Annotated in this window: 51 protein-coding genes, 1 tRNA gene and 1 pseudogene (1 of these 53 running past the window's edge); 27 read left to right on the top strand and 26 right to left on the bottom strand. The window is 61.8% G+C overall.

What is annotated here, in order from left to right; translation table 11 throughout:
• Window positions 1-202, top strand: the final stretch of a protein-coding gene (locus FVW59_RS16520; protein ID WP_148065478.1) for a lipase family protein. It extends 569 nt beyond the left edge of the window; 202 of the gene's 771 nt are visible here — the last part of the coding sequence; its start codon lies beyond the left edge, outside the window; its stop codon occupies window positions 200-202.
• Window positions 199-1611: an LssY C-terminal domain-containing protein gene (locus FVW59_RS16515; protein WP_187275940.1), complete on the top strand. Its 1413-nt coding sequence runs from the start codon at window positions 199-201 to the stop codon at window positions 1609-1611. The genes FVW59_RS16520 and FVW59_RS16515 overlap by 4 nt, the downstream gene beginning before the upstream one ends.
• Here the strand turns inward: FVW59_RS16515 and FVW59_RS16510 are convergent.
• The gene (locus tag FVW59_RS16510; protein WP_148065476.1) at window positions 1594-2112 is read right to left on the bottom strand and encodes a carboxymuconolactone decarboxylase family protein; all 519 of its coding nucleotides are present in this window, start codon (window positions 2110-2112) and stop codon (window positions 1594-1596) included. The genes FVW59_RS16515 and FVW59_RS16510 overlap by 18 nt on opposite strands.
• Window positions 2105-2560, bottom strand: coding sequence for a carboxymuconolactone decarboxylase family protein (locus FVW59_RS16505; protein ID WP_148065475.1), 456 nt, complete (start codon window positions 2558-2560; stop codon window positions 2105-2107). The genes FVW59_RS16510 and FVW59_RS16505 overlap by 8 nt, the downstream gene beginning before the upstream one ends.
• A 222-nt stretch (window positions 2561-2782) precedes the next feature.
• Here FVW59_RS16505 and rarD point away from each other — a divergent pair, with 222 nt between their 5' ends.
• Both rarD and FVW59_RS16495 read left to right on the top strand, forming a co-directional pair.
• A complete protein-coding gene (gene rarD, locus FVW59_RS16500) occupies window positions 2783-3700 on the top strand; it encodes an EamA family transporter RarD (protein WP_148065474.1) in 918 nt (305 codons plus the stop codon).
• 194 nt (window positions 3701-3894) lie between these two features.
• On the top strand, window positions 3895-5319 hold the full coding sequence (locus tag FVW59_RS16495) for a spinster family MFS transporter (RefSeq protein WP_148065473.1): 1425 nt from the start codon (window positions 3895-3897) through the stop codon (window positions 5317-5319).
• Between the two features lie 71 nt (window positions 5320-5390).
• Here FVW59_RS16495 and FVW59_RS16490 read toward each other — a convergent pair whose 3' ends face one another.
• A complete protein-coding gene (locus tag FVW59_RS16490; RefSeq protein WP_148065472.1) occupies window positions 5391-6182 on the bottom strand; it encodes an SDR family NAD(P)-dependent oxidoreductase in 792 nt (263 codons plus the stop codon).
• 160 nt (window positions 6183-6342) lie between these two features.
• On the opposite strand from FVW59_RS16490, the gene FVW59_RS16485 reads away from it, so the two are divergent.
• From FVW59_RS16485 to FVW59_RS16470, 4 genes are all read left to right on the top strand, one after another.
• Window positions 6343-6885, top strand: coding sequence for a cupin domain-containing protein (locus FVW59_RS16485; protein ID WP_148065471.1), 543 nt, complete (start codon window positions 6343-6345; stop codon window positions 6883-6885).
• Between the two features lie 132 nt (window positions 6886-7017).
• Window positions 7018-7878, top strand: a complete 861-nt coding sequence (locus FVW59_RS16480) for an SDR family NAD(P)-dependent oxidoreductase (RefSeq protein WP_222711548.1) — start codon at window positions 7018-7020, stop codon at window positions 7876-7878.
• A 70-nt stretch (window positions 7879-7948) separates the two neighbouring features.
• Window positions 7949-8995: a Dabb family protein gene (locus tag FVW59_RS16475; protein ID WP_187275939.1), complete on the top strand. Its 1047-nt coding sequence runs from the start codon at window positions 7949-7951 to the stop codon at window positions 8993-8995.
• 24 nt (window positions 8996-9019) lie between these two features.
• Window positions 9020-10006, top strand: coding sequence for an NADP-dependent oxidoreductase (locus tag FVW59_RS16470; protein ID WP_148065468.1), 987 nt, complete (start codon window positions 9020-9022; stop codon window positions 10004-10006).
• Between the two features lie 22 nt (window positions 10007-10028).
• On the opposite strand, the gene FVW59_RS16465 is transcribed toward FVW59_RS16470, so the two are convergent.
• Window positions 10029-10487, bottom strand: coding sequence for an Lrp/AsnC family transcriptional regulator (locus tag FVW59_RS16465; protein ID WP_148065467.1), 459 nt, complete (start codon window positions 10485-10487; stop codon window positions 10029-10031).
• A gap of 185 nt (window positions 10488-10672) precedes the next feature.
• Between FVW59_RS16465 and ilvB the strand changes: the two genes are divergently transcribed.
• Complete coding sequence (gene ilvB / locus FVW59_RS16460; RefSeq protein WP_148065466.1) at window positions 10673-12529, top strand: biosynthetic-type acetolactate synthase large subunit; 1857 nt, start codon at window positions 10673-10675, stop codon at window positions 12527-12529.
• Window positions 12530-12574: 45 nt separating this feature from the next.
• Here the strand turns inward: ilvB and FVW59_RS16455 are convergent, their stop codons facing one another.
• Window positions 12575-13579, bottom strand: a complete 1005-nt coding sequence (locus FVW59_RS16455; RefSeq protein WP_148065465.1) for an AraC family transcriptional regulator — start codon at window positions 13577-13579, stop codon at window positions 12575-12577.
• A 129-nt stretch (window positions 13580-13708) separates the two neighbouring features.
• Here FVW59_RS16455 and FVW59_RS16450 point away from each other — a divergent pair, with 129 nt between their 5' ends.
• Window positions 13709-15220, top strand: a complete 1512-nt coding sequence (locus tag FVW59_RS16450) for a flavin-containing monooxygenase (RefSeq protein WP_246139775.1) — start codon at window positions 13709-13711, stop codon at window positions 15218-15220.
• A gap of 83 nt (window positions 15221-15303) precedes the next feature.
• On the opposite strand, the gene FVW59_RS16445 is transcribed toward FVW59_RS16450, so the two are convergent.
• Both FVW59_RS16445 and FVW59_RS16440 read right to left on the bottom strand, forming a co-directional pair.
• Complete coding sequence (locus tag FVW59_RS16445) at window positions 15304-16848, bottom strand: VanZ family protein (RefSeq protein ID WP_148065464.1); 1545 nt, start codon at window positions 16846-16848, stop codon at window positions 15304-15306.
• Window positions 16849-16935: 87 nt separating this feature from the next.
• The gene (locus FVW59_RS16440) at window positions 16936-17670 is read right to left on the bottom strand and encodes a pseudouridine synthase (RefSeq protein WP_148065463.1); all 735 of its coding nucleotides are present in this window, start codon (window positions 17668-17670) and stop codon (window positions 16936-16938) included.
• A gap of 292 nt (window positions 17671-17962) precedes the next feature.
• Here FVW59_RS16440 and FVW59_RS16435 point away from each other — a divergent pair, with 292 nt between their 5' ends.
• On the top strand, window positions 17963-19630 hold the full coding sequence (locus FVW59_RS16435) for a M20/M25/M40 family metallo-hydrolase (RefSeq protein WP_148065462.1): 1668 nt from the start codon (window positions 17963-17965) through the stop codon (window positions 19628-19630).
• 143 nt (window positions 19631-19773) lie between these two features.
• On the opposite strand, the pseudogene FVW59_RS19855 reads toward FVW59_RS16435, so the two are convergent.
• Window positions 19774-20049 (bottom strand): annotated as a pseudogene (locus FVW59_RS19855) (flavin reductase family protein); the annotation flags it as partial.
• Between the two features lie 148 nt (window positions 20050-20197).
• Here FVW59_RS19855 and FVW59_RS16425 point away from each other — a divergent pair.
• Both FVW59_RS16425 and folE read left to right on the top strand, forming a co-directional pair.
• Window positions 20198-21490 carry a DASH family cryptochrome gene (locus tag FVW59_RS16425; protein WP_148065460.1) on the top strand — a complete coding sequence of 431 codons (1293 nt, stop codon included), beginning with the start codon at window positions 20198-20200 and terminating at the stop codon, window positions 21488-21490.
• An 80-nt stretch (window positions 21491-21570) separates the two neighbouring features.
• A complete protein-coding gene (gene folE / locus FVW59_RS16420) occupies window positions 21571-22254 on the top strand; it encodes a GTP cyclohydrolase I FolE (protein ID WP_148065459.1) in 684 nt (227 codons plus the stop codon).
• Between the two features lie 62 nt (window positions 22255-22316).
• On the opposite strand, the gene FVW59_RS16415 is transcribed toward folE, so the two are convergent.
• The 4 genes from FVW59_RS16415 to FVW59_RS16400 form a co-directional block, all read right to left on the bottom strand.
• Entirely contained in the window at window positions 22317-23324 is a 1008-nt protein-coding gene (locus tag FVW59_RS16415) for a helix-turn-helix domain-containing protein (RefSeq protein ID WP_148065458.1), read from the bottom strand.
• A 65-nt stretch (window positions 23325-23389) separates the two neighbouring features.
• Window positions 23390-25234, bottom strand: coding sequence for a fibronectin type III domain-containing protein (locus FVW59_RS16410; protein WP_187275938.1), 1845 nt, complete (start codon window positions 25232-25234; stop codon window positions 23390-23392).
• Between the two features lie 526 nt (window positions 25235-25760).
• On the bottom strand, window positions 25761-26672 hold the full coding sequence (locus FVW59_RS16405; protein WP_148065456.1) for a sigma-70 family RNA polymerase sigma factor: 912 nt from the start codon (window positions 26670-26672) through the stop codon (window positions 25761-25763).
• A 12-nt stretch (window positions 26673-26684) separates the two neighbouring features.
• Window positions 26685-27155, bottom strand: coding sequence for a carboxymuconolactone decarboxylase family protein (locus FVW59_RS16400; RefSeq protein WP_148065455.1), 471 nt, complete (start codon window positions 27153-27155; stop codon window positions 26685-26687).
• A 323-nt stretch (window positions 27156-27478) separates the two neighbouring features.
• Here FVW59_RS16400 and FVW59_RS16395 point away from each other — a divergent pair, with 323 nt between their 5' ends.
• Window positions 27479-27829 (top strand): flagellar protein FlaG, encoded by a 351-nt coding sequence (locus tag FVW59_RS16395; protein WP_148065454.1) that lies wholly within the window; start codon window positions 27479-27481, stop codon window positions 27827-27829.
• A 44-nt stretch (window positions 27830-27873) separates the two neighbouring features.
• Here FVW59_RS16395 and mscK read toward each other — a convergent pair whose 3' ends face one another.
• On the bottom strand, window positions 27874-31212 hold the full coding sequence (gene mscK / locus FVW59_RS16390) for a mechanosensitive channel MscK (protein WP_222711547.1): 3339 nt from the start codon (window positions 31210-31212) through the stop codon (window positions 27874-27876).
• A 113-nt stretch (window positions 31213-31325) separates the two neighbouring features.
• The gene (gene gcvP, locus FVW59_RS16385; RefSeq protein ID WP_148065452.1) at window positions 31326-34220 is read right to left on the bottom strand and encodes an aminomethyl-transferring glycine dehydrogenase; all 2895 of its coding nucleotides are present in this window, start codon (window positions 34218-34220) and stop codon (window positions 31326-31328) included.
• A 135-nt stretch (window positions 34221-34355) separates the two neighbouring features.
• Here gcvP and FVW59_RS16380 point away from each other — a divergent pair, with 135 nt between their 5' ends.
• From FVW59_RS16380 to FVW59_RS16365, 4 genes are all read left to right on the top strand, one after another.
• Complete coding sequence (locus tag FVW59_RS16380) at window positions 34356-34961, top strand: uracil-DNA glycosylase family protein (RefSeq protein ID WP_425468410.1); 606 nt, start codon at window positions 34356-34358, stop codon at window positions 34959-34961.
• A gap of 113 nt (window positions 34962-35074) precedes the next feature.
• Entirely contained in the window at window positions 35075-36292 is a 1218-nt protein-coding gene (locus FVW59_RS16375; protein WP_148065451.1) for a serine hydrolase domain-containing protein, read from the top strand.
• A gap of 82 nt (window positions 36293-36374) precedes the next feature.
• Window positions 36375-38567 carry a hypothetical protein gene (locus FVW59_RS16370; protein ID WP_148065450.1) on the top strand — a complete coding sequence of 731 codons (2193 nt, stop codon included), beginning with the start codon at window positions 36375-36377 and terminating at the stop codon, window positions 38565-38567.
• Window positions 38568-38723: 156 nt separating this feature from the next.
• Complete coding sequence (locus FVW59_RS16365; protein WP_148065449.1) at window positions 38724-40844, top strand: TonB-dependent receptor family protein; 2121 nt, start codon at window positions 38724-38726, stop codon at window positions 40842-40844.
• A gap of 4 nt (window positions 40845-40848) precedes the next feature.
• Here the strand turns inward: FVW59_RS16365 and FVW59_RS16360 are convergent, their stop codons facing one another.
• A complete protein-coding gene (locus FVW59_RS16360; protein WP_148065448.1) occupies window positions 40849-42159 on the bottom strand; it encodes a spinster family MFS transporter in 1311 nt (436 codons plus the stop codon).
• Between the two features lie 54 nt (window positions 42160-42213).
• Window positions 42214-42723, bottom strand: coding sequence for a transcription elongation factor GreB (gene greB, locus FVW59_RS16355; protein WP_148065447.1), 510 nt, complete (start codon window positions 42721-42723; stop codon window positions 42214-42216).
• A gap of 168 nt (window positions 42724-42891) precedes the next feature.
• Here greB and FVW59_RS16350 point away from each other — a divergent pair, with 168 nt between their 5' ends.
• The 9 genes from FVW59_RS16350 (at window position 42892) to FVW59_RS16310 (ending at window position 50157) form a co-directional block, all read left to right on the top strand.
• The gene (locus FVW59_RS16350) at window positions 42892-43077 is read left to right on the top strand and encodes a Trm112 family protein (RefSeq protein WP_148065446.1); all 186 of its coding nucleotides are present in this window, start codon (window positions 42892-42894) and stop codon (window positions 43075-43077) included.
• 93 nt (window positions 43078-43170) lie between these two features.
• The gene (locus FVW59_RS16345; protein ID WP_148065445.1) at window positions 43171-43518 is read left to right on the top strand and encodes a histidine triad nucleotide-binding protein; all 348 of its coding nucleotides are present in this window, start codon (window positions 43171-43173) and stop codon (window positions 43516-43518) included.
• A gap of 30 nt (window positions 43519-43548) precedes the next feature.
• On the top strand, window positions 43549-46155 hold the full coding sequence (gene alaS / locus FVW59_RS16340) for an alanine--tRNA ligase (RefSeq protein ID WP_148065444.1): 2607 nt from the start codon (window positions 43549-43551) through the stop codon (window positions 46153-46155).
• A gap of 98 nt (window positions 46156-46253) precedes the next feature.
• The gene (locus FVW59_RS16335) at window positions 46254-47495 is read left to right on the top strand and encodes an aspartate kinase (protein ID WP_148065443.1); all 1242 of its coding nucleotides are present in this window, start codon (window positions 46254-46256) and stop codon (window positions 47493-47495) included.
• Window positions 47496-47665: 170 nt separating this feature from the next.
• The gene (gene csrA, locus FVW59_RS16330; RefSeq protein ID WP_148065442.1) at window positions 47666-47866 is read left to right on the top strand and encodes a carbon storage regulator CsrA; all 201 of its coding nucleotides are present in this window, start codon (window positions 47666-47668) and stop codon (window positions 47864-47866) included.
• Window positions 47867-47979: 113 nt separating this feature from the next.
• A tRNA-Ser gene (locus FVW59_RS16325) sits at window positions 47980-48070 on the top strand.
• Between the two features lie 186 nt (window positions 48071-48256).
• Window positions 48257-48736, top strand: coding sequence for a hypothetical protein (locus tag FVW59_RS16320; protein ID WP_148065441.1), 480 nt, complete (start codon window positions 48257-48259; stop codon window positions 48734-48736).
• Between the two features lie 21 nt (window positions 48737-48757).
• Complete coding sequence (locus FVW59_RS16315) at window positions 48758-49513, top strand: hypothetical protein (RefSeq protein WP_148065440.1); 756 nt, start codon at window positions 48758-48760, stop codon at window positions 49511-49513.
• An 83-nt stretch (window positions 49514-49596) separates the two neighbouring features.
• Window positions 49597-50157, top strand: a complete 561-nt coding sequence (locus FVW59_RS16310; RefSeq protein ID WP_148065439.1) for a hypothetical protein — start codon at window positions 49597-49599, stop codon at window positions 50155-50157.
• Window position 50158: 1 nt separating this feature from the next.
• On the opposite strand, the gene FVW59_RS16305 is transcribed toward FVW59_RS16310, so the two are convergent.
• From FVW59_RS16305 to FVW59_RS16260, 10 genes are all read right to left on the bottom strand, one after another.
• A complete protein-coding gene (locus tag FVW59_RS16305) occupies window positions 50159-50398 on the bottom strand; it encodes a hypothetical protein (RefSeq protein ID WP_148065438.1) in 240 nt (79 codons plus the stop codon).
• A gap of 152 nt (window positions 50399-50550) precedes the next feature.
• Window positions 50551-51111 (bottom strand): hypothetical protein, encoded by a 561-nt coding sequence (locus FVW59_RS16300; protein ID WP_148065437.1) that lies wholly within the window; start codon window positions 51109-51111, stop codon window positions 50551-50553.
• A 115-nt stretch (window positions 51112-51226) separates the two neighbouring features.
• On the bottom strand, window positions 51227-52381 hold the full coding sequence (locus FVW59_RS16295; protein WP_148065436.1) for a phage major capsid protein: 1155 nt from the start codon (window positions 52379-52381) through the stop codon (window positions 51227-51229).
• A gap of 148 nt (window positions 52382-52529) precedes the next feature.
• Window positions 52530-52721, bottom strand: coding sequence for a hypothetical protein (locus FVW59_RS16290; protein ID WP_148065435.1), 192 nt, complete (start codon window positions 52719-52721; stop codon window positions 52530-52532).
• A gap of 27 nt (window positions 52722-52748) precedes the next feature.
• A complete protein-coding gene (locus tag FVW59_RS16285; protein WP_148065434.1) occupies window positions 52749-53021 on the bottom strand; it encodes a hypothetical protein in 273 nt (90 codons plus the stop codon).
• 65 nt (window positions 53022-53086) lie between these two features.
• The gene (locus FVW59_RS16280) at window positions 53087-55153 is read right to left on the bottom strand and encodes an AAA family ATPase (protein WP_148065433.1); all 2067 of its coding nucleotides are present in this window, start codon (window positions 55151-55153) and stop codon (window positions 53087-53089) included.
• 107 nt (window positions 55154-55260) lie between these two features.
• Entirely contained in the window at window positions 55261-55455 is a 195-nt protein-coding gene (locus FVW59_RS16275; protein ID WP_148065432.1) for a helix-turn-helix domain-containing protein, read from the bottom strand.
• A gap of 222 nt (window positions 55456-55677) precedes the next feature.
• Window positions 55678-55980: a hypothetical protein gene (locus tag FVW59_RS16270; RefSeq protein WP_148065431.1), complete on the bottom strand. Its 303-nt coding sequence runs from the start codon at window positions 55978-55980 to the stop codon at window positions 55678-55680.
• Window positions 55977-57224 (bottom strand): tyrosine-type recombinase/integrase, encoded by a 1248-nt coding sequence (locus tag FVW59_RS16265; RefSeq protein ID WP_222711546.1) that lies wholly within the window; start codon window positions 57222-57224, stop codon window positions 55977-55979. Before FVW59_RS16265 ends, FVW59_RS16270 begins: the two co-directional genes overlap by 4 nt.
• 338 nt (window positions 57225-57562) lie before the next feature.
• Window positions 57563-57671: IS3 family transposase (locus tag FVW59_RS16260; RefSeq protein ID WP_148065430.1), on the bottom strand; the 109-nt coding region annotated here is incomplete at its 5' end.

Genomic DNA, 57671 nt, shown 5'->3' with positions numbered 1-57671 from the left:
GCCTGAAGAAGCGATGCTGCCGGGCTCGACTTTGCTGGCCTATCTCGACAGCGATCACTGGGGGCTGGCCATCGATATCGAACAAGAGCTGGCATTTTTTGCCGCCAGGGCCGATTCCCGGCCCTTTCCCCGGGCGCTGCTGTTCGAAACGATTGTGCGCTACGTTGGCGCAGAACTGACACCGGACGGAGCGGCGCCGTGAGCTGGCCAGCCCGAATGCTTGCTCTGGTTTTTTATGCCAGCCAGTTTTGCGTGCTGGCGGCATGCAGCAACTATCAGCCCGGCAACCAGGTTCCGGTCAGGAACGATATCCGCACTCAAAGCCAGCACCAGCTTACCGTATCGACGACGCTGCTCACCGATGCCCAGGCGCAGTCACTCTACGGCGTGGATCTCGCCGAAGTCGGTTTACAGGCCATCTGGCTTCGTATTGATAATCGCAGTGACCACAGCCATTGGCTGTTGGTGGCGGCGCTGGACCCCAGTTACTTTGCGCCGGGGGAAGCCGCGGCACTATTCCAGCCGCGTTTTTTTGGCGCTGACGACGAGCGTATTACCCGCCAGTTCCACCAACTGGCCATGCCACTGAAGAGTACTGCCGGCGCTGTTACCGAAGGCTATGTGCTGGCGCCGCGCCAGGAGGGCGGGCGCTACCTGGGAGTGACTCTGGTCGGCGAGCAACACGCGGTACATTTCGATTTCTCCGTCACCCTGCCCGACGGCAACTTTGACTTCGAGCGCCTGAAGCCGGAGCAGATCTACATTGGCCAGGAACGGCCCGATCTCGACCGTGAGCAGTTGCGTGAGCGCTTGCGGGCGCTACCCTGTTGCGCCGAGGACGAGGAGGGCGCTGCCATTGGCGATCCGCTTAACCTGGTGCTGCTGGGGAATGCCGCAGAGGTGCTGTCCGGGCTATCCCGTGGTGGTTGGTCATTCACTCATCGCATCGATACCGATACGGTGCAGCGCCTGATCGGTGCGGCGATATCTGGCGCCGCCTATCCGGTGGCGCCGGTGTCGCCGCTGTACCTGTTCGGCCGCCCCCAGGACATCGCCGTACAGCGGGCGCGTAACACCATACTGCAGCGCAATCACATCCGGCTGTGGCTGGCGCCGTTTCGCTTTGAAGGGCGCTCGGTGTGGCTGGGCCAGGTGAGCCGTGTTGTCAGTATCAAACCCACCACCCGCAGTCGCAATCTGGTGACCCACGTCATCGATGCCAATGTCGACGAGTCGCGGGAGCACCTGCTGCAAAGCCTGATGGTGGCCGGCGTGGTGAAGCGTTTCGCTTTTGTGCAGGGCGTGGGCGTATCCAGCAGTGAGGCGCCGGCCTCCAACCTCACTGACGATGCCTATTACACCGATGGTCTGCGCCTGGTGGCGGAGATATCGGGTCGCGAGTCCACGCCACTGGAAGCGATTGAGTTTATCGGCTGGCAGGACAGCCCCGATCCGATGCGCAACACAGACTGGCCCCGCTGTCTGCCGACCGCCGTCCAGCCCTGCCCCGGTCTGCTGCCCCCGGGGGTGAGTGACCAGGAAGTCGCGGCGGATGAAGCTGCTGCGGTACCCGTTTCAGTGCAGGGGGAGGCGTCACGCCGGGGGCAGTGACACCTCCATCACGGGCAGGCTGTCGGGCATGCCGCCGATGGTGACCGCGCAGCGCGAAAATGTATTGAACAGCAGCAGGGCCAGAGACAGGTGGGCGATTTCCGCCGGGCTGAAAGCTGCAGCCAGTTCTGCCTGCAGGTCGGACGACAGGTTGTCGGGGCCCTCCAGGTAGGCATCGGCAAAGGCCACGGCCAGCCGCTCCTGTTCGCTCAGTTGCTCGCGTCCCTCCTCGCTGGCCATCCACCCGATTTTCTCTTCGGTCAGGCCGTCGTCTCTGGCGATGTCGTAGCGGGCGTTGCGGCAGAATACACAGTTCACACGCTGGGCATTGCGCAGGCGCACCATCTCCAGCAGGGCGGGGCCAAGTGGCCCCTCGAGCCAGACGGCACGCGACAGGGGAATGTAGGCCTCCAGAATTTCTGGCACCAGGGCGAGGGCGGAATCGCGCACCGGGTCGCCGCTCTGGGTGCCCGGGCCGTGGGCGCGGGGCTGGCTAGTCATGTAGGAGGCCCTCCGGTTGCAGTTGCCACAACAGGCTGAGGCGGGTGAGTCCGAAGAACAGGCCCATGGCCTCGGCGAGGGCGACAAAGCCGGCTTCACCAAAGTGCGCCTTGACCGCGTCGGCCTGGGCGTCGCTGATGGCTGCCGGGTCGGCGGTGTAGACTTCGCACAGGTCGAGACAGGCCCGTTCCGCCGCGCTGAAGGCCGGGCTGCGGTGCCAGTCCTTCAGTTGGTCGCGCTGTTCCTGCGGCAGGGCAAAGGACTTGCGCTGCCACTCCACCTCACAGCGGTGCATCTGGGCAATGCGCAGCCGGCAAAGTTCCAGAATGGCGGCGGGCATGGCCTGCTGGGACCACAGGCTGGCGTAGAGGGCATCGAAGCCCCGCTGGAAATCCGGCACGGTCGACAGGACGCCATCCCGGGACGTCGCGGGGCTGAACCAGGTCATGGTGGCTCCTTGTTATGGTTGCTCAAAGCCATTGAAGTGCCTGGGGCGGACCGGGGCAAGTGGGCCGGTCGGCGCCGTCCACGCTGGTTCAGGGAGTCAGCCTGAAGCGCACCAGAAGAGTGCGTTCGCGCTGGGCTGGGGCCGCGGGCGGCGTTAGAATGCAGCGGCTTTTCTGGCGGGCCGTGGACTGGCTCTTCCTTCGCAATTGAGGCGCAATTCCTGATGGCAGAAAAAAACGCAGCCGCAACCGGCCTGTTGGCGGGTATTGTGGCCTTTCTCATCTGGGGTCTGGCGCCGTTGTATTTCAAGGCACTACAACACATACCGGCCCCCGAGATTCTCGCCCATCGCAGCCTCTGGTCCCTGGCTCTGGCGCTGCTGGTGCTGCTGGTAATGGGCAAACTGCCGGATTTGTGGGCGACGCTGAGAGACCATCGCCGCCTCCGGGTGCTGCTGTTATCGACGCTGCTGATTGGCAGCAACTGGCTGGTGTTTATCTGGGCCATCAACAGCAACCGGGTACTGGAAGCGAGCCTGGGTTACTACATCAACCCCTTGCTGAATATCGTGCTCGGTATTGTCTTCCTCGGGGAGCGCTTCCGCACCCTGCAGTGGGCTGCGGTGGCGCTGGCGGCTGTGGGCATTGCCCACGAGCTGTGGCAGTTTGGGCGCCTGCCGATTGTGGCCCTGTACCTGGCTCTGTCTTTCGGCTTCTACGGCCTGGTGCGCAAACAGGCGCCGGTTGAGAGCCTCACCGGCCTGGCAGTTGAGACGCTGTTCATGTTTCCCCTGGCGCTGGCCTACCTGCTGTGGAGCGACAGCCCCACCAGCAACCTGCTGCACAACAGCATGCAGTTGAACAGCCTGCTGCTGTTTGCCGGCCCGCTTACCCTGCTGCCTTTGCTGTTGTTCAATATTGCCGCCCGGCGGCTCAATCTCTCCACCGTAGGTTTTCTGCAGTACCTCGGCCCCACATTGATGCTGGTGCTGGCGTTGCTGGTATTCAACGAGCCCTTCACCGAGACAAAGCTGTTGACCTTTGCACTGGTGTGGCTCGGCCTGCTTCTCTACACCGCGGATGCGCTGTTGCAGCGCCGGCGCCTGCGGCGACGGCGGGACCTGGACAGCTCGTCACTATAGCCCCCTGCCTCGAGACGGATTGCCTGAACGCTGTCGTAGTGGCTGTTCGTCTGTAAAGATACCCAAAATTCGAAAATAGTACTCGGCAGAAGGCTGCGAATTCCGTAGTATGGAGAGCGGCTGCCCGGTGACCGCCAGTGTCGGCACCCCGGCAGCCCCGGCTTGAACGGATAACAATAAGCAAGGGAACGACTATGGCGTCTATCCAGGCAGCGGCAGCGCCCGGCTCATACACCGGCGAGGGCTTTGGTACCCCGGGCTATCGCAATTTTGTGCTCTACACCCTCACCCTGGTGTACACCCTCAATTTCATTGACCGGGTGCTGATCGGGGTGGTGGCCCAGCCCATCATCGAGGAGTTCCGCCTGCAGGACTGGCAGTTCGGCCTGCTGTCCGGCTTCGGTTTTGCCCTCATGTACACCGTGATGGGTATACCCATCGCACGCCTGTCCGAGCGCTACAATCGCGTGCGTATCATCGCCGCCAGCGTAATTCTATGGTCCGGTATGACTGCTCTTTGCGGTGTGGCCGGCGGCTTTCTCTCCCTGCTGGTATTCCGCATTGGCGTGGGCATTGGCGAAGCCGGCTGTACGCCGCCAGCCAATTCCCTGATCGCCGACTACTTCCCGCCGCGCAGCCGCGCCCGGGCGCTGGCGATCTACTCCATGGGCATTACCATCGGCGGGGTTCTGGCCAACGCCTTCGGCGGCCCGTTGGCGGAGATGTTTTCCTGGCGCGAGGCCTTCCTGGCACTGGGCATTCCCGGTGTCGTGATCGGGGTAATCGTCCTGTTCGTGATCAAGGAGCCGCCGCGCGGCTATGCCGATCCGCCGGGGACGGAAGTGGTGGAGCAACTCGGTTTTCGCGCAACCATGGCGGAACTCTCGGCGAAGCCGAGCTTCTGGATCAACACCGCCGGCGCGTCGCTGGTGGCCTTCGTGGGCTACGGGCTGATTAACTTCCAGGCGGCCTTCTTTCAGCGGACCTATGGCATGTCGGTGGGCGAGGTCGCCATGGAAGTGGCGGTGCCGCTGGGTCTGGCGGCGTCTTTCGGGGCCTTCTTCGCCGGCTACCTCACTGAGCGTATCAGCGGGCGCTTCCGCAATGCGGTGGCCTGGGTTCCCGGCGTGGGGCTGCTGCTGTCGCTACCCCTGTATTTCTTTGGCCTGACTGCCGCCAGCCCCGGCATGGCCGTTAGCCTGATGGTTGTCGGCGCTGTCCTGCACTACAGCTACCTCGGCGCCCAGTACACTATCTGCCAGGGGTTGGTGAGCACCCGCTCCCGGGCCACCGCGGTGGCGTTCTTCCTGTTCATTGTCAATCTGGTGGGCTATGGCCTTGGCCCGCTGTGGGTGGGCCTGCTGAGTGACCTGCGCATGGAGGCACTGTTGCAGGCGACGCCCTGGGCAGCTGAGCTGACATTGGATCTGTGCAAAGCGAGTGAAAGTGCCCTGCTGGCCACGCTTGGCGAAGCCCGCGCCCAGGCCTGCCTGGAGGCCAGCGCCCTGGGGCTGCGCCAGTCGCTGACCACCACAGTGGTTATTCTGGGGGTGGCCGGCCTGCTCTATCTCTATCTGTGCCGCGGACTGCAGCGGGACCTGGTGGCGAAACTGCACTGATTTCCTGCCGCCTGCTGGCCAGCTGGTGCCCGTCAACGCCGCGTTCCCCGCTTCCAGCGCGGCGGTGGCGGCTAAGCCATCGCGGCGATGATCCTCGGCAGGTTCGGCTGGTTGTTGCTGCTGCCCAGCCCGCCATCGATCACAATTTCAGTGCCAGTGATGTAGCTGGCCGCCGGCGAAAGCAGGAAGGCGACCAGTTTCGCCACCTCGTCGGCCCGGCCGCTGCGCCCCAGGGCGATGGCATCTAGCCAGGGCCGGTGAATGTCCTCGATGGATGCGCTGGCCGCGGTCAGCGGCGTGTCGATCAGGCCGGGGCAGACCGCTACCGCGCGAATGCCCTCGGGCCCGTGATCCAGGGCGAGGGTGCGGGTGTAGTTGATGACGCCGGCCTTGGCGGCGTTGTAGGCGGCAAAGCCGTGATCCGCGCGCACGCCGCTCAGGGAGGCAATATTGACGATACAGCCGCCCCCCGATTGACGCAGGTGGGGAAGCGCCGCGCGGCAGCTGTAGAATACGCCGTTGAGGTCGATATCGATGACCCGAGCCCAGTCCGCCAGCGGCAGGTCTGTGGTATTGCCGAGGCTGCCGATGCCGGCGCTGCACACGACGCCGTCCAGCTTGCCGAAGGCGTCCACGGCGCTCTGGCAGGCGCTCTCCAGTTGGTCGAAGTCGGTGACATCGGTGCGCTGGTAGCGCACCTGGCGGTCTGGCCAGCGGGCCGCCAGTGCCTCGCCGCCCTCGTCATGAATGTCGGCAATCAGGACGCTGCCACCGTGGTCGGCGAGGTAGGACACAATCGCTGCGCCAATCCCCGATGCGCCGCCGGTCACCAGGTGGGATGTAGCGGAAAAATCGATATTCATAAAACGTACTCACACAATTTTGCCAAAGCTTACAGCAGGTGCCTGTTGTTCCCGGTCTAGACACCTGTACCGCCTGTAGCCCTTCGCCCCCGCGTTCCATTGTCAATGCGCTGTCCAGGCGGCAGTATCACTGCATCCCTATAAAAATGGAGCTGGCGCAATGTCGCAGGTATCCCCTGATCAGAAAAAAGCCGTCGACGGTATCCGTATTTTTCGCGCCGCGGAGGCGACACCACTCACCGAAGAACAGATGCCCATGCAGGGCATGGACGAAGGCGTGATCGCCGGCTTTACCAAGGTGGTGGAGGCCGGCGGCGCCGAGGGCGGCGGCGAGAAGGTCCTGTGCCTGTATCGCGATGAAAAGCCCGGCGGTTTCAGCCTTTGCTATGCCTGGTTCAAGAGCGGCTTCGTATTGCCGCGCCACTCCCACAACGCCGACTGCCTGTACTACGTCCTCGGCGGCGAGATTCACCTGGGCAAGAAAGTGCTGGGCAAGGGCGACGGCTTCTTTGTGCCGTCGGACGCGCCCTACAGCTACCAGACCGGCGAGAACGGCGCCGAAGTGCTGGAATTTCGCAACGCCCCCTTCTTCCACATCCTGTTTACCAACAACAGCGAGGCACACTGGGACAAGGTGGCCAACGCCTTCCGCGAGCGCGGCGAACTGTGGAAGAGCGAGTTGGTTCCGCCGACAGAGCGCTAGGCGCCGGGTAGCCTATCTGCATTTCTGAGCACTTTTGTCCGGTTGTCTGGTCGGAACTAGCCTTCGCGGAGTCTGCTCGGTTTTTTACACTGCCTTGTAAAACCCGATAAGACGATGCGCCTGGAGGCAACTATGAAAACACTCGATGGCAAGGTGGCCCTGGTCACCGGCGCCAGCCGCGGCATAGGCCGCGCCATAGCCCGGCGGCTGGCCAGTGCCGGCGCTACGGTGGTGGTCAGCGCGCGCAGTCTGGATGCCTCGGTGGTGCTGCCCGGCACCCTGATGGAAACCGTAGCATTGATCGAGGGAGCCGGTGGCCGGGCCATTCCCCTCGCCGCCGATCTCGATGTACCGGAGCAGCGCGACAGCCTGGTGGCGCGCGCGGCGGAGGCGGCCGGCGGCCTGGATATCCTGGTCAACAACGCGGGGTTTGCCCAGTACGCGCAGGTCAGTGACATGAGCGATGCGGTCATCGACCAGACCTTCAATCACTACCAGCGGGTACCGATCAAGCTGTGCCAGGCGGCCATCCCCCTGATGCGCGAGCGAGGGGCCGGCTGGATTGTCAATGTCGGATCGGTGACGGCGCAGATTCCTGTCGATCGTTACGACGATTTCGCCCGTTTCGGCGGGGCGACCATCTACGCCGCCGCCAAGGCTTTTCTCAACCGTTTTACGGTAGGGCTGGCGGCAGAACTGTTGGATGACAATATCGCAGTGAACCTGGTGGCGCCGAGCACCGCGATTTCCACCCCTGGAGCGGACGTGCACATTCCGGCCGACTATCCAACCGAACCGGTGGAATACCTGGTCGAAACCGCCCTGGCCCTGTGCCAGCTGCCGGCGCGCGAGCGCAGCGGCCTGCTGACCCACAGTTTGCACTTTCCCCTGGCGATGGGGTTGCCGGTACACAGCCTGGATGGCAGGGAAGTGTTGCCGCCGCCTGTCATCCCCGACTATGCCCACCCGGATATCAAGCCCGCCGGCGAGTGAAGCCTGGTCCCGCCACTACCGCGGGCAACCCTGGCGGGTTGATGCGACACAAAAGAAGGAAGACCAATCGATGATTACCGTGATGGACCGTATCGTGGTGGCACCGGCCGATGCGCACCGCGTAGAGCAGTTGCTGGAGGGGCAATACCGGCAGCAGGCCGGGCAGCGTGGCCTGCATTTTCAGTCGCTACAGTATTCTCCGCCGCTGTTGACGGCAGACTCTCCGCTGACGCTCTGGGTGCAATGGCAGGTTGAGAGCCCCGAAGCCTGGTGGGTGATGCGCGCGCAATCCGCTACGGCGGAGGTGGCCGCGTTCTGGCAGGCGCTTGACCAGCTCTGCCTGTCGCGCGAGCGCACTTACCTGATGCAAGACAGCGCCGGGAACCTGCCGGCGGTAGCAGAGCCCATCGATCGGCCAGCCTCCGTTCGCGGCTATCGGGAGACTGCCCAACTCGCCCTGATCGATGACCCCGGTGCCGGTGCGGAACTGGAGGCGCTACTCAATGAACTCACCGCCGGGTTGCCCGGGCTGCAGGCCAGTCATCTGCTGCGTAACCTGGCGCCGGAATACGCGGCTGGCCACTATACCTGGGACCTGTACTACACAGACGCCAGGGCTGCCGCCGAGGCCCAGGCAAGCCCCGCATGGCAGGGGGGGATTGCGCCCGCACTCGAGCGACTTTGCGGCGCCGTTCACGCCCAGCGACTGGACAGCCTGGGGGCGGGCTTGCGCGACCCATTGTTGCAAGGCGGTGTAAAGCGCACGGCATTCTTCCGCCTGCTGCCCGGGGTGGACGCAGACAGGGCCGGGCGCTTTGAGCGCGACCTGCTGGAAATGCCCCGGCACATTGCCGCAATACGCAATTGGCGTCTCAGCCGCGCCAGCGCGGTGCACTGGCATCGCGCTGATTGTGCACCGTGGACCTATGTGTGGGAGCAGGACTTCGCCGACCTCGAGGGCCTGACCGGCCCGTACATGACACATCCCCATCACTGGGCCCATGTAGACCGCTGGTTTGACCCGGAGTCCGGCGCTCAGGCGCTGGATGTGCAGCTGTCCCATGCCTTCGGCTTCTTCGCCAGCAGCGCGCTGGCGGCTGAACTGCACAACGATTAATCCCGACTGCTGGAGAAACCCCTGATGTACGCCATGATTATCCGCCGCACCGGCGGCCCGGAAGTGCTGGAATACGCTGAGCTGGAAACACCGCAACCCGGCCCGGGCGAAGTGCTGGTACAAGTGGCGTACGCCGGTATCAATCCCGCCGACTGGAAAAACCGCCAGGGTTACCTGGAACAGTACCGCCCCTATCGCTTCCCCTACATTATCGGCTTCGACGCGGCCGGTGTGGTTGCCGCCGTCGGCGACGGGGTGACCGGCCTGACGGTGGGTGATCGCGTATGTACGCCGACCAACCACGGCCAGGGCGGGCAGGGCAGCTATGCCCAGTACACCCTGGCCAACGAGGACCGGGTGGCCCGCATACCCGCGGCCCTGGGCTTTCGCGAGGCGGCGGCCCTGCCGGTGGCGGCGCTTACCGCCTGGCAGGGCCTGTTTGATCGCGGCGGACTGGAGCGCGGCCAGCGCGCCCTGATACACGGCGGCTCCGGAGGGCTCGGCGGCTTCGCCGTACAGTTTGCCCGCTGGGCGGGTGCCCGGGTGGCGGCGACCTGCTCGACGCCCAATGTGGACTACCTGCGCGAACTGGGGATAGAGCGTGTCATCGATTACCGCCGCGAGAACATTGCCGCCGCCATTGCCGACTGGGCACCGGGCGGGCTGGACTACCTGATGGACGCCGTTGGCGTGAGCACTCTGCCCGATGGCCTGGACCTGGTGCGCCCCGGGGGCACCTTTGTCAGCATCCCGACGCTGGTGGACGATGGCGATATACCCGCGGCGGCGGAAGCGGCCGCACAGCGCGGCGTCAGGCGGGTGTTTTCTACCATGGACGATACCGCCTGCGCCGCTACTCTGGAGAAAATTGCAGGTTTGCTGGCAAGCGGCGAACTGACCCTGCCGCCCATCCGCGAGTTCGCCCTGCGCGATGTGGCAGAGGCTCATCGCATTCTCCAGCAGGGCCACAACCGCGGCAAGATGGTGTTGCGGGTCGCCGAGCCCGGCTGAGCAGCCCCCGCTGCTCCAGCCGCTAGATGGGCAGTTCCGTACTGTACTTGACTTCGCTCAGGGCCACTGAGGACGTTATATCCTGCACCCCGGGGAGTTGTGACAGGTGGTTGCGGAAGAACCGTTCGTAGCTTTCTACATCTTCGGTCACGATGCGCAGTAAAAAGTCGCTCTGGCCGAGCATGACGTAGCACTCGGTGACCTCGGGGAAGGACTGGATTTTTTCTTCGAAGTCGCCGACGGCCTGGCGGCCGTTCGCCGACAGCTTGACCTCGGTGTAGACCACCACACGCAGGCCGAGCTGTTTTCTGTTCAGCAGCGCCACCCGGCGCTCGATAAAACCGCTGCTTTCCAGCTTTTTGATGCGCCGCCAGCAAGGTGGCTGCGACATGCCGATCTGTTCCGCCAGTTCGGCGACGGAGAGGCTGGCGTCGCGCTGCAGCAGTTTGAGGATGCGTCTGTCGGTGGCATCAATTTGCATAGTGGATACCCTGGGTTCGCTTTATGGGCATAAATACTACTGCAAATTTTCAAATTCGATATTAAAAATACCTTTTGGTGGGGGTTTGTCCGACAAAAAGGCATAAATTCTACCAGCGCTTCCCGTTAGACTGTTCGCAGGCCGCTGCTGGCCGCAAAGAACAACGTTCATTAATGGAGTGGCCAATGAGCGCCGACAACGTCACCTATAACAACACGTCCACGGTTCACGGAGGGCGTCTTGAGGACATTCTCCCGGCGGAGCGGGATCAGGCCCTGCGCGGTGCCCAGATACTGGCGGTGGCCTTGCTGGCGGAGGGGGTGGATACGCTCTTCGGTTACCCCGGGGGGGCCAACCTGGAAATTTTTGATGTTCTGCAGGACTACAACATTCGATGTATTCGTACCGAACATGAGCAGGGCGCGGTGCACGCCGCCCAGGGTTACGCCCGCGCCACTGGCCGGGTGGGGGTCTGCCTGGCGACCTCCGGGCCGGGCGCGACCAACCTGGTGACGGGTATCGCCGATGCCCACAGTGATTCCACGCCGATCGTGGCGATCACCGGCAATGTACCCTCCCACCTGCTCGGCAAGAATGCCTTTCAGGAGGTGGATATCGTCGCTATCACCCGGCCGGTCACCAAGCGCAGTTACCTGGTGCGGCGGGTTGGCGACATCCCGGAAACAGTGCGGGAGGCCTTCGCCCTGGCGGCGGGGCAGCGGCCCGGGCCCGTGCTGATCGATATTCCCAAGGATATCCAGCAGCAGTACCCCCGCGACCCTGAGGGGCATTATGTTGCGCCGCGCATACCGGCCGTCATCGAAGCGCCCGAAAAAACCGCGGGCGGGGTAGAAGCGCACCAGTTGCGCGAAGCCTGCCGCCTGATAGCCGAAGCCCGCCGGCCGGTGATTTACGCTGGCGGTGGTGTCGCCTCGCAGGATTGCGCGGCGCTGCTGCTGGCGCTGGCGGAAAAAATGGCCTGCCCGGTGACCATGACATTGATGGGGCACGGCGCGTTTCCACCGGGCCACCCGCTGTCCCTGCACACCCTTGGTATGCATGGCGCCCGCTATGCCAACGTGGCGGTGAACGAGGCGGACCTGGTGCTGGCGCTGGGGGTGCGCTTTGACGATCGGGTGACGGGCAATGTGGATGCCTTTATCGCAACCGGGAAAATCATCCACATCGATATCGATCGCACCGAACTCAACAAGAACAAGACCGTCACACTGCCTATCTGTGCCGACCTGCGCATTGCGCTGGGCCAGTTGCTGGCCGGCGTCGGGCCGTGTCCGACGGCTGACTGGCTGGCCTACCTGGGGCAACTCAAGCGCGATCATCCCTACCGGGTTCCCGAGAGCGACCGTATCAGCCCGCAATACGCCATCGCCCTGCTGAACGAGGTCACCGGGGGCGATGCCGTTGTTTCCCTCGGTGTCGGCCAGCACCAGATGTGGGCGATGCAGCACTACCAGTCGCGGCAGCCGCGCTCCTTCCTGAGCAGCTCGGGATTCGGCACCATGGGATACGGCCTGCCGGCCGCGATCGGGGCGAAAGTGGCGTGCCCCCAGCGGCAGGTGATCGACATCGACGGCGACGGTTCGCTGAACATGACCATCCACGAGCTGGCCACCTGTCACCGCTATGGCATTGGCGTCAAAGTGGTGGTCATCAACAACCAGTGGCTGGGCATGGTCCGCCAGTGGCAGGACATGATCTACGGCGGGCACCGGGCGGAATCGGACCTGTCGGACCCCATGCGGGTCAAGCACCCCGACGAGGTGGACATCTACCCGGACTTTCCCGCTATTGCGGCGGGTTACCGGGTGGCGGCGGAGCGCGTGACCCGCCCCGGGCAACTCAGCGCTGCTTACGAGAGGATGCTGCAGGACCCCGGCCAGCCCTACCTGCTGGATGTGATTGTCGACGCCGAGGAGAACGTGTATCCGATGATTCCCGCCGGCGGCAGCTACCGCGACATCATCATGGGCCCCGAGGATCTGGTGGCGAGCGCCGCGGCGTCCCAGGGTTCCAATATCTGACAGCCAGGCCGGGGAGGACCCGGCTGGCTGTCGCCGATCCGCAGGTTATTGCAGCCGCGACCGGTAGGCCCTGGGGGTGGTGTTGAACCATCGGCGGCAGGCGCGGTTGAAAGCACTCTGCTCGGCGTAGCCCAGCAGCCCGCTGACCTGGCTCAGGTAGAGGCCACGCTGACGCAGGTAGTAATCCGCCTGGTCGCGACGGACGGTATCCAGCAGGGTGTCATAGCGCTGACCTTCATCGGCCAGCCGTCGCTGCAAGGTGCGAGGATGCAGTGACAGGTGGTCCGCGATATTGCGTGCGGTGCACTGGCCGGTGGGAAGGAGCTGCTCTATCAGGCCGCGAACCCGTTCTGTCAGGTGTTGTCCGCGCGCCGCATAGTGATCTTCCAGGTAGGCTGTCGCCAGGCGGTGTGTTTCGGCATCGGCCTGGTCGATGGTCTGATTGGCGAGATCGGCATCGATCTGGAAGCCGCACCACTCGCGATCAAATTCCACAGTACAGCCAAAGACCTGGCGATACGTACTCGCATCGGCCATGCGGCTGTGGCGGAAGCCGACGCGGCACAGCCGCAGTTGCCTGCCGGCGGGAAGACGCAGCAACTGTAAACCGTTGGCCAGACTCAATTCGTAGGCCTGGCGGTTCTGCTGCAGGTTGAGTTCGTTGATCCAGTAGTTGAACTGCAGCGACCCGTCGGCCGGATTCGTCCGTAGCTCCAGGGACAGGGCCGGGGAGTGGGTATATAAATAGCGGGCAATACTGCGACAGGCGTCCAGCACGGTGCGGGCATTGCGTGCAATAACCGCGACCGGCCCCAGCGTTTCCCAGCCCTGATAGCGCGACAGCCGCAGGCCGAAGTCGGGACAGTCGAGCTCAGCGGCACTTGTTTCGAACAACAGCGCTGCATTGCGGTAGGGAATGAATCGTTCGATAACCTGCTGGCCGGCAGATGGCAGGTGGTAGCGCCGCAGCAGCGGTGCCGGGTCGCCGCCAAGCTCGGTGACGAGTTGTTCGTAGCCGCGCAATGTGGTCGCGCGAATCAGGCCGTGCACGGCGCTCCCTCCTGCAGTGTGTCGCTTAAAGATAAAAAACTGTCGCTCAAAGTCAATTATGGCCCATAGCGACAGGCTATGCTCGCCTCATCCGCAGAATAACGGTGACAAAGCCGGGAGTATGGAGACATGCAGACAGATATGCGCAATGACATCTACGATGTGCTGATCATCGGCGCCGGCCTTTCAGGTATCGGCGCCGCCTGCCACCTGGCTCGCGAATGCCCCGACAAGCGCGTCGCCATCGTCGAACGCCGCGAGAATATGGGTGGCACCTGGGATCTGTTCCGCTATCCGGGCATCCGTTCGGACTCCGACATGCTCAGCTTCAGCTATGACTTCCAGCCCTGGAACAAGCTGCAGGTGCTGGCCGATGGCACTTCAATCCGCGATTACATCAGCCAGACCGCCGCAGAGTATCAACTCGATGACAAGATTCACTATGGCCTGCAGGTGAGCGAGGCCAACTGGAGCAGCGAGGAGCAGTGCTGGATCCTGCAGGCAACGAGCCAGCGCAGCGGGGAGACGCGGCAGTTTCGCAGCCGGTTCCTGATGAGCTGCACCGGCTACTACAATTACGACAGTGGCTACCGCCCTGAATTTACCGGCGAGGCGGACTTTCGCGGGCGTATCGTTCACCCGCAGCACTGGCCGGAGGATCTCGACTATCGCGGCAAGCGTGTCCTGGTAATTGGCAGCGGTGCTACCGCGGTCACCCTGGTGCCGGCAATGGCGGCGACAGCCGGGCACGTTACCATGCTGCAACGCTCGCCCAGCTACGTCTATTCGCTGCCGGCCGAGGACCGCCTGACTGGCGTCCTGGCACGCCTGCTGCCCGGGGACCTGGCTTATCGTTTCGCCCGGCGGCGCAATATCATCCTGCAACAACTGACCTTCAAGGCCTGCCGGCGCTGGCCGAAGTTCATGCGTCGGCACCTGCTGCGCAAGGCGCGCCAGCAACTGGGCCCCGATTTCGACATGCGCCACTTCAGTCCGGCCTACATGCCCTGGGACGAGCGTTTGTGCGCGGTGCCCGACGGCGACCTGTTCCGGGTGCTGCGCGAGGGCAGTGCCTCGGTGGCGACCGGACATATCGAGCGCTTCACAGAGAACGGCGTGTTATTGCGCTCGGGAGAAACCCTGGAGGCCGACATTATCATCACCGCCACCGGCCTCAACCTGCAGATGATGGGGGGCATGGGGGTAAGTGTCGACGGCCAGCGGATGCGCCTGGAAGAGCAGATGACCTACCGCGGTGCCCTGGTGCAGAACCTCCCCAACCTGGCCTGGTTTTTTGGCTATACCAACGCCTCCTGGACACTCAAGGCGGATCTCGCCGGACGCTATGTCTGTCGTCTGCTGAAGCACATGGACGAGCGCGGCCTGGCTTCGGTCACGCCGCGTGCGCCGGCCGGCATGAGTGAGGAAGCGGGGATTCTTGATTCGCTGCAGGCCGGCTATGTCCAGCGCGGCAGGCGCCAGTTGCCGCGGCAGGGCCGGCAGGCGCCCTGGCGAGTGGAAATGGACTATCGCCACGATGTCCGGCAATTGCTGGAGCGGCCGGTGGATGACCCCAGTCTGGCGTTTGCGCCGGTCAAGTCTGCGCACAGGCGGCAGGCCCCGGCGGCGCGCGCAGCGTAGGTAACGCGAAACCGTGCCCCCAGGTCGCTCTGCATAGCGTGGCCGTGTGGGGCTGGCGGGTGCCCCGGCGACAGGGCGTTTGATCAGGTAACAGACAGTCTGTTTATCTGCTTGTCGATAAGCTGCCTCAAGGTACTGGACTCGCTGCGCTGTCCCGCGGCGGCCAGAGTCTGCAGGCTTGCACTGGCCTGTTCGTCGAGTGTGACGGGCAGCACCACCCAGCGCTGGTCCCGGAGCATGACCTCGGGGCTCACCCTGAACGATTGCAGGGTGTCCTCGGTACTGTCTGAGACTTCTCCATTGTGCGCCAGCGCCAGCAGGGCGCTGCACAACTGCTGACTGCTCCAGCCGAGACCTGCAGCAACATCTTGCACGAAGGCCGCCTGGTATCGGTGGAGGTTGAGTTGGATGGTGCGCTGGCCCTGCTGTGTCGCGCCGTCGCCCTGTGCGGCGCTCGCGGCCGATGCTGCTTCAGTGGTAGGCACTGCGGGGCTGGTCGGGCGCTGTGGCATACGGGCCTCTACGGCTTTCTGGTAGGCGTGCAAGGTGACGGCGACCACCAGGGCCAGGAGAGGGTCGGTGATTTCCGCGGTGGGGCCGCGGAAGTAGACCTGAAGCAGCTCGCTTGCCAACAGACCCGCTGCCACGATCAGGGCGGCTGTGCGCAGCGCGAAGCCCGCTTCCACCAGCAGCCAGGTGAGGCTGCCGTAAATCACCAGCTTGCTGAAGATGGCCATGACATTGATCAGCATATTGCCGTCGAGTGCCCCGCTGAAGGGTATCCAGCTGAAGGTGGCGGGTAGCTCCCGCAGATCGAAGGGTGTGAAAGTTGTCGCCACGATGGACACCCCCAGTAGCAAGGCGAGTAGTGACGGGCGCCGGTGTTTGCGGACCAGGCACCAGGCGGGAATCGCCAATACCCCGCCGGCGACATGCTCAATGGTCGTCGCGTGGCCCACAATGAACAGGCTGCCAAACAGTGTTGCCGCTACAATCAGCGGATAGTAACGCTCCCTTGCCAGCAGGCCCCCGGTACTGTGAAAAAAGTGAAAGATCACCAGCCACATCACCAGCTTCTGCAGCACCCGGAGGGGATCGGGTGACGAGGAAGAGATCAGCTTGAGATTGTCCTTCAGCAACTGCAGGTCGATGGATGGTACGAAGGGCGCCCAGTTGTAGGCTAGCCAGAGCAGGCCCAGTGCCAGCGGAATTGAAGGCAATCCGCCTGGCATGAGAACGCCAGACACTCTTTCCGGCACCGGCAGGCTGGCGAGGGCGCAGCCGATGGCGCAGCCGAGCAGATTCCACACCGCATCGCTGCCGCTCGGGGTGCGGCCGGGCACGATTAACTGCGCCACCTGTATCAGGTAGGCCAGCACAAAACCGATCAAAAGGACCAATACGATCCGGCGGGAGCGTTTGCCGCCGGGAAAGCCGGGCATCGCCAGAAAGCCGAAGGGAATAAACAGCAGCAGATTCGCCACCATGTCGCCGCGGCCGGTGTTGAGCGGGTTGAAATCCAGCAGCGGGGTCAGCAGGTCCCGATGGTAGGAGTCCAGCTCGAAGGTGAAGGGATAGAGTGACCCGTAAATAATCAGAAAGACAAAAAAGCAGAGTAACGCCCGCATGGTCCACCCTTTCAATATCGTGCAGGGGAATACTAGCAGTATGTCATGGCAATGCGGCCAGGCCTGCCGCAGGGCCTATTTCCCGTCCTACTGCGCTTTCGCTGCTGCGAGGCGCGCCAGCTCGTCGGCGCTGAGCGCCCGGCTCTGCCCGGGCGCAAGGTCAGGGTCCAGCTCCAGGCTGCCGATGGCCACCCGGTGTAGCGTCTGCACCGGGTTGCGAAAGCGGCCGAACATGCGCTTTATCTGGTGATAGCGGCCCTCGGTCAGCGCCACTTCCGCTTCAAATTCAGACAGAATGGTGAGTGCTGCCGGGTGCGTGGTAATGCCCTCGTAGGCGAAGTACATGCCTTCGGCGAATGCCGCCACGTAGTCCGGCGTCAATGGCTTGGCCAGCGTCACCCGGTAGCGCTTTGCTATGCGCTGCTCGGGCGAAGAGAGCCAGCGCGACCAGCGCCCGTCGTTGGTCAGTAGCAACAGGCCGGTGGAACTGGCGTCCAGCCGCCCCGCGATATGCAGATCACTGGTGTCGCGATCCCCCAGCAAGTCGATCACCGTGCGGTGCCGCTCATCCCGGGTAGCACTCACCACGCCAGCGGGCTTGTTCAGCATCAGGTAGACGGCACGTGCACTCTGCAGTATGCGCCCGTCCAGGCTCACCCGGCTGAACTGCTCAATCACCTGGTTTATCGCGTGAGCCGGCTCGCCATCGACATGAATACGCTGTAGGGCCAGCAGCAGACGCACCTCCCGGCGGCTGATGCCGGTCTGCTGGCTGACAAAACGATCCAGCCGGGCGCGTTTTGAGCGGCTTGTGTTGGTCATGGCGCCAGGGAAACCACCGTATTGCGAGAGTCCTGTTCCCGTCTTGATGCTCGAGCTGGCAATTCGTGGGTCATTCAAACCTGTAACGGCATTACGCGAAGTGTGTGGCCATAGTAGCGAGCCTGGCGTCCAGCGCAATTCCTCGCTAGCTTCCCAAATCGCTCGTGTTGAGCGCGACAGAGCGATCCCGGGGCCGCGCCAGAGGTACCTTCAGGAGATCACCGCCCCTAACGCTGAAACCGCGATCACTCTGCGTTACCCTGAAGCCATTAAACCGCGGAGAATTGATCACATGCGAAGCATCCTCACGGTACTGCTGGCATTCACACTGCCTGTCCAGGCTCTGGCTGAAGCGCCTGCCGGGCAGCGGGCCATTCAGGCGGACAAGCTGTCGGAGACTGTCAAGGTCATGGCCTCCGACGCCTTCGAAGGGCGTGCTCCGGGGACGCCTGGCGAGGACAAGACCGTCGACTACCTGGTGCAGCGCATGCAGGCCATTGGCCTCGAGCCGGGCGGGCCCGACGGCCAGTGGACCCAGGCGGTGCCCATGATGCGCACGCTGGTGCAAACTCCAGCACAGATCGCCTTCGCCACCGCCGGAAGCCGTCTCGCCCTCGAGCAGGGCGTAGATATCGCCCTCGCCACGGCCGAGCCCCGGGAGTCCATCAAGGCCGAAGACGTGCCGCTGGTGTTTGTGGGCTTTGGTGTGAGTGCACCGGAGCAGGACTGGGACGATTATGGCGACATCGACCTGTCGGGCAAAATCGCCGTATTCCTGGTGAACGATCCGGACTTTGCCGCGGCGCCCGGCGAGCCCGCAGCGGGCCGCTTTGGCAACCGCCGCATGACCTACTATGGCCGCTGGGCCTACAAGTATGAAGAGGCCGCGCGCCGCGGAGCACTGGGCGCGCTGGTGATTCACGAGACCGGGGCGGCCGGTTACAACTGGAGTGTGGCGGCCGCCGGTCCTGGCGAGCAGGTGGCGCTGGCCGAGCCTCCCGCAGGCACGCCGAGTATCACCGTCCAGGGCTGGCTGCACAACGACGCTGCCACAAAACTGCTGGCGATGGCCGGCGAAGACCTCGACGCCCTGCGCGTGGCTGCCCGGCGCCCGGATTTCCAGGCCTTCGAACTGCCGGGGGTGCACTTCAATGCCAGCCTTGCTGTACAGGTGAGTCGCTTCGACAGCCGCAACGTGCTGGGGCTGCTGCCCGGCACAGAACGCCCCGGGGAGGTCCTGATGGCCTCTGCGCACTGGGACGCCTTCGGCCTTGGCGAGCCCGATGCCCAGGGGCGCACGGTACACCCCGGCGCCAATGACGACGCTCTCGGCAGCGCCGGCGTGCTGGAGATTGCCCGTGTACTGAAGGCCGGACCGCCGCTCGAGCGCAGTGTGCTGTTCGCCTTCTGGACCGCCGAGGAGTCCGGCTTGATGGGCTCCAAAGCCTACGCCGCGGACCCGGTCTACCCCCTGGAAACCACCGTGGCCAACTTCACCCTGGATATCCTGCAGACCGCCGGCGCGGCGCGCGATGTGATTCTGGTGGGCAAAGGCCAGAGTGAACTCGAGGATGACATGGTGCGAGTCGCCGCACAGCAAAACCGCTATGTCACCGAGGAAAATCTGCCCGAAAATGGCCTGTTCTATCGCGCCGATCATTTTTCCATGGCCCGGGAGGGCGTGCCGGTACTGCTGATCATGGGGATAGCCGGCGGCGCGGACCTGGTGGAAGGCGGGCGCGAGGCCGGCAACCAGTGGATCAGTGACTACGTGGGTAACTGTTACCACAAGACCTGCGATGCCTGGTCCGCCGACTGGGACCTCACCGGTGCCGTACAGGATATCGAGCTGATCCGGCAGATCATTGAAGACCTCGCCGATTCCTCCCGCTGGCCGCAGTGGAAGGACGGGTCGGAGTTCAAGGCCACGCGGGATGCGAGCAGGGCGGCCCGGCAGTAGCTGGGCCTGAAGTAGGTGTCCAGGCCGCTCAGGGCGGCGCTATTGGCAGTTTCCAGGCAGATGGCTCCATCATCCCGCAGACAGTGATCGGGAAGCTCTGCGAAAATGATCTCACCGATTACCAGGTGGGTGCTATTGATGCTCAACTGCTGGTGTTCACGCAGCGTCAATCCCAATCGGATATCGGCTTCCGCCACCATCGGGGCATGGAAATCATTGCGCCATTCGGGCGTTAATCCGCTGGCATCGAACTCGGAAGTATCCCGCTGGTAGCGGGCGGCGGTCTGGTGGGCGGCCTCCACCAGCGAGGTGGTGACGTGGTTAAGGCTGTAGTGGCCAGTCGCCAGGATTATTGGCCAGCGTGTGGCGCTCTTCGCCCCAGGGCGGATGATCAATGCGGCGCGCCGCCGTTGTTCCATGCCCTGCAGGTCAGTGGAGGTGAAAAAGGATAGGGATATCCTGTGTCGATGACTCTGCTACGCAATTGGCCTCAGCCCGGATCAACTTCCCGTGAACCACTTGGCCCTGACACCCGTACCCTAATGCAGGGAGCGTTTGGGAGAGGGAATGACTGAGCTGTACTGGTTCCGCAATGACCTGAGGGTGGAGGATAACCCGGGGCTCGCGGCCCATGCCGTGGCGACGCGCCTGCTGTGCGTTTATTTCTGGCCGCGGCCGCCACCCTGGTGCAATCTGACCGGCGTGGGCGCGCAGCGGGCGCGGTTCCTGCGGGAATCCGTGGCCGCGTTGCAGGCGGCGCTGCGGGAGCGCGGTCAGGAACTGATGGTATTGCAGGGGACGCCGGAGCGGTGGTTGCCGGAGCTCGTCGAGCGCTTTTCGGTGAGGCGTGTCGGCGTAGCCCGAGCGCCCGGCGAGTATGAACGCAGGGCAGTGGAGCAGGTCGCCCTCAGGCTGGCGGTGCCGCTGCTGGTTCACGCAGGCAATACCCTGTTTTCAGCTGCGAAATTGCCCTGGCAGGGGGGCCAATTGCCCTCGCAGTACACGCCATTTCGCAAGCAGGTAGAACATCTCAACCCCGAGCCCCCGTCGGGTGAGTCGCACCTTCCGCCCAAGCCGGAATCGTTGAATACGAGAAAGATTGCGCAGTCCCCGACTCGCCCGCACCCGGCATTCATTGCACGAGGGGGATCAGGGGTCGGGCGCGAGCGCCTCAACGCCTGGATGCTGCGAGAGCGCGCAGTGGACAACTACACGGCAACCCGCAACGACCTGGAGGGCCTGTTTTCTTCCAGCGCCGTCTCCCCGTGGCTGGCTACCGGCTCCCTGTCGATCCGCCGTATTGCCTGGTTGCTGCGGTCTTACGAGCGCGACCATGGAGCCAGCGAGTCCACGCAGCACCTGTACCGTGAATTTCTCTGGCGTGAGTTCTTTCACTGGCGCGCTTACCAGGACGGCCCTGCCCTGTACCGCGCCAGTGGGCGCGGCCGCCGGCGGCACCTGCGAACCTTCGAGCCCCGCAACTTCGCCCGCTGGTGCGCCGGGGCGACGGACTATCCCCTGGTGAACGCCCTCATGCACCAACTGGTGGCCACGGGCTGGATGAGCAATCGCGGTCGCCAGATCGCCGCCAGCTGCCTGGTGAACGAGCTGAACATGGACTGGCGCTACGGCGCTGCTTTCTTCGAGAAGCACCTCATCGATTACGATGTGGCCAGCAACTACGGTAACTGGCAGTACATCGCCGGTGTCGGTGCCGATCCCCGGGGTGGCAGGCATTTCAATCTGGAGAAACAGGCCGCGTTATACGATCCGGAGGGCGATTTTGTGCGGCGCTGGAGCGGCGAGTGTGCGACCCAGCCCGAGTTCATTGTGGATGCGGCAGACTGGCCCATTGCCTAGCTGCCGGCTTTTTTCTCCGGCCCGGTAATCCGCCGCCGCGCTGCCCCCGTATCAAGCTCGAGCCCGAAGAGGAGAATTCAATGGATGCCGTCGTCGCCAGCTACCCCGCCTATACTCGTTCCCCCGCCCTGTCCGATGATGCCCGCCGGGTGCGCGATGCGTTGGTCGAACGCGGGCTGGAAACACCGCTGGTGGACAATGGCCTGAACCGCGACGAGAAGTTTCGCCGCATCAGCGCGGCGTTTACCGAGATTACCCGCACCCTGGGGCTGGACCTGGCAGACGACAGCCTGTGCGACACGCCCGACCGTATCGCCAGGATGTACGTGGACGAGATTTTCGCCGGGCTGGACTACACCCGGTTCCCGAAAGTCGCGGTGATCGACAACAAGATGGGCGTGGAGGAAATGGTGCTGATCGACGATATCGATCTGGTGAGCACCTGCGAACATCACTTCGTGACAATAGATGGCAGCGCCCGGGTGGCCTATATTCCGGGCAGTCGTATCATCGGCCTGAGCAAGATCAACCGCATCGTCCGCTTCTTCGCCCAGCGACCCCAGGTACAGGAGCGCTTGACCCAGCAGGTACTGGTGGCGCTGCAGACACTGCTGGAAACCGAGGATGTGGCCATTACGATCAATGCGACTCATTACTGCGTCAAGGCGCGCGGTGTGATGGACAGCAATTCCAGGACCCGGACTACAGCCCTCGGCGGCGCTTTCAAGAACAACGCCAGCACACGGGCGGAGTTTCTGAACTAGGCGCGGCTGGTCGCTCTTGCCTGGCGGTACAGCCCGCGAACTGGAGACGGCCCGCGACGGACCTACTGCACCGGGTGCCCGAAACGCTGGCAAATGGAGCGGCGCAGGGTGACCGAGGGGGCCTCGGAAAACAGGGCGGTATAATCTCCGGCGAACTTGCCCAGATGGGTGAAGTGCCAGCGGGTCGCCACCTGGGTAACGTTAACCCGGGAAGAAGCCGGCTCGAGCAGTTCCGAGCGGGCCCGATTGAGACGGTAGATGCGAAGGTAGGCATTGGGCGAGAGCCCCAGGAGGTGTTTGAAGCTGTATTGCAGGGTGCGCTGGCTCACGCCGGTCAATCGGCACAGATCGACGACGGTGGGGCAGGATTGTGAGTCCAGCACATCTTCAAGCGATTCCGCTATCGCTCTGATCTGCCCCACTGCACGGCGCCGGGCCGCGAGGGTCGGCGAGCCGTTGAGATCGCCGGGCAGTGCCGTATCGAGGGCGAGTGCCAGTTGATCACCGATGCGACGGCTCAGCTCCGCGGCAGTGCATTGCGCATTCCCCGGCGCTTCCTGTGAAATCCGTCGAAGCAGCAGCTCGGGCAGGTCTGCCAGGGCCTGCAGGTCGGGGGTATTGAATCGCAACAGGCCGTCAGTGCCTCCTTCCCAGCGTTGCGGATCGAGCAGGCGAATCCGCTCGAGAAAGTCGGTCTGTTCCAAGCGGAAGTAGGTTGTCTCGGTATTTCCACCGACATGCACGTCGAATTCGGTGCCGGCGGATATCAGGAACAGGGTGTCGGTATGAATCAGGTGCTCGGAGAGACGCGACTGGCCAGGTCCGGCGGGGTCAGTCGCCGGCCGCATTTTGCGGCCAAATGACAAGGTGCAGTAGTTTTCCTCCATAAAACCGCGCTTGTGCACCAGGCAGCTCTGCGCTTCGGTAACCACCTTGATGCCCGGCAAGTTGATCTCGCGATACTGTCCGCTATAAACACCCGGGCTGGTCTGGTCAATCTGTAGTGGAAGCCAGTTCTGGGCGGAGGCCTGGTCGTTGGCATCGAACAGGATCTTCTCCAGTGACTCCATGGGGGCTCAGTTATCGTTGTTGAGACATCCCGATAATGACACTCAATTGCCATGCATTGCCAGAATTACCCCGGGTAATGTCCTTGCCGTCGCAGGGCGGTGACTGCCGCAGCACCCAGTGCCAGTGCCAGGGTCAGCATTGCCCACAGGGGAAGTACTGGAACACTTTGCGGCCTGACAGCAGCCGGCACGAGGGCTGTGACCGGGTCGGAGATCGACCCGTTCAGCAGCCCGTCAGCGTCAAGCGGCCCGCCGTCTGCAATCGTGTAGGTGATGGTCGCACCCGCGATGACGGCGCCGGGGATCTCGGTCCAGGTGCCGTCCGCGCCGCGCTTGTAGGCGAGGCTCCCTTCCGTAATGGCCTGGCCGAATAGCGCCTGTACCTGAACGCTGGCGCCGCAGCCATCGATCTGGAAATCCAGTTCGATATCGAGGGGCGTTCCCGGTGCGCCATCGGCGGTGACGGGGTTGGCGCTGACCGGACGACTGAAGTGACATCCAAGTGGGGCGTTGAGCAGGCGGATACCGATGCCGGTACCACCGGCGTCTCCGTTGTCGCCGATGCCATCGGCGTCACCGTCAGCCGATTCCAGGGGGTCTGCGGGAAAGGCGTCGATGCCGTCGTCGACGCCATCACCGTCCAGATCGCCCTGGGGAGTGACTTCATTACTGGGGGCAGAGGCGTTGCCTGTGCCGGCGCTGTTGGTCGCGGTTACGGTAAAGGTATAACTGGTGCCATTGTTCAGGCCCGCAACGGTACAAGGTGACGAGGCGCAGCTGGCGCTCAGATTCCCGGGAGTACTGGTGGCGGTATAGCCGGAGATCGCTGCGCCGCCATTGACTGCCGGTGCAGTGAAGCTGATCAATGCCTGGGCGTCACCGCCGGTGGCGGTGGCGATAGTGGGCGCTTCCGGCACAGTTCTGGGCACGACACTGTTGCTGTCTGCGGAAGCGGCCCCGGTACCGGCGCTGTTGGTCGCAGTCACGGTAAAGGTATAACTGGTGCCATTGTTCAGGCCCGCAACGGTACACGGTGACGAGGCGCAGCTGGCGCTCAGACCCCCGGGCGTACTGGTGGCGGTATAGCCGGTGATGGCTGCGCCGCCGTTAAATGCCGGCGCTGTGAAGCTTACCAATGCCTGAGCATTCCCGGCGGTGGCGGCGCCAATGGTCGGGGCGCCCGGAGCGACGATTGGCGGTGTGTAGGTCAGGACAAGGCTTCCGGCGGCCTTCCGGTGGGTGTACATCGAGTAATCGGTGTTGGTGCCGGCATTGCCTGCACTCCACACGGATGTTGTCGACGACGTGCCGTAGGCTGGATCGATATACGAGGAGCCCCGGCCACCGTCGCCACCGCTGCTGTTGCTGCCGGTGGTCGGGTTGCCAGCGCCACCTCCACCGGCATAGCCGCCGCCACCGCCGCCGCCACCGCGGCAGACAGAGGCCCCGCCAGTTCCGCCTGAAGATGCGTTCGCGCCGGCAAGGCCATTGCAGAATGTAGAACTGGCACCCTGCCCGCCAGTCGCGCCTGTAGCGTCCTCGCCAAAGTGCGGGTTCGAGTAGCGAGGTTCCAGATTGCGATCACCCAGACCACCACTGCCCCCCGCGACAAGAAACCGGTTGGCTGATCCGTAGGGCGGCAGGCGCAGGTCAGTGGCGCCGCCACCTCCGCCAGCAAAGTTTTCGCCGGCATGGCCCCCGCCGTTGTAGCCACCGCCATCACCGCCGAAGTAACCTGAGGCCCGCGCACCCATTCCGCCGACCCGGATCTGGATGTTCGAAGCAGGAGTGAGGCTGATAGTGCCGGTGCCGGAGAAGGCGGCGTCGCGCCCGCCCGTATAGTCGTTAAGACCGGCAGTGCCGGCGCCCTTGATAGTGTACTGCGCGGAAGTGACACCCGCGGGAATCACCCAGGTTGTCGGAGCACCAGTAAAAGCAAAGTTGATGGTGCAGTTCCCGCCACTTTTCGACACAGTGATGCCGGCAGTCGAATTGACGGTTGAGGCGCACAAGCCCGAGCCCACCGTTACAGCCAGCGCGGGGTTTGGCAAACACAGCAGGGCGATTGAGCCCAGCAAGCCCGATAAGCAGCGAGTGCGAAGGAGCGCGTTAGCTGGACTGGACTTGTTGCACCGGTATTGAAGCGGCAGTGGCGAGACTTCTGCCCCGTTGCAAACAAGATTGGCAGAGGTCGTCGGCGGCATTCGAGGAATTGTCATAGTTATACAGTGTCGGGAAGACGTCATTCGCTTGCGGGGGCAGGAATAGTAGCGAGGACGTTGCGCAGGCCACTATCCCATATTCGCAATCTGGCTTTTTTATCTTCCGCCCCTGGGAGCGAATACCGAACTCGACGCGCACGGAAAGAAGTCTCACCAGGAAGCTGTGGAACACAGACAGGCATAGTTGCCTGTGCACATGATGAGCGGGACAGGCTCAGCCGGTGCGATCGCTCTCAACCTGTTCTGGCACCAGGTGCGCAAGGTGCGCCAGCTTCTCCGGGTTGCGTACGATGTAGATATCGCTAATGTGCCCCTGTTCGATACGGACGGTAGCAGCCTGTAGTAAGCCGTCCGCCTCGAGTGAAAGCACACCCGGCCCGCCGTTGATGGTCACTGGTATCATCCAGTGTGGCGGAGTATCCGCCTGTTTTGAGGCCAGGCCAGCAAAGAAGCGGCAAATCCTGCTGGCGCCATGCATCAGTTTTCGTGCGGCGGTGCGCTGGCCGCCACCGTCAGCATGCAGTACCGCATCGTCCAGTAACAGTTTCTGTAAAGTGGCGATATCGCCCTGGCGGGACGCCTGGAAAAATGCGCTGGCCAACTGCTCATTCTGATCCGCGTCCACACGATAGCGGGTCTTGTCTCGCTGAATGTGTTGTCGGGCACGTGTCACCAGTTGCCGGCAGGCTGCTTCGCCACGATTCAATGTCGCCGCGATTTCTGAATAACTCAGCTCAAACACATCGTGAAGGAGAAATGCCGCCCGCTCCAAAGGGGAAAGACGCTCCAGGGCGAGCATGAGCGCGAAGGAAATATCCCGTGAAAGCTCTTTATCTTCCGCGGATGCAGAGCTTTCAGCGTGGGAGGTAAGCAGAGGTTCCGGTAGCCAGGGTCCGATATACACTTCCCGTTTTCGCCTGGCCTCGCCCAGGCGGTCCAGGCAAAGCCGGCTGACCACCGTGGTCAAATAGGATTCAGGGCTCTCGACGGCCGCCCGATCCACATCGTGCCAGCGCAGGTAAGCGTCCTGTATCACGTCTTCTGCGTCTGCCACGGAGCCCAGCATGCGGTAAGCCAGGCCCTGAAGACGACTGCGATTGGCCTGGAATTCCTCGGAAGCCGTCATGTAATGATTCCTTTAAACCGCGGAAGATTGTAGACCAGTGGGGGTGACAGCAGGCTGACTGCGAAACCCGATGGCAATGCGGTTCCAGCTATTGATGGCGCCAATCAGCAAGGTGAGATCGACCAGTTCCCTGTCGCTGAACGCTTGCCTGGCCTGTTCGTAATCGGCATCGGGCGCGCCCGTTTTGGCAACCAGGGTGAGGGCCTCTGTCCAGGCCAGGGCGGCGCGTTCGCGGGGGGTATAGACCGGTGCTTCGCGCCAGGCATTGAGCAGGTACAGGCGCTCCTCCGTTTCTCCCGCCTTGCGGGCGTCACTGGTATGCATCTGCAGACAGAAGGCGCAACCGTTCAGCTGAGATGCGCGCGTTCTCACCAGCTCGCAAATGCTGTATTCCAGGCTGCTGTCCTGCAGGTAGTTTTCCAGATTCAACATGGCGTTCATCGCCTGCGAGTTGGCGTTCCATGGGTCCAGGCGTGCTTGCATTGTGATTCTCCTGTCAGTTTGCAGTATCGCTGAACATAAGACGAAGTCACGCACCGGTTTGTGACATGGCGACAAAAAAAAATTCCTGCATCGCTTCATTCCGAAACAGTATCCAGGGCAATCCGGTTGCCGCTGCCGGGTGGCACACAGCCGAAAATCAGCGCATTGCCCTGGCGCGCCGCTCCCTCACCTGGCGTGAAGCGTGAAAAGTGAAAGCTGAAGTAGGGCGCCATTGATTAGTCAAATTGCTAAAGAATATACCCATCTCGCCGATACGTGTGGCATAAGGCTCCCTTTGGGAGTGGATATCCGGGGGGGCGGGAATGAGTTCGGTGAATGAGAGTGTCGGGGCTGTGGTTTCTCTGCCGCTGTCTACAGGCGCAGAGCGAGTCACGCTTGCGCTCGACAGAGTGACTCCCTGGGTTGGCGACGATGCCGAAGGCGGGGCGCCGGTAACGCTGGAGCGGTATTTGCCGGAGGTAGAGCGCGTCAACACGGTGCTCCGTCCCTATGGCGTGGTGTTCGAGGTGAGCGGCGATCCGCCGGAAACCATTACCCGGCTGGTGGACAGGGAAACCGGCGAGGTGATTCGCCAGTACCCCTCCGATGAGATGCTGAGGATTGCCGGCCGGATTGACCAGCTTAAAGGGCTGGTTTTCAGCGTAAACGCCTGAAGCCTGGCTTGAAGGGGGGCTGTGGCTGCTCGCCCGGCCTCTACCTAATTGTCGTCAACATCGTTCCCCGGGCGCCCCGACGTTTTTTTGTCGCTGTCACCGGCGGCCCCGCTGTTGTCGGTGGTGGAGTGCAGGTGCACCCCGATCTGGTTGTAGGCAATTTCCACGCCGCGCTCGCGACAGGCTTTGTCGATAGCCCGGTTGAGCTCGTCGGTGGCGAACAGGATGTCGCCGATCTCGCCCAGGTAGACGCGCAGTTCGTGATCCAGGGTGCTGGCGCCGAAAGCCATGAACAGAATCAGTGGTTCCGGATCGCGTAGTACACGTTGGTTCTCCGTGGCCACCTTTGCCAGTAGATCGTGGCAGGTCTGCAGGTCGGAGCCGTAGGCAAACCCCACCTTGATCCTCAACTGGGTGACGGTGTCGCTGAGGGTCCAGTTGATCAACCGTTCAGTGACGAACATTTTGTTGGGAACGATGATCTCCTTGCGCTCGAAGTCGATGATGGTAGTGGCGCGGGTACGGATGCGACTGACGGTGCCGGACAGATCACCGATAGTGATCACGTCGCCGATGTGGATGGGGCGCTCGAACAGGATAATGATGCCGGAAATAAAGTTGGCGAAGATTTCCTGCAGCCCGAAGCCCAGGCCCACACCCAGGGCGGCCACCAGCCACTGCATCTTGCTCCAGGAGAGCCCCAGGGTAGAGAGGGCGACGATCACCCCGATCAGAATCAGGAGATAGGACAGGAGCGTAGTGAATGCGTAACTGGCGCCCTGGCGCAGGTTCATACGCGACAGCAGCAGCACTTCCAGTAGCCCGGGCAGGTTGGCCACCAGCATGAAGGTGGCGATGCCTATGGCCAGGGACGTTATGACATCGCCCAGGCTGATCGGCGAGCTGGTGGCGCTCAGGCCGCTGCCTTCGGTGCTTTGCCAGAGCACGATGGTATCGGTGTAGGAAAAGGCGTTGATTACGTCCGACCACACCCAGTAGAGCAGCAGGCCGAACAGGCCCAACACCGCCAGCCGGATTAGTCGCAGGGATTGCTGGTTGACCTGCTGCAGTTCGAGCTGGGGCTCCTCGACGTCAACACCTTCTATGTTTTCCCTGGGCTCCGCTTCCCGTTCCGCTACTGCACGCTGAAAAGCCAGACGCTGCGCGGCCACCGCGAGGCCGCGGACGACGGTAGCGTCTACCAGTATCCAAAGCAGCAACAGATAGAGGGTATCGATCATACGCCCGGACAGGCGCACCGCGGTGAAGTAATAGCCTATGGCGATCAGCGCCACCAGTGCCAGGGGCACTCCGCAGCAAAGTATCACGGCTCCGCCCTTGACCGCGTTGGAATAACGACGCGCCTGATAGGCCAGGGCAGCCCGGGTCAGCGTCGCGCTGATGATCATCAAGCAGGCGATCATCGTCACCAGACCAATGCGGTCGTTACTCAGTTGCGCCGGCCATTCTTCGCCAAAGGCGATCACCAGGGTCATCGGTACCATGGTCAGACCCACTACCAGCAGGCGCCGGCGCAGCACCAGATTGGCGGCCGGGTTCCAGCGGAAATGCCGCTGCGCAATACCGTCGCGAGCCAGCAGCCTGTAGCACAGTTCAAACACCAGCCACAGCAAGGCGATTTTGGCCAGGGCGGCGCCGAGCACCGTACCGAGTGGGCCCACCTGCGCCCACAGGCCCCAGCCCACCAGGCTCAGCGCCAGGGGAATCGGGGCACTCAGCACAGCGGTGTAGATGATCGCCCGGGGGGTGTGCAGCTGGCTGTCCCGCTTCAGGATACCGATGTCGCCGTTAAGTGCCTGGATGTGCGCACGCAGTTTGGGACGCCAGAACCACAGTGCGCTGGCGAATAACAGCGGCAGGAGCAACCAGGGCCACTTGGTCCTGAGCAGATTGCCGCCATCCTCACCAAGGTGGGACCAGGGGATATCTTTCAGCTGCGCGCTGGCCTGGCCCGGAAAGCCCTGAATCCACGACGGTAGAGGCTGGGCGCTGGGCATCCAGAAGGTCTGCTCGGAAATGGTCTCATGCAGGTCGCTGGTGATGCGTTGCAATTGCTGCTGGGACAGGTTCAGACGCACCAGGATGTTGAGCTTGCGGCTCAGTTCCTGGTCGAGCTGGGTGAGCAGTTGCAGCCGGGTATCACGCAGGCGCTGCAGGGCATCCTGCACCTGCCGCAGCTGAGTTTCGCTCAGGTCGATGTTGCTGTCGTTCAGTTCCGGCGCCTGGCTTTCCAGTTCCTGTATGGACTGTCGGATATCGAACTGCTCCAGGCGGATATCGCTGATCTGTTTGTCCAGACCTTCACGGGGGCTGTATTCGGGCAGGCTCTTTTGCTGCTCGTAGAGAATGCGAGAGAGCAACAGGCTGCCATCGAGCATGCTGATCTGATCGTTGACGGTACTCGACAGCAAGCGCGCCCGGTCCAGTCGGGTCTCCGCATTGACCCCCGCACGGATCAGGTCGTTGACATCATCACTGGCCTGCCTGATTTGATCGCGCAGGCTGTTATTGTGCTCCTGGAATTCCTTGAATCGCGGGTGCTCGGCCAATTCGCCAGGCAGGGATGGGTCGGCTGCATCAATATCCCGGCCGAGAGTCTCCTCCCGCTGTTGATTGACCATCGGCTGCAACACATCCAGGCGTGCCTGGATGATCGCCTCATCAGCTTCCAGCACCCGTTTACGCATCCACGCCAGTTCTTCCAGAGTGCTGGCCACGGACAGCTCCTGATCGCGCAGCTGAATCCGTGTCTCCAGGGCGACCAGTTCGGTCTGCAGTCGGGTCCGTTCCAGTTCGTCGAGGTTGATGTTCCGGCGGTTGAGCTGCCGGTGGATGTCGTCCATTCGCGCAAGGCTGTCGCTGATGGTGGTCTGGGCCTGTTCCGGCAAGGTTTGCGCACGGGTCAGCTCGCTGCTTACCTCGGCCAGCTTCTGCTGGTTTACATCAAGCGCGTCGAGTTGCCGGGAGAGTTCGTCGACCAGTGCTGCCAGGGAAAGCTGTCGATACTGTTTGTGCCAGGCCTGTTGTTGCTGGTGGTGAGCATCGTCGAGTGCCTGCTGGAGTTCGGCGCGTTGGCGTGGCGCCTGATTTTCCTGCGTTTTGAGTTCGTCGACAGTTTCCCGGTTGGCGTCGATCTCACGCCGCAGGGCCAGGGTTTGCTCCAGGATTTCGCGGTACTGCCCACTGTCGGCGGCGGCTTCATCTCCGGTCGGCTGCCCTTCGCCGTTCCCGGCACCATCACCGGTCAGTTTCTTTTCCAGCTCGGAAATGCCCGGCAGTGAGAAGCCGCCCGAAGACTGGGCCTGAACCTGAGAGGCAAGGCACAGAAATAGCAATGTCAGTAGCAGAACTTGTATCCGCACAGGTGCGTTGCCTTCCGTTCTGGCGTTTGGCGAAGCTCGGCAGTGCGGCGCGATTTCGGTCAGCACCTGTGCCCACCGGTCGCGCATTCGGTCAACGCCATTTATCGAGACAGCTACTCACCATCCCGATAGCTGTCAATCGCCGGGCAGCTGCAATGCAGGTTTCTGTCTCCGTACACGTTGTCCACCCGGTTCACCGCCGGCCAGTACTTGCCGGCGCGCAGGGACTCCACCGGGTAGGCGGCCTGTTCGCGGCTGTAGGCGTGTTCCCATTCGCTGTTCACCACGTCGGCCAGGGTGTGGGGTGCGTTGACCAGGGGGTTGTCTGAGGCGTCGAGCTTGCCGTCCTGTACCGCCTGGATTTCCTCGCGGATGGCGATCAGGGCGTCGCAGAAGCGGTCCAGTTCCCATTTCGACTCGGACTCGGTGGGCTCCACCATCAGCGTGCCCGGTACCGGGAAGCTCATGGTGGGGGCGTGGAAGCCGAAGTCCACCAGACGCTTGGCGATGTCCTCCTCGCTAATGCCGCTCGCTTCCTTCAGCGGGCGGATATCCACGATGCACTCGTGAGCCACGTTGCCGGTGGTGCCGGTGTAGAGGATGGGGTAGTGATCCTTGAGGCGGTGGGCAATGTAATTGGCGTTCAGGATTGCCACCTTGGTGGCGTGGGTCAGACCTTCGCCACCCATCAGGGCCACGTAGGCCCAGGAGATAGGCAGGATGGAGGCGCTGCCGTAGGGCGTGGCGGATACCACGTCGTTGTTCTCGTCCAGCCCCGGCACCGGGCGCACCGGGTTGGTGGGCAGGAAGGGGGCCAGGTGGGCGCCCACGCCGATCGGGCCCATGCCGGGGCCACCGCCGCCGTGGGGAATGCAGAAAGTTTTGTGCAGGTTGAGGTGGGATACGTCGGCGCCGAATTTGCCGGGCGCGGCCAGGCCCACCAGGGCGTTGAGGTTGGCGCCGTCCACGTACACTTGCCCACCGTGTTTATGCACCACGTCGCACAGCTCGATGATGGATTCCTCGAACACGCCGTGGGTGGAGGGGTAGGTGACCATGATGCAGCTCAGGTCATCGGTGTGGCGCTCGGCTTTCGCCTTGAGGTCGGCCATGTCGATGTTGCCCTTGCTGTCGCACTCCACGATCACGATCTTCATGCCCGCCAGTGCGGCGCTGGCCGGGTTGGTGCCGTGGGCGGAGGAGGGGATCAGGCACACGTTGCGCTGATGGTCGCCGCGGCTCTCGTGGTAGCGACGGATGGCCAGCAGGCCGGCGTACTCACCCTGTGAGCCCGCATTGGGCTGCATGGAGATGGCGTCGTAGCCGGTGCACTCTTTCAGCATGTGCTCCAGCTCGGCCAGCAGGTCGGCGTAGCCTGCGGTCTGCTCGGCGGGGGCGAAGGGGTGCAGGGCGCCGAACTCGGGCCAGGTGACGGCCAGCATCTCGGTGGTGGCATTGAGCTTCATGGTGCAGGAGCCCAGCGGGATCATGGCCCGGTTGAGGGCGATGTCCTTCTCTTCCAGACGGCGCATGTAGCGCAGCATCTCGGTTTCCGAGTGGTAGTCGTTGAACAGCGGGTGCTGCAGGTAGTCGATGCTCCGGCGCAGGCCATTCGGAATGCCATCCAGTTCCGCCACTTCGTTGTCGAAGCTGGTGCAGGGGCTGGTGGGCGCCTTGCCGGTGAAGATTTCCACCAGCATGTCCACGTCGGCGGCGGTGCTGGTTTCATCCAGTGATACGCCCAGTCGGTCGCTACCGATCAGGCGCAGGTTGCAGCCTTTGGCCACGGCGCGGGCGGCAATCTCGCCCTGTGCGTCGCCCACCGTGTAGGTGAGGGTGTCGAACCAGTGGTCGTTGTCCGGCGTCAGGTTGGCGCTGGCCAGGGCACGCTGCAGCAGGCTGGTGAGGCGCTGTATACGCTGGGCGATGCGTTGCAGGCCAATCGGGCCGTGATACATGGCGTAGAAGGCGGCCATGATGGCCAGCAGGGCCTGGGCGGTACAGATGTTGCTGGTGGCCTTCTCGCGGCGGATGTGCTGCTCGCGGGTCTGCATGGCCATGCGCAGGGCCTGGTTGCCGCGACGGTCCACCGATACGCCGATGATACGGCCGGGGGTGGAGCGTTTGTAGGCGTCGCGGGTGGCAAAGAAGGCGGCGTGAGGGCCGCCGAAGCCCATCGGCACGCCAAAACGCTGGGTATTTCCCACCACGGCGTCGGCACCGAGTTCACCCGGGGACTTCACCAGCAGCAGGGCCATGATGTCAGCGGCGACGGTCACCAGGGTCTCGGCCTCGTGGGCTTTGTCGATCAGCGGGCCGATGTCGTTCAGGTGACCGTAGGTGCCGGGGTACTGCAGCAGAGCGCCAAAGGCGTCGGTGGAGCCGATCAGCTCCGCCGGGTCGCCGATGACGACATCGATGTCGAGGGCTTCGGCGCGGGTTTTTACCACGGCGATGGTCTGGGGGTGGCAGTCTTCGGCGATGATGAAGGTCTGGCTGCGGTTTTTCTTGTTCACCCGCTGCAGCAGGGTCATGGCCTCGGCGGCGGCAGTGCCTTCGTCCAGCATGGAGGCGTTGGCCAGCCCCATGCCGGTAAGGTCCATCACCATCTGCTGGAAGGTCAGCAGGGCTTCCAGCCGGCCCTGGGAAATTTCCGGCTGGTAGGGGGTGTAGGCGGTGTACCAGCCCGGGTTTTCCAGCACATTGCGCTGGATGACGCCGGGCGTAAAGGTATTGGCGTAACCGGTACCTATAAAGGATTTGAACACTTTGTTCTTCTGCGCGTGCTGGCGCAGCCTGGCGATCACGTTCTGCTCGCTTTGTGCGCCGGGCAGATCCATGGCCTGTTCGCGGCGAATCGCGGCGGGCACGGTGTCGTCGATCAGGGCGTCCAGAGAGCTGTAGCCGAGCTGTTCCGCCATGGCCTGCTGCTGTTTGACAGTGGGCCCGATGTGGCGTTGGATGAAGTCCTGGTGGTTTTCCAGCTCAACGAGGGACGGACGGCTCATGGGGGCTCCGGTATGTCGAAAAACAGTGGGTTCTGGGGGTGGTGGTTTGAGGGCGCGATATTAGCAGCAGGCCCGCGGACGGGCAAACGATTGCGCGCTTTTTGAACAGGTTGTAGGGCCCCGGAATCCATGACTGTGAAACTATCTGCGAGCCTGCCCCTGCACGACCTGCTGTCCGCGGTGAGGGACTGCCGCCACTGTGAAGATCGCCTGCCGCTGGGGCCGCGCCCGGTGCTGCGCGCCAGTGCCAGCGCGCGGCTGCTGATTGTGGGCCAGGCCCCGGGAACGAAAGTGCACGCCAGTGGCGTGCCCTGGGATGACCCCAGCGGCGACCGCCTGCGGGACTGGCTGCAGCTGGACAAGGCTGCGTTCTACGATGAATCCCGCATCGCCATTGTGCCCATGGGATTCTGCTACCCCGGCCGCGGTAAATCCGGCGACCTGCCGCCGGACCCGGCCTGTGCGCCCATGTGGCACGCCCCGCTGCTCGAACGCATGCCGGAAATCGAGCTGGTGCTACTGGTGGGCAGCTATGCCCAGCAATATTACCTCGATGCGCCGAAGCAGACTCTGACCGAGCGCGTGCAGCGCTGGCGTGATGTCGGGCCGCGCTTTTTCCCGCTGCCGCACCCCTCACCGCGCAACAATCTCTGGCTGCGTCGCAATCCCTGGTTCGAAGGGGAGGTGATCCCGGCGCTGCGCAAACGCCTCAAGACGCTGGATCTGCGTTCCGGCTGCTGAGGTGCCAGGTCGCCCGCTGCGGGCCGGCCCCATTTTCCGCTGGCCGCAGTTGTCTATTTGCCGATTAACATCGACACTGCCACCTCAACAATAGAAAGCCCCGGGGAGAACACATGGAACTGGTCACACCTGAATCCGTCGGCCTGGACAGCCGTCAGCTCAATCGCGTGGGAGAACACCTGCGCCGTGCCTACATCGATCCCGGCAAAATCCCCGGCAGTATCACCCTGGTGGCTCGCGCGGGCAGGGTCTGCTACCTGGACATCGCCGGTCAGCGCGACCTGGCCCGCGGCGAACCGATGACGGAAGACACGGTGTTCCGCATCTATTCCATGACCAAGCCCGTCACCTCCCTGGCCCTGATGACCCTGTTCGAGCGCGGGCTGTTTGCGCTGGACGACCCGGTGCACCGTTTTATCCCGGAATTTCGCAATCTGCAGGTGCGCAAGGCCGGCTCCTTCCCGCTGTTCGAAACGGTGCCCTGCCAGCGGCCGATGACGGTGCGCGACCTGCTCACCCACACCTCGGGCCTGACCTACGATTTTCTGCGCGAATCCAACATCGACTATGCCTACCGCAAGCTGCAGGTGGGCAATCCAGCGCCCGGTTATACGCTCAAGTCCATGATTGACCAACTGGCGCAGCTGCCGCTGGAGTTCTCGCCGGGGGAGCGCTGGAATTATTCACTGGCCACCGATGTCTGCGGCTACCTGGTCGAGGTGATCAGCGGCAGGCCGCTGCCAGACTACCTGGAAGAAGTTATCTTCCAGCCGCTCGGCATGCGCGACACCACCTTCAATGTGCGCCCGGAGCAACTGCCGCGCTTTGCCAGCTGTTACGAGCGCAACCTGAAAAAAGAGCTGGTGATGAACGACGACGGCCAGGACAGCCGCTTTAGCGGTCGTGAGTTCTTTTCCGGCGGTGGTGGCCTGCTGTCCACCGCCGGCGACTATTACCGCTTCTGCCAGATGCTGCTGAACGGCGGCACATTGGACGGCCAACGCATCATCGGCAGTCGCACCCTGGATTTTATGACCCGCAACCACCTGCCGGGGGATGTGGACCTGTCGCAATTTGCCATCGGCAGTTTCAGCGAAACGGCCTACGAAGGCGTCGGCTTCGGCCTCGGCTTTGCCACCAAGCTGGACCCGGTGGCCAATGGCTATCCCGGCTCCGCCGGCAGCTTCTTCTGGGGCGGTCTGGCCAGCACCTTGTTCTGGGTAGACCCGGAAGAGGACCTCACCGTGCTGTTCCTGACCCAGTTGATGCCCTCCAGCACCTTCAACTTCCGCGGCCAGTTGGAGTCGATGGTCTACGCGGCGCTGGAGTAGCTCCCCGGGCCGCGACATTGCAGGCTGCGCCGCCTGGCAGTAGGCTGGGCAACCGGGAAATATATAACGATAAGGAGTTCCCATGCGCTGGATGACAGAATGCAGTCGCGTCCCGTTCGCGGCCCTGGCTATCGCCCTGATGACCGCTTGCTCCGACGGTAGTGATTCGCGGGCTCCTGTGCCCCCCGAACCACCGCCGCCACCGCCACCGACCATCAGCATCGACACCCCCAATGCCGGCCGCTGCGAAATTCTCGACAGCAGTGACTGCCTGTTGCCCTGGCCCTCGGACGCCCTGACCCGGGCGGATGAGAGCAGTGATACCGGCCGCCGCGTCAACCTGAACCGGGAGTCCCTGCCCGCCAACCGGCAGGATGTCCGGGTGGACCCGGCGGAGCTCAATCGCAACGATGGCTTCTCGCCCTCGCAGATGCTGCTGGCCCATATACCGGGTCTGGACCTTGCCCAGACCGGGGTGCCGCCGATTACCGACCTGGAACAATCCCTGTCGCCGGACTCGCCGGTGGTGGTGATTCGCGCCGGTACCGGTGAGCAGCACCTGGTTTTCGGCGAGCTCGATGCCAACACCGACGACCCGGGGGAACAGCTGTTCATCATCCGCCCGATGGTGCAGTTCGAGCGCGGGGAACGCTACATCGTGGCCCTGCGCAACCTGCGTGACGCGGACGGTGAATTGATTCCGGCACCGGAAGTGTTCGCCGCCTATCGCGATGACACGCTCACCGATAACACCGCCATCGAGGAGCGGCGCGAGGCGATGGAGGACATTTTCGCCAGCCTCGCCGAGGCCGGTATCCCCCGGGAAGAGCTGTATCTTGCCTGGGACTTCACCGTGGCCAGCGTGGACAGCATCACCGGCCGCCTGTTGCACATCCGTGATGAGGCCTTCGCCGACCTCGGCGGCGCGGTGCCGGAATACACTGTCACCAGCGTGACCGACTTCATCCCCTGCGGCGACGACGGCTGCCAGGATGGCGAGGACGAGCAGATATCGCGCGAGGTGGCGGGGACCTTCATGGTGCCCAACTTCCTCGACAGCGAGGATGGCGGCCCCGGTTCCGGCTTCTTTTACGGCGAACCCGATGACGGCCTGCCGGATCGCATGGGCGGCGACAACCTGTTTGAGGCCAACTTCGTGTGCCGCATTCCCCGCTCGGTGGCGGAAGATTTCGACGCTCCTCCACTGGCTGTGGCGCGCCCCTCACTTTACGGCCACGGTCTGCTGGGCAGCGCGGCGGAAGTGCAGGGCGGTACCGGCAACAACGTGGACATCATGGCCCTGGACCACCAGATGCTGTTTTGCGCCACCGACTGGAGCGGCTTCGCCCGGGAGGATGTGGGCTATGCCGTCGCGGCCTTGCAGGACTTCAGCCTGATGCCGCCTTTTTTTGATCGCCAGCAGCAGGGTATGCTCAATTTCATGTTCCTCGCCCGCCTGCTCAAGCACGAGCAGGGCTTTGTGGCTGACCCGCTCTTTCAGGCCGGGGGCGAAGCCGTGTTCGACCACACCACGGTGTACTACGACGGCAATAGCCAGGGCGGAATCCTCGGCGGCGCGCTGATGGGGGTGATCCAGGATGTGACCCGGGGCGTGCTCGGCGTGCCCGGCATGAACTACAGCTTCCTGCTGCGGCGCAGCATCGATTTCGATGCCTACAAGCCCTTCTTCAGCGGCAGCGGCACCGGCGAGGACGGCGGTGGCTACCCCAGTATCAAGGACCAGAGCCTGCTGCTTTCGATGGTGCAGATGCTGTGGGACCGGGCCGAATCCAGCGGCTATGCCTACCACATCGAGCAGGCGCCACTGCCCAATACACCGCGCCACGCGGTGCTGATGCAGGTGGCCTATGGCGATCACCAGGTGAGCATGTGGGCGGCGGAATTCATGGCGCGCTCGCTGGGGGCCAGGCTGCGGGTACCCGCGGTTGAGCCGGGCCGCCACCCGGACAGCAATCCCTACGTGGCCCTGGAGCCGGTGCCGGCGGGTGACTTTACCGGTTCGGTGCTGACCATCTGGGACGATGGCCCGGTGGGCGGCGGGGCCGACGACGGCGGCACCGCCCCGCCTCCCATTACCAATACCGCGCCCTTCGAGCCCGATTTTGGCGAGGACCCCCACTCGCTGCCGCGCAAGGAACCGGCTGCCCAGCGGCAGAAGTCTGAGTTTCTGCGGCCTGAGGGTGAGGGCAAGTTCGTCGATACCTGTGGCGCGGGCGTCGCCTGCTTTACCGATGGTTACAGCGGAGGAGGGTAGCTTCGCCCGGTGAGCATGACAGCCGGCCCGGTAGCGCTCAGAATACTGCCGGGCGGGCTTTTCTGTTGTAGATGAGAATACATCCGATTACTATTCGTCTCCTTTTATAAGAATGCGCCCATCGCCCGCTGGGCGCGCCTCTTGCATGGAGACATTATGAAGAAGTCGCCCCTCGCACTGGCCCTGGCCAGTGTTGTTGCCACCTCCGCGATGGCAGAATCGGCCCTCGAGGAAGTCGCCATTGTCGGCTCCCGGGAGGCGGCGAGGACCCTGCCCGGTTCCGGCGCCCTGGTCGATTCTGAACAGATTCGCATCGAGGCGGCCAACGACGTCAACCAGCTCCTCAAGACAGTGCCTGGGATCTACATCCAGGAAGAGGATGGCTATGGCCTGCGCCCGAATATCGGCATCCGCGGTGCAACCTCCGAGCGCGCTTCCAAAGTGACGCTGATGGAAGACGGCGTGATGATTGCTCCGGCGCCGTATTCCAACCCGGAGGCCTACTACTTTCCCACCGCCCTGCGCATGAACAGCATCGAGATCATCAAGGGCGCGCCCCTGCTGCGCTACGGCCCCCAGACCACGGGCGGGGTGATCAATATGGTCTCAACCCCCATCCCCGGGCAGAACCAGGGCAGCGTCAACTTCCGCTATGGACAGCATGACGAGGTCGACCTGCTGGCCTCATTCGGCGGCCGAGCGGGAGAGTTCGGCTTTCTGCTGGAAACCGCCCAGCGCCGCAGCGACGGCTTCAAGGATATCGATCGCAGTAGCCGCAGCTCCGGCTACGACATTGAGGATTACCTGCTGAAGCTGGGCTGGGAGGGTGAGCGGCAGAGCCTGCTGTTCAAGGCCCAGTATTCCACAGAGATTTCTGACGAAACCTACCTCGGCCTGACCGATAGCGACTTTGACCGCGACCCGGATCGCCGCTACGGCCTGTCCAGCATCGACGAGATGGACAACGACCACCAGGGCTACAACCTGACCTATCGCCGGGAGCTGGGCGAGCGGGTCAACCTGTCCGCCATCGCCTATTACAACGAGTTCGCCCGCGACTGGTTCAAGCTCGGCGGCGGCAACGCCCTGATCACGGCCGCCAATGGGGGCGATGCCACCGCCCAGGGCATTCTGGACGGCACCGTGGATGCCACTGGTCTGGCCTACAAACACAACAACCGCGAGTATGAGTCCCGCGGTGTCGACCTGAATTTCGACGTGGACCTGGGCGCTCACCAGCTCGCTGTAGGCGGTCGAGTCCACGAAGACGAAATGGACCGCTACCAGCCGGAGGAATTCTACGACCAGATCAACGGTGAGCTGGTATTCACCGGCGTTATCGATGCGCCCACGGGTAGTGACAATCGCCTGGAGGAGGCGGATGCCGTCAGCCTGTGGCTGGTGGACACCTGGCAGGTCAATGAGGTGCTCGAAGTCAATCTCGCCCTGCGCTACGAGGATGTGGAATCCAGCCGGCGCCAGTACAGCACACCCGAACGTTCCGACGTTCCCGGCCGCATTGGCAACAACAGTGACGAGTGGTTGCCCGGCGTATCTTTCACCTACGACCTCAGCGGCAACTGGCAGTTGCTGGCCGGTGTTCACCGCGGCTTTTCCCCCCTGGGTGGCGGCGCGGTAGAGAACGAGGAGCCGGAAACCAGCGACAACTGGGAAGCGGGCCTGCGCTACAACGGCGACTGGTTCCTGGAACTGATCGGCTTTTACAGTGATTTCGACAACAAGACCGAGAACTGCTCCAACGCCAGCCCCTGCAGCAACGGCGCCACCTCTGGTTCGTTCAATACCGGCGAAGCCCTGATTCAGGGGGCTGAGCTGCAGGTAGGGACGGTGCTTGACGCCGGCGGCATGAGCATTCCCCTGAACCTGGTGTACACCTACACCGACGCTGCGATCAGCGACGACAATCAGGCAACCGGTTTTGAAGATGGCGACTGGCTGGCTTCAGTGCCGGAGAATATCTTCAGCCTGCGCGCCGGCCTGGAAACGGCGATGGGTTGGAACAATTACCTGGTGGCCAAGTACATCGACGAAATGTGCATGGACGTGGGTTGCAATAACGGCGGCAGCCGCTTTGACCGCAGTGAAGACCTGTTGGTGGTGGACTTTATCAGCCGCCTGGAATACACCCCGGAGATGGCGGTGTTCTTCAAGCTTGAAAACGCCTTCGACGAGCAGGCCATCGTCTCGCGCCAGCCCGACGGAGCCCGGCCGAACAAGCCCCGCACCGCATCGGTGGGTGTGGAGTGGACCTTCTGAACCGTCACTCGACGGTTCGCTCGGCGCCGCGGAATGCCCTGAGGCTGGCGAAAGCCAGCACTGCCGCCGCCGGACACACCAGCAGCGGCAACAGGGCCAGCGACTGGTTCAGGGCCTGCTCGTCGCGGAACAGGAAGTCGGTGAGTCCCGCTACTGCGGTTGGCCCCAATGCCAGTCCAAAGAAGTTGGTACAGAACAGCAGCAGGGCGGAGGCCTGGGCTCGCATCGGGTTGGGGGTAATGAACTGCAGGGCCGCAATCCCCACGCCGTAATAGGCATTGAGGCAGAACACGATAGGTCCCGCCGCCAGCAGGGCGAGGGCGGCGCTGGGCGCCAGCGGCCCCAGGCTGGCCGGCACAATCCACAGCAGGGCGATCAGGCCGATCAGCCGCACTGGCGCATCGACAAAACCGCGCTGCATCAGCGGCTGTACGCACCAGCCCGCCGCCAGCGTACCGAGGCTGCCGGCCACCAGGAACAGGGTGCCAAACTGGCTGCCGGCGGAGTCGCGCGGCATGCCAAAGCTGCGAATCAGAAACTCCGGGTACCAGGCCATGGTGCCGTAGCCCAGCACCGCCAGCAGCGACAGCGGGCCGATAATGCCCAGGTAGGCCAGCCAGTGGCGACGAAACTGCGCGCAGACGTCGGCCAGGCTGACCCCCGCGGTGACCGACCGCTGCGCGACGCCCTGGCGGGGCGGCTCCTTCAGCAGCATCAGCAGCGCGGTGAGCAGCAGCCCCGGGGCACCCACCGCAATAAAGGTCATTTGCCACGCCGAGACCGCGCCAAACAGCGGCAGCCTCAGCGGTGCCATGCCGGCAAACCAGGCGTAGGCCGCGCCGCCCAGTACGTAGGCCAGGCCGCCTCCCAGGGTGATGCCGAGGCTGTAAATGGCCAGGGCGCGGGCCAGTTTCTCCTTCGGGAACAGGTCGCTGAGGAGGGAGAACGCCGCCGGGGACAGCGCGGCCTCGCCCACGCCGACGCCCACCCGGGCCAGGAACAGGCCGCCGAAACTGCGCGCGGCGCCGCACAGGCAGGTCATCAGGCTCCACAGGAATACCCCGACGCCAATGATGCGCACCCGGTTGTGGCGGTCCGCCAGTCGGGCGATGGGCAGGCCCAGCACAATGTAGAACATGGAGAAGGCGAAGCCGTGCAGCAGGCTGTACTGGAAGTCGCTGATGGCGAACTCGGCGCGGATGGGGCCAATCAGCACCGCCATCACGTTGCGGTCAACAAAAGAGAGGATGTAGGCCAGTAGCAGCAGGGCCAGGGCATAGTTGGCCTGGCGGACATTGGGGCTGTGGTCGGTCAAGGGTGCTCCCTGTTGTTGTTATTGTGGCGAGGGTGGGTCAGCCTGCCCGGTTTTTCAGGTGTTCTCAGGGCTGTAGCGGATTTCCGTGATATAGAAGTGTCGTTCGCCGGTGGGGCTGCGCACGGTCACCTCGTCGTCCAGGGCGCGCCCCAGCATGGCCCGGGCCATGGGCGAGTCCATGCTCAGCTTGCCGGCGGCCAGGTCGAATTCATCGGGCCCGACAATGCGCCACTGCTGTTCCTCGCCATGCTCGTCTTCCAGCGTGACCCAGGCGCCAAAGTACACTTTGCCGGTGTTGTCGGGGGCGCGATCCACCACTTTCAACTCGTCCAGGCGCTTGTTGAGGAAGCGCACCCGGGAATCGATCTCCCGCAGGCGGCGCTTGCCGTAGATGTAGTCGCCGTTCTCGGAGCGGTCGCCGTTCTTGGCCGCCTCGTGCACGGTCTGGGTAACGGTGGGGCGCTCCACTTTCCACAACTGGTACAGCTCCGCCCGCAGGGCGGCCTCGCCCTCGGGGGTGATGTAGGTGGAGCCGCGGCGGCGCGGTGGTCGGTATCTGCTCATGGCGGGCATTCTACTGTCGCGGCGCGCCGGCGCGCCAGCGATTCGGGGCGGCGGGACCGGCAACGGCACGGCGGGCGAACGCTTCGCCGGCGGCGCCGGCAGGGGCGCTGCCACTGGGCGGCAAAACCCGTATAATGGCCGCCCATTTTTTGACCCGCAGAGACCGTCATGATCGATGACAAGCTGTTGAGCATCCTGGTGTGCCCGGTGAGCAAGGCGCCCGTGGAGTACGATCGCGAGAAAGAAGAACTGGTGTGCAAGGCTTCCGGCCTGGCCTACCCGGTGCGCGACGGCATTCCGGTGATGCTCGAAAGCGAGGCCCGCCAGCTCACGGCCGACGAAAAACTGGGCTAGGCAAGAAGGCGGCGCGCCATGCCGGCCATTACTTCCGTCATGCCTGCGCAGGCAGGCATCCATTGTCAACACTCAGGAAGGGACACAGCACCAATGTCAGACACCATATTCGGCAAAATCATCAGCGGCGAAATCCCGACGGATTTCATCTACGAGGACGAGCACTGCGTGGCGATCAATGACATCCACCCGCAGGCGCCGGTGCATGTACTGGTGATCCCGAAAAAGCCCATTGAAAAACTGTCTGACGCCGAGCCGGAGGACCAGGCCCTGCTGGGGCACTTGATGCTGGCCGCCGGCAAAGTGGCGAAGCAACTGGGGGTCGGTGATGCCTTTCGCCTGATCGTCAACAATGGCAGCGGGGCGGGGCAGACTGTGTTCCACCTGCACCTGCACATCCTGGCCGGCTCCACCCTGGCCGAAGCGCGCATGCTGGGCTGAGCCCGCACTTTTTTCCGGTAGAGACTCCCTATGAAGACCGTAGCGATACGCGAAGCTTTCCTCCGTTATTTCGAGCAGCAGGGCCACACCCGTGTGCCCTCCAGCTCACTGGTGCCGGGCAACGACCCGACCCTGCTGTTTACCAACGCCGGGATGAACCAGTTCAAGGACACCTTCCTCGGCGCCGATCCGCGGCCCTATAACCGGGCGGTCAGCAGTCAGCGCTGCGTGCGCGCCGGCGGCAAGCACAACGACCTGGAAAACGTCGGCTATACCGCGCGCCACCACACTTTCTTCGAAATGCTGGGTAACTTCAGTTTCGGCGACTACTTCAAGCGCGATGCGATTCGCTTCGCCTGGCAGTTCCTGACCGAGGAACTGAAGCTGCCGAAAGAGCGGCTGTGGGTCACCTGCCACATCTCCGACGACGAGGCCGAGCAGATCTGGATCGAGGACATCGGCTTCCCGAAGGAGCGCATCTCGCGCCTGGATGAAGACAACTTCTGGCAGATGGGCGATACCGGCCCCTGTGGCCCCTGTTCCGAGATTTTCTACGACCACGGCGAAGACGTGCCCGGCGGCCCACCTGGCAGCCCGGACGACGACCTGGACCGCTACATCGAGATCTGGAACCTGGTGTTCATGCAGTTCAACCGCGACAGCAGCGGCGAAATGCACCCCCTGCCCGCACCTTCGGTGGACACCGGCATGGGCCTGGAGCGCGTTGCGGCCGTGATGCAGGGCGTGCACAGCAACTACGAGATCGACCTGTTCCAGGCCCTGATCCGCGCCGCCGCCGAGGTGCTGGGCGTGAATGACCTGGCGCACAACTCCCTGAAGGTGATTGCCGACCACATTCGCTCCTGCGCCTTCCTGATCTGCGACGGCGTCATGCCCGGCAACGAGGGCCGCGGCTATGTGCTGCGCCGTATCATTCGTCGCGCCATCCGCCACGGCAACAAGCTCGGCGCCAGCGGCCCCTTCTTTTACCGGCTCGTGGCCACCCTGGCGGCGCAGATGGGCGAGGCTTACCCGGAACTGGTGAAGCTGCAGCCCCAGGTGGAAAAGGCCCTGCTGACCGAGGAAGAGCAGTTCGCCAAAACCCTCGACAACGGCCTGGCCATCCTCAACGAAGCCCTGGACGGTCTGCAAAGCGGAGAGGAAATCCCCGGCGCGGTGGTGTTCAAGCTCTACGACACCTACGGCTTCCCGGTGGACCTTACCAACGACATCGCCCGCGAACGCGGCCTGACCCTGGATGTCGCCGGCTACGAGGCGGCTATGGCCGAGCAGCGCAGTCGCTCCCAGGAAAGCGGCAGCTTCAAGGTCGATTACAACGACGTGTTGAAGCTGGACGGCAGCACCGAGTTCACCGGCTACGACAGCCTGGCCGGGGAGGGCAGCGTTACCGCCCTGCTGAAGGATGGCGAGCAGGTGAGTGCACTGGGCGCGGATGAAAGCGGCGTGGTGGTGCTGGATCGCACCCCCTTTTACGGTGAGTCCGGCGGTCAGGTGGGCGACAGCGGCTACCTCAGCGCCGCCGGGTTGCGCCTGGAAGTGACCGATACCACCAAGGTTCAGGGCCACCACCTGCACCACGTGAAGGTGCTTGAAGGCTCGGTTGCCGTTGGCGCGACCCTGCAGGCCCAGGTAGATGGCAGCGTGCGCCAGCGCACCCGTCTCAACCACTCCGCCACCCACCTGCTGCACGCCGCCCTGCGCAATGTGCTGGGCGACCACGTGAACCAGAAAGGGTCGCTGGTGGACTCCGAGCGCCTGCGCTTTGACTTCTCCCACTTCGAAGCGGTGAAGCCGGAAGAACTGAAAGCCATTGAGCAGATGGTGAATGCCCAGATTCGCGCCAACACGGCGGTCTCCACCCGCCTGATGAGCATGGAGGCGGCAATGGAGGCTGGCGCCATGGCCCTGTTCGGCGAGAAATACGGCGATGAAGTGCGTGTGCTGGCCATGGGCGAGGACGACTTCTCGGTGGAACTGTGTGGCGGCACCCACGTGGATCGCACCGGCGACATCGGCCTGATGCGCATCACGTCGGAATCCGGCATAGCCTCTGGCGTGCGCCGCATCGAGGCGGTGACCGGCGCCGGAGCGCTGGCGGCGATCGACGCGGTGGAAGAGCGCCTGGCGGAAGTGTGTGAAGCGGTGAAGGGCACCCGCGACAACGTGGCGGCCAAGGTCGGCGCCCTGCGCGCGGAAGCGCGCGAGCTGGAAAAAGAAGTGGCGCGCCTGAAGCAGAAGCTGGCCACCTCCGCGGGCGGTGACCTCACCAGTTCCGCGGTGGACGTGGACGGCGTGAAAGTGCTGGCCGCCAACGTGGAAGGGGGCGATGCCAAATCCCTGCGCGACGTGATGGACCAGTGCAAGAACAAACTCGGCAGTGGCGTCATCCTGCTGGCGGCCGTGGAGGGCGACAAGATCGCCCTGGCCGCTGGCGTCACCAAGGATCTCACCGGGCGGGTCAAAGCCGGCGACCTGATGAAGGAATTCGCCGGTCGCCTGGGCGGCAAGGGCGGTGGCCGTCCGGACATGGCACAGGGCGGCGGCAGCGATGTGGCAGCCCTCGACGACACGCTCAAAACCGTGCCCGACTGGGTCGCGGCGACCCTTGCAGGTTAAGGCGGACTCACGTCCCATTCCGCACTATTGCCGGTTTTCAAGGGCGCGCTATTGGTGTTAAATGGCGCCCCTTTGGAATCCGGGCCCAGAGTGAGCGCATGAGCCTGATCGTACAAAAATTCGGCGGCACCTCTGTCGGCACCATCGAGCGCATCGAGCAGGTGGCCGACAAGGTGGCGCGTTTCCGCGGAGACGGCCACAGCGTTGTGGTTGTCGTGTCCGCCATGAGCGGTGAAACCAACCGCCTGATCGCCCTGGCCCACGAGATCCAGGATCGCCCGGTGCCGCGGGAACTGGATGTACTGGTATCCACCGGCGAGCAGGTGACCACGGCGCTGCTGTCGATGGCCCTGAACAAGCGCGGTGTGAAGGCCAAAAGCTACAACGGCAGCCAGGTGCGCATCCTCACCGATGACGCCCATACCAAGGCGCGTATTCGCGATATCGACGATGAGCGCCTGCACGCCGACCTCGACGAAGGCTACGTCGTCGTTGTCGCCGGCTTCCAGGGTGTGGACGAGCAGGGCAACATTACCACCCTCGGCCGCGGCGGCTCCGACACCACGGCGGTTGCCCTGGCGGCTGCGCTGAAGGCCGATGAGTGCCAGATTTATACCGACGTGGACGGCGTCTACACCACCGACCCGCGGGTAGTGGATGGCGCCCGCCGGCTGGATCGCATCACCTTCGAGGAGATGCTGGAGATGGCCAGCATGGGTTCCAAGGTGTTGCAGATACGCGCCGTGGAATTCGCAGGCAAGTACAACGTCCCGCTGCGGGTCCTGCACAGCTTTAAGGAAGGCCCGGGCACACTGATTGCGCTGGAGGACAGTTCGCAGATGGAAACCCCGACAATCGCAGGCATCGCCTTTAATCGCGACGAGGCCAAACTCACCGTCGTGGGTGTGCCCGATATGCCCGGCATTGCCCACCGTATTCTCGGCCCCATCGGCGACGCCAACATCGAAGTGGACGTGATCGTCCAGAACGTGGCGGACGACAAGACCACCGATTTCACTTTCACCGTGGCCCGCGGCGACCTCAACCGCGCGCAAGATGTATTGAAGCAGGTGGCGGAAGACATCAACGCGCGGGACGTGCGTTCCGACAGCAAGATCGCCAAGGTGTCAGTGGTTGGCGTGGGCATGCGCTCTCACGCCGGTGTTGCCAGCCAGGCCTTCGCGGCACTGGCGGAAGTGGGCATTAATATCCAGATGATCACCACATCGGAAATCAAGATTTCGGTGATTATCGAAGAAAAGTTCCTGGAGCTGGCCGTACGTGCGCTGCACTCATCCTTTGGCCTGGACAAGGAACCTCAGGACGAAACGCCTGCCTAATACCCTGGTAGTCGATTCGATGAAGGTTACAGTTTTGCTATCTTGTGAAACTGAACTACAACTAGGTTTATGACCGAACAGGTTTGCCCCGCGCCACCCGGATCGGCGGAGCGGTAGATGTTGCGTTATACCCACAACCCAACAGGCACAAGACTGGAGAAAAGGACATTATGCTGATCTTGACACGCAGGGTTGGAGAATCACTGATGGTAGGCGATGAAATAACCGTTACCGTCCTCGGTGTAAAGGGCAACCAGGTACGCATCGGCGTCAACGCCCCCCGCGACGTGGCCGTACACCGTGAGGAAATCTACAACCGCATTCAGGATGGCGGTGAAGACGAGCCGAAGAAAGAAGAATCTTCCAGCTGAATTCCGCTGCAACACTTTGAATTTATAGCCATTGTGGTATGATGCCGCGCCTGTGTTGAGGTGCCTTGAGGCTAGTAGCCCAACCCCCTGACACAAAGCAGACAATCTGTTCCGGAGAGCTGGCCGAGTGGCTGAAGGCGCACCCCTGCTAAGGGTGTATAGGCTTATCCCCTATCGAGGGTTCGAATCCCTCGCTCTCCGCCATATAGGCCCCAATTATTTGTTTAAAATCAAGTAGTTGGGGCTTTTTCGTTTCTGGCTTCCCATACCAGTCCCCATACTTTAGGTTTTGTGCCTGCCCCTGCATACTTTGAAATAGTCCGCTTGGCTTTGTGTGTGCCAGCCCCTGCGCTACCATCAATGCCACAACAACAGACAGGGAGCGTTACTGTGGAACGGTATCACCCTTCACTTGAAGAAGTTATGGGGGAGCGCTGCCTTGATGAACCAATGCAGCTTTTCATCACCGGCATAAGCTTTGGCGATTTCGCCCATAGCGAGAATGCGGCGGACAGCATTAGTTCACCTTTCCTACGTCTGGATTCCGGCGCGTCACGTTCGGAGCATGGCACTTTCGAGTTTGAGGCTGTAATCATTCACTTGTTGGAAGTTGATGGCAGCAGTATTGAAAACCTTGAAGGAAAGTGCCCTTTGGGTATGGTCAACTTCTATGACTCTGACTTGGCGCATGTGAATATCTGCGCCACAAAGGGTTTCTTAGACAGGTTATTTCAAGCGGCCCTGCATGACAGGGGCGGCTTGTCTGTCCGTATAGGCATCCCAGAGTGGAAGCATAGCGAAGTAAAATGCTTGCCATTGACTTGGTATCAAGTGATATATAACTCTGACGATACCCCCGAAAATGAATAAACCATTGCGTGAGGAAAAATCGTGGAATCAGAGGTAGCGCCCTTCTATGCAGACTGGACATTTTGGGCAGTCGTTGTAGCTTTTTTGGCGGTCGTGCTGTCACAGCTTCCGCCAGTTCTCGTCTGGTTCAAACGGGCAAGGCTTGAAATCGAGCTTTACTCGAAAATTGCCATCAACCATAAAGTTGGCAATCCAAACTTACAGCTTCACCTAATAATTGAGAATACAGGCGGTCGAAATGTTCGTATTAGGAGTGTATCCGCGAAAATAAAGCGCGATGGAAATGAAATCGCGATTCTTCCAGCGCAGAACTACCTGCAAAATCAGGGCGACAAGAATACTTTGTTGTTCACGCCGTTTTCGTTGTCGCCGGGCGAGGTGTGGGCGCACAATGTCAACTTTCTAATCTGGTTTAGCCGGGAAGAAGAAACTGTCTACAGAAAGAATGAAGCGAAATTGCAAGCAGACTTTAAAGCGAAGCGAGCCGCTATAGACGGCGAGCCAGAGGGATTCATTGAGCTGAACGACGAACTTGTACAACCATTTCATGATTTTTTCGCCGAAAAATACATTTGGGAGGCCGGGGAGTACCATCTAACGGTTGAAGTTAATACAAACACACAAAAATGCGATGTTCAGAAAACCTACCGGTTTACACTTTTTGAATCCCATGTAGCCCAGTTAAAAGAAGTAACTGACTACTTTAAATATGCGGGCGGGATATCTTGGGACCCGAACATACCGGTGGGGGTTTTGATAGACCTAAAAGAAGTCTAATGCAAAATTTTAGGTGAGCGCCTCGCGGGGTGCCACTGAAGGACGTCAGGCCACCATTTTGCCAAAAGATGGCTGAACACCGAATGCCTAGCAAAAAAGCGCTGAACAGCGCCCGTGCCAAGCTGAACGAAGCCCGCTTTTTCCTCGCTTTGATGGACAGGGTCGAAACCGAGCGCACCCCCATTACAAACGGCCAAACATTCGAGCAGGAATACACTTATTACTTGAGTGCGTGCCTGAACGGATGCTACAGCGCCGTGGTTTGCCTTGAGGATGGTGGAAAACTTCTAAAAGGCGCGGCACGGGCTTTTAAAAATGAGCGTCCTGAATTCTATCTCCGTGAATTTGGGCTGCGCTCGCGTTCCGTTCATTACGGCCCAGTTAGGCCGGGCACGCCTCGATATATACCCCCGCAGCCCGGTGCAGTGAATTTTAACTTCAGTGTTCCGCAGGCTTCTGCACCACAACAACAGGGGCGCGCCGATTTTTCGCTGTATGGCACTTTCTATTTCGACGACGAAAAAGATTTTGATAGAACAGCAACCGTGAGAGATATTTGCAGCCGCCATATTGGCGAGATTGCCGCCTTTATTGACCAGTGCGAAAAGGACGCCAGCGAGCCACCACAGCCCGCCAGCAACTAAGCTACAGGTCAGACCACCCATCCGAATCATCTTCACCATCGGTGCGCTGCAAAGCCGTCAAGCGACTTCGCGCGCTGGGGGTGAATCCCAATTCCACCATGCACAAGCGTAGCTGGCCATGTTGGCTCGCCGTGAAGGCCCACGGTTCCTCAATCAACTGCGCGTAGAGAAGCGTGTACTGCACCATAATGCCCCGGTCTAGGGCTGATAATACGTTGAATTCGGCCAGCGCCTTGACCACCCTGCGCCATTCCCGCTTGGCTGCGTCAGGAAGCCACTGCGGGGCGCTGGGCGGCTTTGTGGGAGGGGGTGGCTTGCCACCACCCCCGCCGCCATGCCTATCCTTGCGGAACGTGCCACGCAGTTTGTGGACATTATCAGGCAAGCGCTTTGTCACCGAGTCGCCCCCAACTGCGCCAGAATAGCCGCCTGTGTTTCAGCCACTGCGGCGATGAAGCCTGCCGCTGCACGCTCGGAATCGCCACGCAATAGCCGCTGTTGGCAAGACTGCATGAAGCTTCGCAGATGGCCCGTAGCGGCAGCCTCAGCAGCACTGTGGGCCGCTTCAAGTGCTTCCACGGTAGTGGCCTCGGCCATTGGGGTCATCAGCCTTTCAGCCGCAAGGCGGGCATCCTGAACCTGCTTGGATGAATCAGCAAGCTCGCCCTGCCTGTTGTGATAGCGGCCACGGATTGCAGCATCACGGCATACCTTCCCGCAATATTTGGCGGTATTGGTCATGGGCTGGTATTCGGCGTGGCACTGCACGCAGATACGCGGCTGCCAAAGTGATTCGGCGCGCTGCATTTTTGCGTCCTCCACCGCTGCCTTACATGAATCGCCGCAAACTTGCGATTTGGGGTCAAGGTTGGTTGTCATGAATCGCTCGTTGCAATTCCGGTTGCGGCACTTGGCCAAAAATTCGATGTCGCTGTGGTTACTGGTCTGCTTCATGATTGCCTCGAAAAGTGTTCACAGGAATTCTCTGACTGACATTGCGTTTACGTCACTACCCTGACGGTATTCGGGGCGGGGCAGCTAGAGATTTAGCCGCCCCCTCCCCATTGGGTCAGGCCGCGAGTTCCATCACCTTCAGCGCGCGGGTGTCCATCGGGCCGCTACCGCACAACATCCGTGATGGGAACTTGGTGTATCCCGGTTCAGTGATCTGATCACGGAGGATTTGCAGGCCAGTGCTGTGGCTAACAAATGCGTAGGCTTTGGACAGGTCGCCAAACATCACCGACTTGCTTCCCGCTGCCACTTCAGGCATTTCCGGTACTTCTTCGACCACATAGCCCATGATGCTCTGCGGCTTGCCAGTGGTGCCGTTGGCGTCCTGCCAGATGGGCATACCGTTGGCGTCCTTGAACTTGCGCATAATTTCAATGGCTGATGTAGAGGCGTACAGCTTGGCTTTCTTGCGATACTTCGGCTTCAATGAGTGAATCAGCGTTACCAGCGCGTCATAGCCAAAGTCACCATCAGCGCCGGACTTCACAAGCTGGTAGCTGGCGAAGCTGCGCACGCCATCGACATCGTAGCTATCAGCAGCAAAAAGAATGCCTTTCTGATTCGGTGCCGCGCCGTTGCCTTTCAGCATTTCAGCTTCAAAGTCCGCGTCGAAGGAAGTCACGATTTCGCTCTGAACATGGCCCACCATGTCAAAGGAGCTTGACAGCACCAGTTCATCGGTAGCTTTCGGGTAGGCATACTGCATTGTCAGCTTGATAGCTGGGCGCGCATAGGTCGGCACACCAGTTTCAGCGCGCGCTACACCTTCCGCAACGCGGCCAGAGGCGGCACCGGAAACGGTGAATACCTGCTGATACTCGTTGCTGTCGATAACCTTTCGTGCACTGTCGCGCAAGATTGGATTAGTTTCTGCAATGGTGCCGATAAGAACATCATCAAGGTACGGGATTACAGTGTATCCACCCTCAGCCTCCACAGTGGTGGACAAACTCTTTTGCCGCAGCCCGTCCTTGTCGTTCTTGCGCAGAAAAGCATTAAACGCGCCCTTAATATCTGCGCCTCTGTTTGCGGGGCCGTCCGGCACGGCCATACGGCCAGCCGCCTGCTTTTGAGCAAGGTCAGTCAGGTCGTGGTCTAGGTGGGAGAATTTTTCCTCCAATTCCGCCAGCTTGCCTTCATAGCGATCTTTGAAGCCCTGCACGGCTTCGCCTTGTTTTACAACCAGTGAACTAATTTCATTCAGATTCATAGTTTGTTGCTCTCGTAGTAACGGTAGTTGGAATGCCTTTGGTTCATCCGATGTACCCGAAAGCCTGCATCACGCAGGTCGAATCGACCCCAGCCATGTACTGCCTCACGCAGCAATGCGAATCGTCTTACCCTTTGGCGAAGGTTGGTCAGCACTTAGCGGAAAGCCACTTGCTGACCTTTGAGCGCGGCCTTTCTTCCAGTCCACTCTCAATCTTGTGTTCACGGAACGCTCGAAGTGCTGGCCAGCCGCCGCTTGTTAAAAGCATTGCTTCCCGGCGTGAGAAGCCGTGCTGTTTCAGCAGCTTTTCAAGGTCGCGTGGTGAATCAATCGTTTCCATATGCGTATTGTCGCCGGTGCCCGGCCCTCAGTCATTTAAAGTACGGATGGTATTTTTTAACAAAGTGGCAATCCGACCACCCCCATGATTTTCTCGAAAGTTGAACAGCAGGAACTCTTGAAAATAGAAAGCACACCAACCGCTTCCCCCCACTCTTTTAAGAGAGTGGGGGTGGAATCGGCAGGATTGGTCAATTCCTTCATTTGCCGTTTTTTTAAAACGGAAAACCTTCATTTGGTGCCTGAATTCCATCATTTGCCCCTGTAATTCCATCATTTCATCCAAAATGGAACCCTTCATTTGACCCATCATTTACCCTTCATTTAGAAAATTCCAAATGAAGGTGGTGCCGAAAAATCTAAGCTTCATGCAGCGGTAATTGCGGCCTGATCAATGGAGAAAACCCGCGAAGTTACTGTGCCCAAAACGCGGTTGTCTTCGAGCCATGTGATTACGCGCCTACGGGCCTGCTCTCTCATGCCTGCACCTTTCAGCAAGTCGATAAGGTCACGCTTTGCCACTGATACAAAGCTGGCATTCGGGTTTTTCACCCGGAATGTGGCGGAATGCTCGCGTAGCAAGGCCAGCGCCGTTTTCTGGTGCTTCCCGGCCCGCTTACCCTCCAATAGCTGCTGTGCCAGCCCTGCCCCTTCCTGCGCCATTGTGGTGCCCACAACGCAACTGGTAATGTCTTCGCCGGTTTCGGGGTCGGTGCCTACTGTCACCACGTCCAGCGCCAGCGATACGGGGGTGAACTGTTCCGCGTCCTTCTGCTTTGTACAGCCCAACTGCAAATCACCGTCACGCAGGGTCAGGCTGATTTCAGTATCAAGGGCAGCCCGCAGGCTGCTATTACCCCGCGCGGTTTCGGTGTCCATCTTGCCGGTGTGATGTACTGGCATGATGCAAGCGCCGGTCATTGCCCGCAGGCGTGCCAGCGCGTCAACAAACCTTGACATATCCTTTGTGTTGTTTTCGTCACCGTCACCAAAGTTACGGTTGAGTGTGTCAATGATGATAAGCGCCGGAACAAAGGGCAGCCCGTTCATCACTTCAGCCAATTCGTTCACTTGCATGTAATCGAGGAAGGCCACCGGCTGCGAGGACACAAGGAACGGCAGCGCTTCCACGTCCACCCCCCGCGCAGCGCCCCAAGCCCGTATGCGCGCATTGATACCGTTTTTACCTTCACCGCAGATATACAGCACGCCACCTTTGCGCACGTCAAAGCCCTGCCACTTGACGCCAGCGGCTACACTCAGCCCCCAATCAAAGGAAATGAATGACTTGCCCACCCCCGAAGGCCCGTAAAGCATGGCGAGGCTGTCAACGGTCAAGTGCCCCTTAATCAGCCATTCAGGCGGCTGCACGTTGCCAAGCTGGCCCACTGATAGGAAGTGCAAGCCGGTGCGCTTGACTGCCTTCTGCTTTTCCTGAAGCCCTGCCAGCAGTTGCGCGGCATAGTCGGGCACTTCCGGGTCAGTCCACCCATATTCCCGCGCCCACTTGAATACGCTTTCATAGGTCAGCCCGCCGTCAACACTACGGAAGCCCGCCCACTTGCGGCGCATGTAGTCAACGCTTTCGCCTTCGCGGAATTCCGGTGAACGCTTGGCCCACTCACACCACAGCTTGAAGCCATGCCCGCCGATTGACCGCAGGGCCATGCCCACCCTTACAAACTGTTCATAGTCCTGATATGGCACATGGTCGAGCGCCCCGGCCAGCTCTCGCCACTCGGTTTCCGATATATCGTAGTCGGGCACTTCCTCGCCAAGCGGTTGGCCGCTGGATTCATGCACCCCCACGCTGTAAGGTGCCAGCACTTCGCGCACCAATTCGCTGTAGTTATCCGGCAGGGTGGGCAGCGCGTCAAAGTCAATGGTTTCCAGCGTTTCCACTGTCAGCCATTTGTAATGCCCGCCCTTGGGGTGGACTGTTGGCGGCAAAACGGTTTGGCTGCCATCGCTCAACAGGTCAAGGATTCTTTCACCCTTGCCGTCAGTACCCTTTATGCTGAAGCGCTGCGTATGTTCGCCGTTGTAGCGATAAAACGCGGTGTAGCCCTTGCTGCCGAATTTGCGCACCGGGCTTGGCGGTGTGATGGCTTCAATGGCCGCTTGCGCCCCGTTGCCTTCGTGGTCGAAGTCAAGGGCGATAATGCCGGATAGCTTGCCGGGGCACATTCCCACCCCCGCACCCGGCCAGCTTTCCCAAGCATCAAGCTCAAGGTCAGTGGCCATGCGGTTTGCGTACTGCTGCCAACTCGGCATTGGCTTCCACTCGCCGCCCGCATATCTGCCGGGGAATTGCATGCCCGGTAGAATTGGCATGACGCTAATTCCGCGCTCAAATAGCGGGATGCCTGCCAGTTGGAAGGGTGATAGGTCGCTTGAATTGTTCGCGCCTGCTGTCTGTGTCACTATTTTCATGTCCTCAAGGTGATTTCATTTTTCGTTGCTTTCCTCGTCTTAGGGATAATTGCTTTCGCTTCTTTGGCCCGGTCTTTGACGCCGGGCTTTCTTTTTTCTGGTCGCGCCTAAGCCTCAATCTGTGCCAAGTAATCGGCTTCATGTTGTGGCGTGATGATTCGGCGGCGGCCAATCTTTGCTGATCGGAGTTTTCCACGCGCCAGCTCGTTGTACACGGTCTGGCGGCTAATGCCGTACTTTGCAGCGAATTGTTGGATGGAAAGTACGCGGTCTGAAGTGTTGGCGGTGGCTACTGTTTGCATTGATAGGCTTCCTCTGTCTGCCGTTGTTGTCGTTGGACAGGCGGAATATAAGGCACGGAAACCCAATTAACTATTGATGCCCAGTCGGCACCGCATTGCCCGGGGGTGAGTGTTGTGCTGACTGAAAAAGCGCCACAAAAACAGGGGGTTATAGAAGGGTAAACAAAGGGAAAACAAATGCATTTGCAGAATGAAAAACGGGGGCATTGCACCCCCGTATGATTACGCTGCCTTGTCGTGCAGTTCTAGCTCGTACTCGGCAATGTAGCGTGGTACTGCTTCAGCCCCCTCGTGCAGCCCCAAATCATTTGCAATGTCGATCATTGTGGCCAGCACAACGTCATCATGGTCGCACGCTAGCTGCCGCCCGATGGCCGCAAGGCGGCGCACGTTGGCGCTGGCATTGTGGTCGTTACCAATGGCAGTGAATAGGCTGGAAAGCCCGCTAAAGCGTTCATGCAACCCAAGCGCAAGGCTGGCGATGGCTTCATTGTTCTGGTCGATTTTTTGTACAGCTTCTGTCACGTCCTGTTTTCCTTGTGCTTAGGGTTAGGGGTGGGGCTCGCGGCCCCGGTTTCTGATTCGATATCTGTGTCGGGCGCGCTGGTGAGGAATTTGGCCCAGTCATCCATTAACTGCCTGCGCTTGTTGAACAGGTCGCCGCGCCTGTATGCAGCTTCAACGGCATTTCCTACTGTGTGCGCTAGCGCCATTTCAACGACATGGTTGGGGTAGCTGGTTTCCTCGGCTGCCCAATCTCTGAATGCGGAGCGCATACCATGCACCGTCACGCCCGGCTGCATTTCTTTCAGCAGTTTGGCCATAGCCATATTGGATATGTGGGGCGCACGCAGGCCGGGAAACAGGTGGCTGTGTTCTTCGTTCAGATTCTTCAGCACACCCAGTGCTTCGTCAGATAGGGGTACGCGGTGCTCTTTGCGCACCTTCATACGCTCTGGCGGGATTACCCAAGCATCACCCTGAATCTCGCTCCATTGGGCCTGCATGGTTTCTCCGGTGCGGCAGGCAGTCAGAATGGTCCATCGGAGCGCATAGGCTGAAATTGATGACTTGGCAGCCAGCCGCGCGTACAGGTCAGGCAGGTCAGCGAAGGGCAGGGCGCTGAAATGTTTGGTGGGCTGCAATTTCTCCTTCGCTGGCAGTAGGGCTTGCAGATTGCCCCGCCACACGGCTGGGTTGAACCCCTCGCGGTAGCCTCGGGCCATTGCCCACGCCAGTATATTCTCAAGACGCATTCTTACCCGACTAGCGGTTTCCGGCTTGCTGTGCCATATAGGTTCGAGTACGTCCAGCACATCAGCCATGCCGATTTCAGAAACGCTTTTCCTGCCGATTTTCGGGAATGCGTATGTGCTTAGTGTGTTCTCCCATTGTTGTTTGTGTTTGGCGTTTTTCCAGCCGGGGGAATGGGCGGCAATGTATTTGCCAGCCGCTTCCTCAAATGTCGGGATGGTGCTGTCACCGTAAAGGGCGATTTTCGGGTCTTTGCCATTTTTCACTGCATTCCTTGCAATTGCGGCGCGCTCTCTAGCTTCCTTCAGTGTGTAGTCGCGAAAGCTGCCAAGAGCGGTATATCTCAATTTACCTTGCCGCCGCCAGCGATACTCCCATGATCGCCCGTTAGGCGGCGTAACTTTGAGGTATAGCCCACCCCCGTCGTTGTGCGCTCCGGCGCCAAGGTTAGAAAGCTGGTTTGCTTTCAGTTTGTTTCTTTCTGCTTTTCCCCTGCTTACCATACCTATTGCCATACTATTTATGATGTGACTGGGGTGGACAATAGCAGACGGTAATTTACAAGGCAATCACCTAAGTTACTGATATATATACGCAATGCGTATATCTAAGTGGGGCGGCTTGGGTGTAGATAGACTTGGGTTTACATGGTTGGTAGCCCTCGCTCTCCGCCATAAATGCAAAAGGGCCGCCCCCCAAAAGGGCGGCCCTTTTGCATTTATGGGGCTGAGTGAGGACTTGGTTTGGGCCCTCCGGTTCGACAAACTCGCCCCACGGGCGAGTTTGAGACGAGGCGCAAAGCGGCGAAGGTCGTGCGCGACCCCGGCCGAGGGGCTGAATCGCCACCAGTTCCTTAGACACTTTCCAGCCGCTTTTGGTGACGCCGCTCATACTCTACCGGCGATAGCTGCTCATTAGAACTGTGACGCCGCCGTTCGTTGTAGAACAGCTCGATATAGTCA

Origin of the sequence: Parahaliea aestuarii, assembly GCF_008064635.1 — a bacterium.
In the GTDB taxonomy this organism is placed as follows: domain Bacteria; phylum Pseudomonadota; class Gammaproteobacteria; order Pseudomonadales; family Halieaceae; genus Parahaliea; species Parahaliea aestuarii.
This window is presented reverse-complemented; position numbering and strand designations above follow the sequence as displayed.

What these genes read in the sequence shown, in the direction of transcription:
- greB (WP_148065447.1), bottom strand. Translation starts at nt 42,723, where the DNA reads ATGAGCAGATACCGACCACCGCGCCGCCGCGGCTCCACCTACATCACC.
- FVW59_RS16265 (WP_222711546.1), bottom strand. Translation starts at nt 57,224, where the DNA reads ATGGCAATAGGTATGGTAAGCAGGGGAAAAGCAGAAAGAAACAAACTG.
- FVW59_RS16290 (WP_148065435.1), bottom strand. Translation starts at nt 52,721, where the DNA reads ATGGAAACGATTGATTCACCACGCGACCTTGAAAAGCTGCTGAAACAG.
- rarD (WP_148065474.1), top strand. Translation starts at nt 2,783, where the DNA reads ATGGCAGAAAAAAACGCAGCCGCAACCGGCCTGTTGGCGGGTATTGTG.
- folE (WP_148065459.1), top strand. Translation starts at nt 21,571, where the DNA reads ATGGATGCCGTCGTCGCCAGCTACCCCGCCTATACTCGTTCCCCCGCC.
- FVW59_RS16470 (WP_148065468.1), top strand. Translation starts at nt 9,020, where the DNA reads ATGTACGCCATGATTATCCGCCGCACCGGCGGCCCGGAAGTGCTGGAA.
- FVW59_RS16280 (WP_148065433.1), bottom strand. Translation starts at nt 55,153, where the DNA reads ATGAAAATAGTGACACAGACAGCAGGCGCGAACAATTCAAGCGACCTA.
- FVW59_RS16365 (WP_148065449.1), top strand. Translation starts at nt 38,724, where the DNA reads ATGAAGAAGTCGCCCCTCGCACTGGCCCTGGCCAGTGTTGTTGCCACC.
- FVW59_RS16295 (WP_148065436.1), bottom strand. Translation starts at nt 52,381, where the DNA reads ATGAATCTGAATGAAATTAGTTCACTGGTTGTAAAACAAGGCGAAGCC.
- FVW59_RS16485 (WP_148065471.1), top strand. Translation starts at nt 6,343, where the DNA reads ATGTCGCAGGTATCCCCTGATCAGAAAAAAGCCGTCGACGGTATCCGT.
- csrA (WP_148065442.1), top strand. Translation starts at nt 47,666, where the DNA reads ATGCTGATCTTGACACGCAGGGTTGGAGAATCACTGATGGTAGGCGAT.
- FVW59_RS16285 (WP_148065434.1), bottom strand. Translation starts at nt 53,021, where the DNA reads ATGAAGGGTTCCATTTTGGATGAAATGATGGAATTACAGGGGCAAATG.
- FVW59_RS16425 (WP_148065460.1), top strand. Translation starts at nt 20,198, where the DNA reads ATGACTGAGCTGTACTGGTTCCGCAATGACCTGAGGGTGGAGGATAAC.
- FVW59_RS16445 (WP_148065464.1), bottom strand. Translation starts at nt 16,848, where the DNA reads ATGCGGGCGTTACTCTGCTTTTTTGTCTTTCTGATTATTTACGGGTCA.
- FVW59_RS16395 (WP_148065454.1), top strand. Translation starts at nt 27,479, where the DNA reads ATGAGTTCGGTGAATGAGAGTGTCGGGGCTGTGGTTTCTCTGCCGCTG.
- FVW59_RS16440 (WP_148065463.1), bottom strand. Translation starts at nt 17,670, where the DNA reads ATGACCAACACAAGCCGCTCAAAACGCGCCCGGCTGGATCGTTTTGTC.
- FVW59_RS16465 (WP_148065467.1), bottom strand. Translation starts at nt 10,487, where the DNA reads ATGCAAATTGATGCCACCGACAGACGCATCCTCAAACTGCTGCAGCGC.
- FVW59_RS16300 (WP_148065437.1), bottom strand. Translation starts at nt 51,111, where the DNA reads ATGAAGCAGACCAGTAACCACAGCGACATCGAATTTTTGGCCAAGTGC.
- FVW59_RS16510 (WP_148065476.1), bottom strand. Translation starts at nt 2,112, where the DNA reads ATGACTAGCCAGCCCCGCGCCCACGGCCCGGGCACCCAGAGCGGCGAC.
- ilvB (WP_148065466.1), top strand. Translation starts at nt 10,673, where the DNA reads ATGAGCGCCGACAACGTCACCTATAACAACACGTCCACGGTTCACGGA.
- FVW59_RS16415 (WP_148065458.1), bottom strand. Translation starts at nt 23,324, where the DNA reads ATGGAGTCACTGGAGAAGATCCTGTTCGATGCCAACGACCAGGCCTCC.
- gcvP (WP_148065452.1), bottom strand. Translation starts at nt 34,220, where the DNA reads ATGAGCCGTCCGTCCCTCGTTGAGCTGGAAAACCACCAGGACTTCATC.
- FVW59_RS16350 (WP_148065446.1), top strand. Translation starts at nt 42,892, where the DNA reads ATGATCGATGACAAGCTGTTGAGCATCCTGGTGTGCCCGGTGAGCAAG.
- FVW59_RS16400 (WP_148065455.1), bottom strand. Translation starts at nt 27,155, where the DNA reads ATGCAAGCACGCCTGGACCCATGGAACGCCAACTCGCAGGCGATGAAC.
- alaS (WP_148065444.1), top strand. Translation starts at nt 43,549, where the DNA reads ATGAAGACCGTAGCGATACGCGAAGCTTTCCTCCGTTATTTCGAGCAG.
- FVW59_RS16490 (WP_148065472.1), bottom strand. Translation starts at nt 6,182, where the DNA reads ATGAATATCGATTTTTCCGCTACATCCCACCTGGTGACCGGCGGCGCA.
- FVW59_RS16435 (WP_148065462.1), top strand. Translation starts at nt 17,963, where the DNA reads ATGCGAAGCATCCTCACGGTACTGCTGGCATTCACACTGCCTGTCCAG.
- FVW59_RS16310 (WP_148065439.1), top strand. Translation starts at nt 49,597, where the DNA reads ATGCCTAGCAAAAAAGCGCTGAACAGCGCCCGTGCCAAGCTGAACGAA.
- FVW59_RS16405 (WP_148065456.1), bottom strand. Translation starts at nt 26,672, where the DNA reads ATGACGGCTTCCGAGGAATTCCAGGCCAATCGCAGTCGTCTTCAGGGC.
- FVW59_RS16335 (WP_148065443.1), top strand. Translation starts at nt 46,254, where the DNA reads ATGAGCCTGATCGTACAAAAATTCGGCGGCACCTCTGTCGGCACCATC.
- FVW59_RS16370 (WP_148065450.1), top strand. Translation starts at nt 36,375, where the DNA reads ATGCGCTGGATGACAGAATGCAGTCGCGTCCCGTTCGCGGCCCTGGCT.
- FVW59_RS16495 (WP_148065473.1), top strand. Translation starts at nt 3,895, where the DNA reads ATGGCGTCTATCCAGGCAGCGGCAGCGCCCGGCTCATACACCGGCGAG.
- FVW59_RS16480 (WP_222711548.1), top strand. Translation starts at nt 7,018, where the DNA reads ATGAAAACACTCGATGGCAAGGTGGCCCTGGTCACCGGCGCCAGCCGC.
- FVW59_RS16450 (WP_246139775.1), top strand. Translation starts at nt 13,709, where the DNA reads ATGCAGACAGATATGCGCAATGACATCTACGATGTGCTGATCATCGGC.
- FVW59_RS16475 (WP_187275939.1), top strand. Translation starts at nt 7,949, where the DNA reads ATGATTACCGTGATGGACCGTATCGTGGTGGCACCGGCCGATGCGCAC.
- FVW59_RS16505 (WP_148065475.1), bottom strand. Translation starts at nt 2,560, where the DNA reads ATGACCTGGTTCAGCCCCGCGACGTCCCGGGATGGCGTCCTGTCGACC.
- FVW59_RS16345 (WP_148065445.1), top strand. Translation starts at nt 43,171, where the DNA reads ATGTCAGACACCATATTCGGCAAAATCATCAGCGGCGAAATCCCGACG.
- FVW59_RS16375 (WP_148065451.1), top strand. Translation starts at nt 35,075, where the DNA reads ATGGAACTGGTCACACCTGAATCCGTCGGCCTGGACAGCCGTCAGCTC.
- FVW59_RS16275 (WP_148065432.1), bottom strand. Translation starts at nt 55,455, where the DNA reads ATGCAAACAGTAGCCACCGCCAACACTTCAGACCGCGTACTTTCCATC.